This is a genomic window from Crossiella sp. CA198 (assembly GCF_052078295.1).
Lineage (GTDB): Bacteria > Actinomycetota > Actinomycetes > Mycobacteriales > Pseudonocardiaceae > Crossiella.
The window spans coordinates 225,083-282,422 of the sequence record NZ_JBQJIM010000012.1; the positions used below are offsets into that span (position 1 = coordinate 225,083).

Sequence of the window (57,340 nt, forward strand, 5' to 3'; positions counted from 1 at the left end):
GGGGTCTGGTACCTGCGGGCCGACCAGCGCCACCACTGCCTGGCCTTCGAGGAGGGCGAGGCGGGAGTGCTGGCCTCCGGGTTCAGCGTCGCCGACGCCGACGCCCTGGCCGACGCCGAGAACCAGCTCATCGCCGCGGGCATCACCGTGGTCCGCGGCAACGCCAAGCAGGCCAGGTCCCGCCGGGTCGAGGACTTCCTGGCTTTCGACGATCCCTTCGGCAACCGGGTCGAACTGGTCACCGGTCAGGTCCAGCTCGCCCGTCCGCCGCACTTCGGCCGCCCCGCCGGCATCACCGAGTTCGGCCACCTCTGCCTGGACGCGCCCGATGTGCGGGAGGCGTACCGGTTCTGGTCCACGCTGTTCAACATCAAGGTCTCGGACTGGATCGGCGACCTCGCCTGTCTGATGCGGTTCGATCCGGTGCACCACAAGGTGGCCGTGTTCCGCGGCAGCGAACCCGGCCTGTGCCACATCAACTTCCAGGTCGACTCGCTCGACGACGTGATGCGCAACTGGCGGTTCCTGCAGGAGCGCGGGGTGGAGATCGAGATGGGGCCGGGCCGCCACCCGCAGTCCACCGCGATCTTCGTCTACTTCAAGGGCCCCGAGGGCCTCACCTACGAGTACTCCTACGGCGTGCGCCGGATCGAGGAGGCGGACTGGGTGCCGAGGGTGTTCGACCCTAGCGAACCCGACGCGATCGACATGTGGCGCGGCCCGACCCAGCGCCCGACCACCCAGGCTCAGGTACACCGCGCGCTCGACGCGTGATCCGCGGAATCCCGACGGCATAAGGAGCCCGTCTTGCCTGCTTCCACCCTGACCGGTCCCCGGGCGCGGCTGGTGATCATCGTCCTGTGCGGCCTCGCCCTCGCCTTCGACGGCTACGACCTGGTGGTCTACGGGACCACCATCCAGGCCCTGCGCGCCGAATGGGGCATCACTGCCTCGGAGGCGGGCACCATCGGCAGCGCCGCCCTGGTCGGCATGCTCGTCGGCGCGCTGCTGGCAGGCACGCTCACCGACACCTGGGGCCGCCGGAAGACCTTCCTGCTCTGCGTCACCTGGTTCTCCGTGCTCACCGCCCTGTGCGCGGCGGCCCCCTCACCCGAGGTGTTCCTCGCCCTGCGGTTCCTGGCCGGGATCGGGCTGGGCGGACTGATGCCCACCGCGGCCACCCTGACCATCGAGTACGCCGCCGCCAAACACCGCACTTTCACTTACGCCGCAATGCAATCCGGCTACGCCGTCGGCGGCATCCTGGCCGCCACTCTGGCCATCCCGCTGCTGCCCACCGCAGGCTGGCGGGTGATGTACCTGGTCGGCGCCGCCCCACTGATCCTGGTGCTGCCACTGGCCTTGCGGCACCTGCCCGAATCACTGGAATACCTGGTCTCCCACGGCAGACAGGCCGAGGCCGAGGCCCTGGCCGCCCGGCTCGGCGTGCCGGTGCCGCCGCCCGCCGAACGCCGCCCCGGTGGCCTGAGCGGGGTGAAGGCCCTCATCGAGCGGACCTACCTGCGCCGGACCGTGCTGTTCTGGCTGGCCTCCTTCTGCGCGCTGCTGCTGGTCTACGGGCTCAACACCTGGCTGCCGGAGATCATGCGGGCTTCCGGCTACCCCCTTGGTTCGGCGCTGGGCTTCCTGCTCGCGTTCAACCTGGGCTCGGTGGCAGGCGCCCTGCTGGGTGGGCGGCTCTCCGACCGGCACGGGGCGCGGCCGGTGCTGCTCGGCTCGTTCGTGCTGGCCGCGGTGTGCTCCGCGGCACTGAGCGTCAATCCGGGGCAGACCGCGATCTACCTGCTGGTGGCGGTGTCCGGCTACGGCACGATCGGCACGATGCACATGCTCAACGCCCATGTGACCAGGTCATATCCGGCGAGCATGCGAGCGACCGGGATCGGCTGGGCACTGGGTGTCGGCAGGCTCGGCGCGATCCTCGGCCCGACCCTGGGCGGCTGGGTCCTGGACTCCGAGCTGGGCCCGGACTGGAACTTCTACCTCTTCACCGTGGTCGCCGTGCTCGGCGCCCTCGCCATCACCGCGCTGCCCCGCCGCACCAGCGCCGTGCCCGAAACCGCCATCAGCAGGACTGGAGCAACGCCGTGACCACCTGGACCGTCGAACGCGCGGCCGAGGAACTGCTCCGCCGCGAGGACACCCGCACCGACGGCGCACCGCTGAGCGACAGCTGGCCCGAACTCGATCTCGACACCGCCTACGCGATCCAGGACGAAACCCTGCGCCTGCGGCTGGCCCGCGGCGAGACCCTGATCGGGGTCAAGCTGGGCCTCACCTCGCGGGCCAAACAGCAGCGGATGAACGTGGACTCGCCACTGGTCGCCTGGCTCACCGACGCCATGATCCTGCCCGCCGGCGTGCCGGTGCCGCGGGAGCGGCTGATCCACCCGCGAGCCGAACCGGAGATCGCCTTCGTCATGGGCCGCTCGCTGACCGGGCCCGGGGTGTCCGCGGCCACCGCGATCCGCGCGGTGGACCAGGTCTTCGCCGGGATCGAGATCATCGACAGCCGGTACCGGGACTTCCGCTTCACGTTGCCGGATGTGGTGGCGGACAACGCTTCCTCGGGCGCCTTCGTCACCGGCGCGCTGGGCCGCGACCCCGGTGAACTCAACCTCGCCCTGGAGGGCTGTGTGGTGGAATCCGGCGGCACGGTGCTGCACACCGCCACCGGCGCCGCCGTGCAGGGCCACCCGGCCGAGGCCCTCGCCCTGGCCGCCAACACCCTCGCCCGCCGCGGCCACCGGATCGAGGCTGGCTGGGTGGTGCTCACCGGCGGCGTCACCGACGCGGTGCCGCTGCCGCCGGGCGGCTACGTCACCACCGAGTTCACCGGCCTGGGCCGGATCACGGTGGGGGGCTGAGATGCCGATCGTGCGCATCGACCTCGCCGAGGGCCGCGACCCGGACACCCTGCGCGCCTGCCTGCACGCCGTGCACGCCGCGATCCGGGACAGCCTCGGCGTCCGGGACGAGCAGATCCGGGTGCTGCTCAACGAGATCCCGCCGCGGCTGTGGAGCGCGGGCGGACAGACCCTGGCCGAGAAGACCACCACCGAACGGGAGCAGGAGCGATGACCGAGATCAAGCATGTGATCGACGGCGCCGAGGTCGACTCGGCCGACGGCGCGGTGTTCCACGACATCGACCCCTACACCAGGGAAAGCTACGCCACCGTCGCACTGGGCGGCGCCCGCGAGGCCGACCTGGCGGTGGACGCGGCCCGCCGTGCCTTCGACCACGGACCCTGGCCGCGGCTGTCCTTCGAGCAGCGCGGCAAGCTGCTGCACCGGCTGGCCGACCTGATGGAGCAGAACGGGGCCGCACTGGCCCTGGCCGACACCCAGGACATGGGCAAACCGCTCACCGCGGCCATCGGCAAGGATGTGCCGCGCTCGGCGCACAACTTCCGCTTCTTCGCCGACCACGCCCGGCTGGCCGAATCCCAGCACCTGCCCTCGCCCACCGGCCACCACGTCTACAGCGAGCACGCCCCCGCCGGGGTGGTGGCCGCGATCGCGCCGTGGAACTTCCCGCTGATGCTGGAAACCTGGAAGGTCGCCCCCGCGCTGGCCTGGGGCAACACCGTGGTGCTCAAACCGGCCGAGGACACCCCGCATTCGGCCTACCTGCTCGGGAAACTGGCCCTGGAGGCCGGTCTGCCGCCCGGGGTGCTCAACGTGGTGCACGGCTTCGGACCCGACTCCGCGGGCGAGGCGCTCACCGTCAACCCGGCGGTGGACCGGATCACCTTCACCGGCGAGTCCGGCACCGGCCGGGCCATCGCCAGGGCCGCGGCCGCCAACCTCACCCCGGTCAGCTTCGAGCTGGGCGGCAAGGGCTGCAACCTGATCTTCGACGACGCCGACCTGGACAACGCGGTGACCTGGGCGATCGAAGCCGCCTTCGGCAACTCCGGGCAGGTCTGCCTGGCCGGATCGCGGCTCTACGTGCAGCGCGGGGTGTACGAGGAGTTCACCGCCCGCTTCGCCGACGCCGCCGCGGCCATGACCCTGGGCGACCCCAAGGACCCGGCCACCCGGCTGGGCCCGCTGGCCAGCGAGGAGCACTACCGCAAGGTCACCGGCTACCTGGACCAGGCGGCCACCGGCGGCGCCAAGGTGCTCGGCGGTGGCGGCGCGCCCGGCTGGTTCGTCCGCCCCAGCATCGTGCTCGACCCGCCCCGGGACGCCCGGGTGCTGCGTGAGGAGGTCTTCGGCCCGGTGGTCACGCTCACCCCGTTCGACACCGAGGAAGAAGCGGTCGCACTGGCCAACGACAGCCGGTATGGGCTCTCCGCCATGGTCTTCACCGACAACCTGCACCGCGCGCACCGGGTCGCGGGCAGCCTGAACAGCGGCAACGTGTGGGTCAACTGCTTCTTCGTCCGCGACCTGCGCGCGCCCTTCGGCGGCATGGGTGATTCCGGGATGGGCCGCGAGGGCGGGCTGTTCAGCCGCGAGTTCTTCACCGAGGCCCGGACCGTGACCATGCGGATCGACCGATGAGGATACTAAGGTCGATACATGTCGATTCAGCACGTTCTGCTGGGAGTGCTCGAAGCCAGGCCGATGAGCGGCTACGAACTCACCCAGCTCTTCAGCGCCAGCACCCGATGGGTCTGGTCGGCCCCGCAGAGCCAGATCTACCCGGCGCTGAAGACCATGGAGGCAGGCGGCCTGATCACCGGCGAACAGCTGAAGACCGGCGGCCGGGTGCGCACGGTGTACTCGATCACCAAGCAGGGGCTGGCCGAACTGCGGCAGTGGATCGGCACCGCGCACCCCAGTCCGCCCTCCCGGGATGCCCTGGACGTGCAGGCGCTCTACTTCGACCTGGTGGAACCGGCAGCGGCCAAGCGGGTGCTGACGGCGTTCATCACCGAGCAGGAAGCCGCGGCCGAGCACGCGACCGCGCACAGCGCCCGGCTGCTGGCCAAGGACACCGAACTGCTCAAGGAACGCCTCAGCCACCGCCCACCCGGCGAGCACGACCGGATGGCCCGGCTGAAGGCCCACGTCTTCGCCGGCCAGGCGGCCGTGGCCGAGGCCCGGATCGCCTGGGCCCGGGAAGGACTGCGCTTGCTCGACGAAGCCTAAGCCCGGTGGTCGCCTGGGCCCACATCCCCAGGAGGCACCCATGAACGCCGATATCGTCAAGGCCGCCGACGCGCTGGCCGAGGCCGCCCGCACCGGCCTCGCCTGCCCGCCCGTGCGCTCGCTGTTCGCCGAGGGCGATGTGACCGCGGCCTACGCCGTGCAACGGGTCAACGTGGCCGCCGCGGTCACCGCGGGGCGGCGGATCACCGGCCGCAAGATCGGCCTCACCAACCCGGCCGTGCAACGCCAGCTCGGCGTGGACCAGCCCGACTTCGGCGCGCTCTTCGCCGACACCGAGGTCGGCGACCGCGGGGTGGTCGAACCCGGCAGGCTGCTGCAGCCCAAGGTGGAGGCGGAAGTCGCGCTGATCCTGGACCAGGATTTGCCGGGCACGGAGTACCGGCCGGAGGACATCCGCCGGGCCGTGCGGTACGCGCTGCCCGCGCTGGAGATCGTGGACAGCCGGATCGCGGGCTGGGACATCAGCTTCGTGGACACCGTGGCCGACAACGCCTCCGCCGGGCTCTACGTGCTCGGCACCCCCGTCCCGCTGGGTGAGCTGGACCTGCGCACGGTGCTGATGTCCATGCGCCGCAACGGCAAGGAGGTCTCCACCGGCATCGGCGCCAACTGCCTGGACGACCCGCTGATCGCCGCGGCCTGGCTGGCCAACACCCTGGCCGCGCTCGGCGACCCGGTGCGCGCGGGCGATGTGGTGCTGACCGGGGCGCTGGGGCCGGTGGTCAACGCCGTCCCCGGCGACCACTTCGGCGCCGAGATCAGCGGACTCGGCGGCGTGAGTGTCCACTTCGGACAGCCAGAAGGAGATCAGGCATGACCACCAGGACAGCCATCATCGGCTCCGGCAATATCGGCACCGACCTGATGATCAAAATCCGCAGGCTCTCCGGTGACCTGGAGATCACCGCGCTGGCCGGGATCGACCCGGACTCCGACGGCCTGGCCAGGGCTCGCAGGCTCAAGATCGCCACCACCGCCGGGGGCATCGACGGACTGGTGGCCCTGGACGAGTTCGCCGGCATCGACCTGGTCTTCGACGCCACCTCCGCCGGGGCGCACCGCCACCACGACGAGGTGCTGCGCGGACTCGGCCGCACCCTGATCGACCTGACCCCGGCCGCACTCGGCCCCTACGTCGTCCCGGCCGTCAACCCGGAGGCGGCCGCGGGCGCGCGCAACGTCAACATGGTCACCTGCGGCGGCCAGGCCACCATCCCGATCGTGGCGGCGGTGTCGTCGGTGACCCCGGTGCACTACGCCGAGATCGTCGCCTCGATCGCCTCCCGCTCGGCCGGACCCGGCACCCGCGCCAACATCGACGAGTTCACCGAGACCACCGCCGGTGCTCTGGAACAGGTCGGCGGGGCGGCCAGGGCCAGGGCGATCATCGTGCTCAACCCCGCCGAACCACCCATGATCATGCGCGACACGGTGTACTGCCTGGTCTCCGCCTGCGACACCGCGGCGGTGGCCGCGTCGGTCGAGCAGATGGTGGACAACGTCCGGCAGTACGTGCCCGGCTACCGCCTCAAGCAGCGGGTCCAGTTCACCACCGTGCCCGCCGATGATCCGCTGCGCGCGCTCGGCCCCGCTGGCGAGCTGGTGCGGGTCTCGGTCTACCTGGAAGTCGAGGGCGCCGCGCACTATCTGCCCGCCTACGCCGGAAACCTCGACATCATGACCTCCGCCGCCCTGCGCACCGCGGAACGTTTCGCCAGCACCCGCACGCAGGAGGTGTCCGCATGAGCACGCCGCTCTACCTCACCGATGTCACGCTGCGGGACGGCATGCACGCCGTCCGGCACCGCTACACCGTCGAGCAGGTCCGCACCATCGCCGGACGCCTGGACGCGGCGGGTGTGACCGCCATCGAGGTCGCGCACGGCGACGGCCTGGCCGGGTCCAGCATCAACTACGGCATTGGCGCGCACACCGACTGGGAGTGGATCGAGGCGGTCACCGGCGTGGTCCGGCAGGCCGTGCCGACCACGTTGCTGCTGCCCGGCATCGGCACCGTGCGCGACCTGAAACAGGCGCACGCGCTCGGCATCCGCGCGGTCCGGGTGGCCACCCACTGCACCGAGGCCGATGTGGCCGCCCAGCACCTGGCCGCCGCCCGCGAGCTGGGCATGGACACCGCGGGCTTCCTGATGATGTCGCACCTGGCCGAACCCGCCGAACTCGCCCGCCAGGCCACACTGATGGAATCCTATGGCGCGCAGTGCGTTTACGTCACCGACTCCGGCGGCAGGCTCACCATGGACGGCGTGCGCGAGCGCGTCCGCGCCTACCGCGACCTCCTCGATCCGGCCACCGAGATCGGCATCCACGCCCACCACAACCTGGGCCTGGGCGTGGCCAATTCCGTGGTGGCGGTGGAATCCGGCGCCACCCGGGTCGACGCTTCCCTTGCCGGACAAGGCGCGGGCGCGGGCAACTGCCCACTGGAAGCCTTCGTCGCGGTGGCCGACCTGACCGGCTGGCAACATGGCTGCGACCTGTTCGCGTTGATGGACGCCGCCGACGACCTGGTCCGCCCACTCCAGGACCGCCCGGTCCGGATCGACCGGGAAACCCTCACCCTCGGCTACGCGGGCGCGTACTCCAGCTTCCTGCGGCACGCCGAAACCGCTGCCGCCCACCATGATCTGGACACCCGGAGCATCCTGGTCGAGGTCGGCCGCCGGAGGCTGGTCGGCGGCCAGGAGGACCTCATCGCCGATATCGCACTGGACCTGGTGGCGGCCAGGGATCAGCGGGTCTCCTGATCGCCGAGACGACTGCGGTAGGCGCGGCGCTCCGGACTGTCCGGCCGGAGCGCGCGGTCATCGCGCATGAGTCGGCGGACGGCGTTGAGCAGGGGTTCGGGGGTGATCGCGGCCAGCGTGGCGAGCCCGCCGACGTAGCCGGGCACCGCGATCTCGGCCCGGCGCGAACGCACCGAACCCAGCACGGCCCTGGCGATGTCCGCGGGCTGGACCTTGGGGATGGGCTTCATGTCCAGGCCCGCGGACAGGCCGGTGTCCACCGCCGAGGGCAGCACGGTGCTGATGCTGACCCCGCGGGCGGCGTACTCGCGCCGGGTGGCCGCGCTCAGCCCGACCACGGCGAACTTGCTCGCGTTGTACATGGCCAGGCCCGGCACCGGGAACTTCCCGGCCAGCGAGGCCACGTTGACGATGTGCCCACGGCCCCTGGCCAGCATGCCGGGCAGCACCAGGCGCATCCCGTGCACCACCCCGAACAGGTTGACCTCGATCATCAGCCGGTTGGTGCGCTCGTCCAGGTCGAGGAAACCGCCGTTGGGCATGATCCCGGCGTTGTTGACCAGCACGGCCGGTTCACCGTGCGCGGCGGCAGCCTCGGCCAGGAAGACCCGGAAGGACTCCGGATCGCCAACGTCGAGCCGATGCGCGGAGCCGTCGATCTCGGCGGCGGTTCGCTGGGCCAGGTCGAAGTCCAGATCGCCGATCGCCACCCGGGCGCCGCGGCGGGCGAAGGCGAGCGCGGTCGCCCGGCCGATCCCTTGCGCGCCACCGGTGATCGCGACACCGGCCCCGGCGAGTTCGAGGGGCGGGTAGCGGGTCACGCGGCGACTCCACCGCTGATCGCCGCGCGCACGCGGGTGGGCGTGTGCAACCGCGAGACGTCCACTGTGGACTGTCGCTTGCGGAGATCCATGAAGTTCGCGCCCATCGCGGCCAGCTCGGCCGGGCCGGGTTCGACCCGGATCACCCGGGTGCCCGCCGCGCGGAGCTGCCGGACCTCCCGGTTCAGGCCACGGGTCATTCGCTTACGCAGCAACCGTTCCAGCCTGGACAGCCCGGTCGCCGGGACCGGATGCTCGCTGGTCATCGGGGCCAGCACGACGACCTCATCCAGCTCAAGGGGGACGAGCAGGTCGGCGGAGACCGAGGACACGGTGCCGCCGTCCACGTGCTCGCGGCCCGCGATCCGGACCGGCGGGAACCAGCCCGGGATCGCCCAGGACGCGGCGATAGCCTGGCCCAGCAAGGTTTCCGGGGCGGCGGGGGAGCCGAAGGCGGTCCGGACGCCGGTGGCGGCGTCGGCCGCGACGATCCAGGTGGCGGGATGGGCAACCCAGTCACCGGCCAGCTGATCACCGAGTTCGCGCAGCCACCCGGCATCACCCCGGCCCCTCGGCAACAGCCCGGCCAGTCCCGCAGCCAGATCCACCTCGCCCCGTAACCTGCTGCCCACCAGCCCACGCGCGGGCCAGCCCCACCCCGGCAACGGCGGCCGCATCCCCGGATGCCGTGCCAGATGCCCGGCGAGCACCGGATCCTCGGCCGACCCGTCCAGCGCGGCCACGATGCCGTCCGCGGACCGCCCGGATCCCAGCAGCGCCACCATTTCCGCCCCCGCCGAGGTGCCCAGCAGCACCTCCGCGGTCCGCGGGTCCCAGTCCAGTTGCCGTTGCACCGCCTGCAAAGCGACCGCCGCCCAGGCGAACCCCAGCGTGCCACCGCAGCCGACGGCCAGCCCGCGCCTAGGCATAGCTGTAATCGGTCAGCGGGAAGCGGACCGCCTCGCGTTGCGCGTTGCGGGTGGAGGTCGGCCGGAGCAGGGTGGCCTCGCCGTGCTGGTTGAAGTAGTAGCTGTTCGCGGTGGCGCACTGGCCGAGCGCGAACACCGAATCGCCGACCTTGTCCCGCATCAGCGCCAGGAACCGGTCGTTGGCCTCCTGGCTGACCTCGAACACCGTGGCGTTACGGGCCCGCATCGCGCGGAACAGCCGATCGAGGTGCTGCATCTGGCATTCGATGGTGGTGAAGTAGGACAGGCCGCTGTAGGAGTAGGGGCTGTTCAGCGAGACCAGGTTGGGGAAGCCGGGCACGGTGACGCCCTCATAGGCCTGGAACCGGTTCTCCCGCCACCACTTGCCCAGGTTCTTCCCGCCCCGGCCGATGATCTCGATGGCCGGGAAGTTGACGTCCCACAGGTTGAAGCCGGTGGCCAGCAACAGCACGTCGATCTCCGTGCGGCGGCCGTCGGCGGTCACGATCGCCTGCTGCTCGACCCGCTCGATCCGGGTGGTCTCCAGGTGCACGTGCGGCCGGGTGAAGGCGCGGAAGTAGGTGTTGGAGAAGGTCGGCCGCTTGCAGCCGAAGGAGTAGCCCGGGGTGAGTTTGCGGCGCAGTTCCGGATCGCGCACCTGGCGGAACAGGTGCGCCCGGCAGTACCGCTCAGCCATCCGGTTGGTGATCCGCAGCCGCCGGTAGTGCACCACGCCGGAGATCATCAGCAGTTCCAGCAACACGTTGCCGACCGCCCGCACCACCCGCTGGGCAAGGGGGATCCGGGCGAACAGGCGGCGTAACCGCGGTGGGATCCGGTAGTCCGGCTTGGGGCTGACCCAGATCGGGGTGCGCTGGTACACGGTCAGGTCCGCGGCCACCTTGGCCACCTCCGGGATCAGCTGCACCGCGGTCGCGCCGGTGCCGATGATCGCCGCCCGCTTGCCGGTCAGGTCGTAGTCGTCATCCCAGGCCGTGGTGTGGATGACCTTGCCGCCGAAGTTCTCGATGCCTTCGATGTCGGGCACCTTGGGCTGGGAGAGGAAACCGGTCGCGGTGCACAGGTAGGTCGCGGTGACGCTGTCCCCGCCCGCGATGCCGATCCGCCAGTGCGACTCCTCCGCCACCCAGTGCGCCCCGGTCACCGTCGTGCCGAAGCGCATGTGCGGCCGCAGTTCGTATTTGGCCGCCACGTGCTCGGCGTACTGCTTCAGCTCCGCGCCCGGTGCGAACAGCCGGGACCAGTGCGGGTTGGGCTCGAAGGAGTAGGAGTAGGTGGCTGACGGGATGTCCACGGCCAGCCCGGGATAGCGGTTCACGTGCCAGGTGCCGCCGAGGTCGTTCTCCCGCTCCAGGATGAGCAGCCTGCGGTAGCCGAGCCGGTGGAGCTGGATCGCCGCACCCATCCCGCCGAAGCCGGCTCCGACGATCACGGCGTCGTACTGGGCAGCCATAGGTGACCCTCCGTAACGGAATGTGGTGTCACTAGCGGAACGATATGTCATTCCCCGGTGGGCGGCAATAAGCTGTGACCATGACGTCCAGTGCCACGCCGATCAGCCGCGCCGAGCGCAAGAAGCAGGAGCTGCGCCGCGAGATCATCGACGCGGCCTTCGACTGCTTCGCCGAGCGCGGCTACCACGCCACCGCGATCGCCGACATCGCCACCCGGCTGGGCATCGGGCACGGCACCTTCTACCGCTACTTCGAGAACAAGCGGGACATCGTCGACCACGTGATCACCGACCTGGTCGACCGGGTCAAGGTCGCGCTCACCGCGGAGAACGCCCCCGACGCGGTGTCCACTTTGGACGATTACCGGGCACAGACCGCGCGGATCGGCGAGTCACTGGCGCGGATCTTCCACCAGGACCCCAGGGTGCCGCGGATGCTGTTGTTCGAGGCCGCGGGCATCGACAAGGCCATGGCCGAGCGGGTGCTGGACTTCTTCGACCTGGCCACCGCACTCACCGCCAGCTACCTCACCCACGGCGTCGAACTGGGCTACCTGCGTGCCGATCTGGACGTGGACAACACCGCCAGCGCGATCACCGGGATGATCCTGGCCTCGGCACTGTCCTCGCTGCGCAAACCCGAGGGCGAGCACCAGCGCAAACTCAGCGAGGCGGTCCGGCGCCTGATGTACGACGGCATCGCCGCCCAGCCCTGACCCACCCACCGCCGAGTTGGCCCAACTGGTACGCCGGGTTGGCCCAAGTGGGCGTGCCAGTTGGGCCAAGTGGTACGGGCCAGGGTCAGAACACCACCGGCAGCGCGAACAGCCCGCGGATGATCGGACTCGGCCACCAGCGCAGCCGCTCTTCGGGTTCGGCCAGGGCTAGGTCCGGGAACCGGCGCAGCAGCGCGCCGAGCACGGTGGCGCCCTGGATCCGGGCCAGCGCCGCACCCAGGCAGGCGTGCCTGCCCCGGCCGAAGGCCAGGTGGTCCTCGGGATCGCGGTCCAGCCGGAAGGCGTCCGGATCGGCGAAGCGCTCGGCGTCCCGGTTGGCCGCCAGGATGGACAGCAGCACCGGGTCGCCGGGCCGCAGGTCCTGGCCGCCCAGGCGCATCGGCTCGGTGGGGAAGCGCCAGCTCACGTTGCGCACCGGGCAGTCCCGGCGCAGCGACTCCTCCACGAAGGCGGCCAGCTCGCCCGCGTCCGCGCGGATGCGCGCGGCGAGGCCGGGGTGGGTGAGCGCGGCCAGCGTCGCGCTGCCGACCAGGGCGGTGGTGGTCTCGTGCCCGGCGATCAGGATGAGGAAGGCGGTGGAGGTCAGTTCCTCGTCGGTCATCTCACCGCGGTGTCGCTGCCGGATCATGTCGCTCATCAGGTCATCGCCCGGCTCGGCCTTCTTCTGCGCGAGCAGCGCGGCCAGGTACTCGTCGATGGCGTCGGTGGCCGCGATGAGGTCGTCCCGGTCGCTGCCGTCGGAGGCGTCGATGACCGCCGCCCAGCGCTGCACCCGCGCCCGATCCTGGGCCGGGATGCCGATGAGTTCGCAGATGATCGTGGTGGAGATCGGGTAGGCCACCTCCGCCACCAGGTCCGCCCGGCCCAGCGGCGCGATCCCATCGAGGACCTGTTCGGTGACCTGCCGGACCCGGTTCTCCAGCGCGCCCAGGCGTTGCGGGCTGAACTGTCCGGCGGCCAGTCGTCGCAGGTCCTGGTGCCGGGGTGGGTCGGTGTTGGTCATGTGCTGGGCCAGCGAGGGCCGGTGGTCCAGGGGCAGGCCCATGCCCGAACTCCGCCACACCGGGCAGCCCCTGGCCGGGTCCTTGACCAGTCGCGGGTCGGCCAGCGCGGCGACCACGTCCGCGTACCGGGTGACCAGCCAGGCCGACAGCTCTGGCCCGAACTCCACCCGGTGCACGGGGGAGTGCTGCTGGAGCCAGTGGTAGGCGGGCGCCGGGTCGCGGTCGAACCCGGGGCCGTACAGCGGTGGTGCCTCGCCGGATGTCATCTCTGCCTCCCGGCTGGGCATCGTACGTCGCCCATCCTGACGAAAGCCTTACCGCGAACCCAAAACTCACCGGTGTGTTGGCCGTTGTCGTACACAGTCTTGGCCGTTCTGGTCGCCGTCTTGGCCGAACTGGTACGCCATCCCGCCAACACACCGCCCACAACGGCCAAGACACCGTCCATAACGGCCAACACGCCGTACGAGAACGGCCAACACGGTGGCGGGTGCGCGTTCAGCTGATCGGTGGGGCGGGTCAGCCGATCGGTGGGGTGGTGGGTTCAGCCGCCGGTTCCAGACAAGGGCTGATGTGCGCGACCCCACCGGATTGGGAGCCTGACGGCCTCCGATCCGGAACGGGAGTCACAGATGGCAAGCAGGACGAATCCGCCCGAGGGCGCAGGGGTGAGCAGGCGCGGGCTGCTCGTGGGCGCCGGGGCGGTGGCGGTCACCGCGCTCGGTGCCGGAACGGTCAGCGCACAGGCTGCGGAGGTGGCGGACTTCGGTCCGGTGACCGTCCGACCCGGCGATCTCCGCTACGAGAACCTGTTGCGCGGCAACAACTTCCGCTTCGCGGGCAGTCCGGACGAGATCCGGGTGGTCGCCTCCACCGAGCAGGTGGTGCGGGCGGTGGGCGAGGCGGTGCGGGCGGGCAAGCGGGTCGCGGTGCGCAGTGGCGGGCACTGCTTCGAGAACCTCACCGCCGACCCTGCGGTGCGCGTGCTGCTGGACCTCTCCCCGATGGACGAGGTCACCTACGAACCCGCCCGGCGCGCCTTCAGCGTGCAACCGGGAGCCACCCTCGGACAGGTGTACCGGCGGCTGCTCACCGGCTGGGGCGTGACCATCCCCGGCGGCGGCTGCCCGGAGGTCGGGGCGGGCGGGCACTTCGCCGGCGGCGGGTACGGGCCGCTGTCCCGGCGGTACGGCTCGGTGGTGGATCACCTGTACGCGGTGGAGGTGGTGGTCGTGGACCGGGACGGCACCGCCCGCGCCGTGGTCGCCACCCGCGAACCGGACGATGCGAACCGGGACCTGTGGTGGGCGCACACCGGTGGCGGCGGCGGCAACTTCGGCGTGGTGACCCGGTTCTGGCTGCGCTCACCCGCCGCCACCGGCACCGACCCGGCCAAACTGCTGCCCGCCGCACCACAGCAGATGCGGCAACACGCCCTCATCTGGCCCTGGGCCACGATGACCGAGCGGCAGCTCACCGGGCTACTGCGCAACTTCGGCCGCTGGCACGAACGAAACAGCGCACCCGGCTGCCCGCAGAACGGGTTGTACAACGTCATCCACGCCGGGCACAAGGCAGGCGGCACCGTGCTGCTGGCGGTGCAGGCCGACGCGGACCTGCCCGGTGTGGACGCGATGATGACCGAGTTCGTCACCGCGGTCACCGCGGGCCTTGACCTGCCTGCCCCGCTGGTGGACCTGCGGCGCAGCCTGCCCTGGCTGCACCGGCTGACCTGGCCGGGCAGCGGCGAACCGGGCGACGTGCTCACCCGCCGGTACAAGATCAAGGCTGGTTACCTGCGCCGCTCGTTCACCGAACCCCAGCTCGCCACCATCCACCGCCACCTGATCAACGACACCGGCGGCGCACACTCCGGCATGCTGTTGATCGGCTACGGCGGCCAGTCCAACGCGGTCGCGCCGGGGGCCACCGCGATCGCCCAGCGAGACGTGATCATGAAGGCGGTCTACCAGACGATCTGGCTCGACGACACCGAGGACAAGGCCAACCTCAAGTGGGTCCGCGAGTTCTACCGGGACGTCTACCGCGAGACCGGTGGCGTGCCGGTGCCCGGCCCGGTCAACGACGGCTCCTACATCAACTACGCCGACGCCGACCTGGCCGACCCGGTCTGGAACACCTCGGGCGTGTCCGCGCAGACGCTGTACTACAAGGACAACTACCCGCGGCTGCGCCGGGTCAAGGCCAGGTGGGACCCGCGTAACGTCTTCCGGCACTCGCTGTCGGTCGAAGCTGGCTAGATTGTCCACAGTGGCCGGGGGAGGAGAACGCGGATGAGCGAGCCAGTGCCGCGGTGGTCCCTGGTGACCTCCGCCGGACCGTACGCGTTGCTGGCCTTCCTCGCCGTGATCACCGTGCCGATCAAGCACAAGATCGGTGAATCCCCGGCCCCGGACCTGATCGTGTGCGGCCTCCTAGCAGCCTGGATGCTGGGCATGCTCACCCTGCGCCCGGCCTGGCGGAGCAACGCGCCGGTGATGGCGGTGTTCGTGGCCGGGGTGGTGCTGTGCTCGCTGTTCCTGGTGATCAGCTCGCCCTGGTTCGGGTTCCTCAGCCCCGTCGGCTACCTCTACGCGCTGCGGCTGCTGCACTGGCCGTGGCAACTGCTCGGGGTAGCCGGGGTGGCGGTGGCCGCGGGCACCGCACAGGCCTCCGGCGTGGACAAGAACACCGCGTTCGGCGTGCTCATCTACCTCGCCGTGCTGGCCGCCAACGTGCTGCCCATGTGCGGTTACGCCGCCTTCGCCCGGCGCGCCGCCCGGAAAGAAGAGGAACGCGAACACGCCCTGGGCGAGGCCCGCGAAGCCAACCGCAGGCTCGCGGCCTCGCTGGCGGAGAACGCGGCACTGCACGAACAGCTGCTCACCCAGGCCCGCGACGCCGGAGTGCGGGAGGAACGGCAGCGGATGGCCAGGGAAATCCACGACACCCTCGCCCAGGGCCTGACCGGGATCATCAGTCAGCTCCGCGCGGCCGACACCGCTGACCTGGTGGCCTGCCGCAAACACGTTGCCGCGGCGGACAAACTCGCCAGGGAGAGCCTGACCGAGGCCCGCCGCTCCGTGCACGCGCTGCGCCCCGAACCACTGCGCGCGGCCCGGCTGAGCGAGGCACTGGCCGGGGTCGCGCAACGCTGGTCCACACTGCACGAGATCCCGGTCCGGGTCACCACCACCGGCGCGGCGCGGCCGATCCGGCCCGAAGCGGAGGCCGCGCTGCTCCGGATCGCCCAGGAAGCCTTGGCCAACGTGGCCCAGCACGCGCGGGCGGGCCGAGTCGGTCTCACCCTGTCCTACCTGGAACAGGAAGCCGCCCTGGACATCCGGGACGACGGCGACGGATTTGACCCGGCCCGCATCGAGGACCCGCGACCCGATCGCGGTGGCTTCGGCCTGATCGCGATGCGCCAGCGGGTCACCGAGCTGTCCGGCACCCTGCAGGTGGAGTCCGAACCGGGCCTGGGCACCGGGATCTCGGCCCGGGTGCCACTGGAACTCGCGGAGGTGTGCGCGTGAACAAGCCGATCGGACTCCTGGTAGTCGACGATCACCCGGTGGTCCGGGACGGGCTGACCGGCATGTTCGCCCGCGACCCGGAGTTCGCGGTGCTGGGCGAGGCCGCGGACGGGGCCGAGGCGGTCCGGCTCGCGCAGCGGCTGCGCCCGGACGTGATCCTGATGGACCTGCGGATGCCCGGCCTGGACGGGGTCAGCGCGATCCGGGAACTGGCCGGGCAGGCGCCGGAATGCCGGGTGCTGGTGCTGACCACCTACGACACCGACAGCTACGTGCTCCCGGCGATCGAGGCCGGCGCCACCGGCTACCTGCTCAAGGACGCGCCCCGGGAGGAGCTGCTGCGCGCGGTGCGGGCGGCGGCCAGAGGCGAGGCGGTGCTCGCGCCGTCAGTGGCCGCGCTGCTGATGAACCGGGTGCGCAAACCCGCCCCCGGACCGCTGAGCCCACGCGAGGTCGAGGTCCTCGAACTGGTGGCTGGCGGGGCCACCAACCGGGCGGCCGCGGCCGAGCTGTTCCTCACCGAGGCCACCGTCAAGTCCCACCTGCTCAACATCTACGCCAAGCTCGGCGTGAACGACCGCGCCGCCGCCATCACCGAGGCCTTCCACCGCGGCCTACTCGTCCCTCGCCCGCCAAATCCCTAACCACCCACCCACCGGCGTGTTGGCCGTTGTCGTACGGCGTGTTGGCCGATATGGACGGTGTGTTGGCCATTGTGGACGGTGTGTTGGCCGATTGGTGTACCAGTTCGGCCAAGACTGTGTACGACAACGGCCAACACGCCGCCCGAGTTGCGGACCGGACGGCTGGTGCTCAGCCCGGGATCTGCTTCGCCTTGTCGTTGCGGGCGGTCGCGGACCAGGACTTGTCCTTGCCCAGCAACCAGTTCTCCGCCGGGCCGAAGAAGATCTCCCTGGCCTGCTCGTCCCCGGAAAGCCAGTACCGGAACCACGCGGTGAGCACACCCACCGCGCGCGTCCGGGTGTCTCCAGGGAAGAAGTGGTCCGCCCCCTTCAACTCCGCGAAGATCGCCGGCACCTTGTCCGCCCAGGCGTATCGCCCGCGGACGTAGAACGAGGGCACGATGAGGTCAACCTGCCCGGCCAGGAACAAACTCGGCCCGTGCAGCCCGGGCACCGAACCCTGCGGTCCCGGCATGAGCGGAGCCGTGACATCCACCAACGGGTCCTCGCCCGCGGCGATCACGCCACCGCCGCCCTGGGAATGCCCGGCCGCGCCCACCTTCGTCTCGTCGATCCGGCCGTGGAAAATGCTGCCGGGCCTGCTGTCCTCGGCGATCAGGAATCGCGCGCCTGCCAGCATTTCCCGGCCGGAACCAGCGTTGCGGGTGTTCGCCGCGGCCACCACAAAGCCCCAGGAGGCCAGGTGCCGCAACTGGCTGTCGTACTGTTCCGGGGTGGCTCCGGTGCCGTTGCCCCAGATCACCACCGGGTGCTGGACGCCGCTGCTGCCCAGGTCACCCGGGTAGTACAGGGTGTGGTCGGGCCCGCCCTGGGTCTTGGTCACCGCGTGCGGTCCCGGCGCCTCGAAGTGGCCGGGCGGGGCCGCATTCGCTGGCGCCGGAATGCTGAGCAGGGTGGCGACAGTGCAGGCCAGCACCGCGATCCGCGTTGGTCGGTACGCCATTGTCTGCCTTCCTTGTGGTCGGACACACAACATCATCACAAGGCGCACAGCCGTTGGGTACGGCGGCGATTCCAGACTTTCCGGCGGCCATTTGTGACCGGTGACAAACGGTGTATAGCTGCCGGATTTCGACGAATACCGTGCGGCGGTTCAGGAAACCTCCGCCGTGTTCACCGCGGTTTCCCGGCCTCGGCGGTGCCCCGGTAGACCACCGCGAGGTTGCCCGTGCTGTCCTGCCCGACCTCGGCGTCCACCTCGAAGACCTCGCGCAGCAGCCGTGCGGTCAGCACCTCCCGCGGTGGGCCTGCCGCGACCAGTCTGCCGTGGTGCAGCAGCACGAGCTGGTCGCAGAAGCGGGCCGCCAGGGACAGGTCGTGCAGGGCGACCAGCACGGTCTGTTCGGTGCGCGCGAGGAGGTCCAGGAGTTCCAGCTGGTGCCGGATGTCCAGGTGGTTGGTCGGCTCGTCGAGCAGGATCGCCCACGGCTGCTGGGCCAGCGCGCGGGCGATATGCGCGCGCTGGCGTTCACCGCCGGAGAGGGTCTGCCAGTGCCGGTCGCGCAGCTCGATGAGATCCAGCCGGTCCAGGGCGGCCTCGACGATGGCGTGATCGGTCGCGCCCGGCGCCCGCCAGCCCGGCCGGAACGGGGTGCGGCCCAGCGCGACGACCTCGGCCACCCGCAGATCGCTGTCGGTGTCCCCGGCCTGTTCCACGAAGGCCAGCTGCTGGGCGATCTTGCGGGGCGTCCAGCCGCCGATGTCCTTGCCGTCGAAGCGGATCACACCCGCGGTGGGCGCGCGCAGTCCGGCGACACAGCGCAGCAGCGAGGATTTGCCAGAGCCGTTCGGTCCGATCAGGCCGACGGTCTGTCCGGAGTGGACGGTGAAGTCCACGTTGTCCACGATGGTCTTGCCCGGCACCGACCAGGACACCGAGTGCACGCCGATCCTCACAGCTCACCCCGCCTGCGCAGCACCAGCAGGAACAACGGCACGCCGACCAGCGCGGTGAACACCCCCACCGGCACCTCCCTTGGCGCGAAGGCGATCCGGGCCAGCGCGTCGGTCCAGACCAGGAACACCGCCCCGGCCACCGCGGTCACCGGCAGCAGCACCCGGTGCGTCGGCCCGACCAGGAACCGCACCCCGTGCGGCACGATCAGGCCCACGAAGCCGATCGCGCCGACCGAGGCCACCGCCACCGAGGTCAGCAACGCGGTGGCCACCAGCAGGACGAGGCGGGTGGTGCGCACGTTCACCCCCAGCGAGGCCGCGGTGTCCGAGCCGAAGGAGAACCCGTCCAACGCGGTGGCGCACAACCAGATCACCACCATCCCGAGCACACCGGCGATGGCGCAGATCAGCACCGCGTCCCAGCGCGCCGAGGCCATCGAGCCGAGCAGCCAGTAGGTGATCGCCCTGGTGGTGTCGGCGTCGGCGGAGGCCATCAGGATCAGCGAGGTGATCGCGGCGAAGAGTTGCCCGACCAGTACGCCGGTGAGCACGATCCGCACCGGGTGCATCCCGCTGCGGCGCAACAACAACAGCATCAGCCCGAAGGACAGCAACGCGCCCGCGAGCGCGCCGCCGGTCACCCCGAGCGCACCAGCGCCGAAGCCGAGCACGACCACGGTCACCGCACCCGTGGAGGCCCCGTTGGACACCCCCAGCAGGTACGGATCGGCCAGCGCGTTGCGGGTCACGCCCTGCAACGCGGCCCCGCACACCGCCAGCGCCGCGCCGACCAGCGCGGCCAGCAGCACCCGCGGCACCCGCAGCTCCCAGATCAGCGAGTCCAGCAGCCGGGGCAGCGGCGCCACCGGCAGGCCGAGCCGGACGCCGATGGTCCGTCCGATCTCGGCGAAACCCACGCCGCTGACCCCGATCCGGACCGCGAGCCCCATCGAGACGATCAGCACCGCGATCCCGAGCAGGAACACCGCGGTGGTGGACCAGCCCGATCGCCCGCGCGGCCGGGGGAGTGGCGGTTCCGGGCGGGAGCGCGCGCCGGGGTGCAGCAGATCAGGCTCAGACACCGAGTGCCTTCAGTCCCTCGCCCAGCAGCCGCAACGTGTTCGCGCTGCGCACGGTCGGGTCGAGTTCGATGCCGGGCACCTCGATGATCCGGTTCTGCCGCACCGCGCTCAGCTGGGAGACCACCGGGTGCTCCCGCATCATCCTGATCTTCTCCGCGGCGCTGTCGCCCGGCGCGCCACGGTCGGAGAGGTCGCCGACCACGATCACCGTGGGATCGCGTTTGGCGATCTCCTCCCACGACATCTCCGGCCACTCCTCGTTGACGTCGTCAAAAGCGTTGGCAGCGCCCAGGAGCCGGCTCATGTCACTGGGCATCCCGTTGTGCCCGGCGACATAGGGCAGGCCCTTGAACACCGAGTACACATACACCACGGTCGGCTTGCCGCTCCGGCCCGCGCGCACCGCCCCGGCCTGCTGAACCACCTCGCGCTGCTTGGCGGTCAGCGCGGCGGCCCGATCGGTCACGCCGAAGACCTTGCCGTAGTTCTCGTAGTCGCGGAACAGCCGCTCGAACGGGGTCAGGCCGGGCTCGTGCTCCGGGCAGTCCACCGCGCTGACATAGGACGGCAGTCCCAGCGCTTGCAACTCCGCGCGGGTGCCGGCCTTGTCCTTGGTGAAGTTGCTCGCGAAGGAACTCACCACCAGATCCGGCGCGGCCGCGCGCAGCTGCTCGCCGGAGAGGGCCTTGGGGTTGAGCACCGGGATCTTGTCGTAGGCCGCCTGGTACTCGGGCAGAATCTTGCCTGCCCGGTACGCGGTGCCCGCCATCCGCTCGCCAAGACCCAGTGCGAGCAGCGTCTCGGTGGAGGACTGCTCCAGCGTCACCGCCCGCCGCGGGGAGTGCTCGAAGCGCAGCTGCTGCCCGCAGCTGGACACGGTGACCGCGGCCTGACCTGCGGCCGGATCGTTGACGGGAGCCGCGCAGGAGGCCACCGCGACCGCGGCGGCGAGTGCGCAGCCCAGGCGGGCGCGGTGGAACAAGCTGACCTCCAGCTGGACTGATGCGAGGACCTTGCAACAGCAACTAAGTTGCGATAGACACCGTAGTGCATTGACAACGATTTCCAATAGGGCGAGGAGAGCAACCTGTCCACCGTGCTCCGGGACCGGGCCTTCCTGCGGCTGTGGACCGGCACCACCGCGTCCGGACTCGCCACCTGGGCGCTGCCCTTCATCCTAGGTCTGGCCGTACTCGACCGGAGTCTGACCGCGGTCGGACTCGGTGTGCTGCTGGCCGCGCGCACCGTCGGCTTCCTGATCGCCGTGCCGCTGGGCGGCGTGCTCGCCGACCGGCATTCCCGGCGCGGCGTGGTGCTGATCTCCGGCCTGCTCGCGGCCGCCGCCACCCCGGTGCTCGCCTGGGGTCTTGGCGATTCCCTCGTGCTGACCGCGGTCGCCGCGGCCCTGGTCGGTGCGGGCCAGGGCGCCTGCCGTCCGGCCTTCCAGGCACTGACCGCCGAGGTCGTCGACCCCGATCAACGGCAGCAGGCCAACGCCGCGATGACCCTGGCGGTCCGGGTCAGCACCCTGCTGGGACCGGGCCTGACCGCGTTGCTGGCCACCGTGCTGGACCTGTCCGCCCTGCTCTGGGGCACCGCGCTGCTGTGGCTGATCGCCGCCCTGCTCCCGCCCCGGGGTGCGGTGGGAACGCCGGGGGAGCGCACGCACCTGGTCCGCGAGTTCGCCGACGGCCTGCGCGAGGCCCGCAGGCACCCCTGGTTCCTGGCCGGACTGGGCGCGCTGACCGCGGTGATCGCGACCGGCTACTCCGCCACCGGCGTCGCGCTGCCGTTGATCAGCCGGGACCGCTACGGCTCCGAGCTGGTGCTGGCCGCGGCGCTGACCGGGTACACCGCGGGCGCGCTGGCCGGGGCGCTGATCATCGCCCGCTGGCGGCCCCGGTCCCAGGGCTGGGCCGCCCTGGCCGGACTGGCGCTGTACGGCCTGGCCCCGCTGAGCTTGATCGCCGAGGTGCACCCCGCGGTGGTGATCGCCGCCTACGTCGTTACCGGCGTGGGGATCGAGTTGTTCAACGTGCCCTGGTTCACCGCGACCCAGCGCGAGGTGGACCCACGCCTGCTCGCCCGGGTGTCCTCAGTGGACTTCCTGTTCTCCTACGGCCTCGCCCCGGTCGGCCTGGCCCTGATCGCCCCGGCCATCGAGGCTTTCGGCGTGACCGCGGTGCTCGCCGCTTGTGCGCTCGTCTGCTTCGCCGCCCCCGCCCTGGCCGCACTGGTCCCCACCGCCCGGAGGTTCGCCCGATGACCAAGCTCGGCATTGTGCCGCAACGCCACGACATCACCGCCGTGACCGAAGCCCGCACCGCCCTGGCCACCGACGGCGCGGTCCTGCTCACCGGCCTGCCCGCCACCGCCGACGCGCTCATCGTCGCGGCCGCCAGCGTGCTCGGCCCGCGCCTGCGCCAACTGTTCCCACTGCGCGAACGCCCAAGCCAGGACGGCGGCCCCGTCGACCTCCATGCGGACAGCTTCAACGTGGTCGTGGACCTCGGCGGCATCCCGACCCCGCGCCGCGACCCGGACGAGGATTTCGTGTTCGTGCAATGCGTTGCGCCCGCTCCCAGCGGCGGTGACTCCTTCCTCGCCGACGCCTACCGCTTCGTCGACGAACACGCCGCCCCCGACCTACGCGAGTTCCTCACCGCCGTCGACGTGGACCTCTACGGCAAATGGGGCGCCATCCGCGGCGTGCCCGCGCTGCCCAGGGTGGCCCGGCACGTCGAGTACACCCGCACCGGCCGCCGGATCGTCCGCCGCACCGACGGCGCCGTGCCCCTGCACCGCGATCCGGGCGCCGAGCACGCCGAGGAGATGCTGGCCGTCTTCACCGAGGCCGTACAAGGGATCCAGCCCGGCCTGCCGCGGTTCCTCCCCGCCGCCGGGGAGATCCTGGTGGTGGACAACTACCGCTGCTGGCACGGCCGGGACCCGCACTCTGGCGACCGCCTGGTCCGCATCCTGACCGTGCGCACCACCGACGCCCGCTGATCACCCGGCCAGGGCCGCGAGCAGTTCGCCCAGATCCGCCAGTGCCGCGGCCCGGCCCTCGGTCAGGTGCACCCCGGCGGTGTTGAGCACCACCTCGTCCGCCCCGGCCGCCCGGTACCGGTCCAGGCCCTCGGCGATCTCGGCCACCGTGCCGGTCACGAAGGTCCCCGAGGACACCAGGGCCCGCGCGCTCAACGGGATCTGCGACGGGTGCACCCGCAATCCGGCCCGCCGCAACATATCCGTGTAATGCGGGGCGGCCAGGTGCTCGCGGGATCCGTTGAGCGCCACCAGCTGTGGATCGCGGCCGGGCCTGCGCACCGCGACCTGCACCACCGTCACTACCCTCGGCACCGCCCGCCCCGCCGCACCGGCCGCGGCCCGCAGTTCCGGCAGCAGCACCTCGCCCAGGTAAGACGGCGGGGTGAGCCAGGTGATCGCGGCATCGGCCAGCTCGCCCGCCACCCGGGCCATGCCGGGACGCAACACGCCCAGCCCCAGCGACACCGGCGGGTGCTCGAACTCCGGCAGCCCGCCGCGCATCGTGTCGTAGCGGCCGTCGAGGTGCACGGGCTTCCCGTCCAGGAGGCCGCGCAGGATGGCGAGCTGGTCGCGGGCCGCGGTGAGCGGACTGCCGTAGGGCCGTCCGCGCAGCGCGGCCACCAGTTCCGGGGTGCCGGTGCCCAGGCCCAGCACCACGTCATGCCCGGTCAGCCTGGCCAGTGATCGGGCCTGCAACGCGGTTTCGTAGGGGTGGCGCAGCGCGGTGAGGGTGACGCTGGTGCCGACCGGCACCCGCAGGCCGCGCCCGGCCAGGTAGGCGAAGCCCTGGAAGGTCTCCAGGGCCAGCGACTGGCCCTGCCACAGCCGGTGCGCGCCGGTGTCGCGGAGCAGTTGGGCGTAGGCGGGCAGGTGTTCGGGTTCGTGCGGCATGACCGGCACCATCAGCGAGATTTTCATCCCGGCCCGACCACCTCGGCGGCCGGTTCCGGCTGGTATCCGGCGGCCTGCAGGTTGAACAGGTAGGCGTAGTGCCCGTCCCGGCGCATCAACTCCGCGTGCGTGCCCTGTTCGATCAGCCGGCCGCCCTCGATCACGATGATCCGGTCCGCGATGCGCACGGTGGAGAACCGGTGCGCCACCAACAGACTCGTGGACGTGCTGGCGATGGTGCGGAAGCGCCCGAAGATCTCCGCTTCGGCTTCGGCGTCGATGGACGCGGTCGGCTCATCCAGCACCACCACCGGCGCGCCACGCATGAACGCCCGCGCCAGGGCCACCTTCTGCCACTGCCCGCCGGAGAGCTGGCTGCCGTGCTCGAAATGCCTGCCCAGCATGGCGTCGTAGCCATCCGGCAAAGTGTCCACAATGGACTCAGCGCCACTGGCTTCGGCGGCCGCGCGGACCCGGCTGGTGTCGTCGAGGTGTTCCACCGCGCCGAAACCGATGTTGTGCCGCACGCTCAGCTCGTAGCGGATGTAGTCCTGGAAGATCACCCCCAGGTTGCGGCGCAGGTCGGTCAGGTCGTACTCCTGGATCGGCACCCCGTCGATCAGGATCTCCCCGCCGGTCGGCTCGTACAACCGGGTCAGCAGTTTCACCAGGGTGGTCTTGCCAGCCCCGTTCTGCCCGACCAGCGCCACGCAGTTCCCGGCGGGCAGGGTGAAACTGACCCGATCGAGGACCTGTTCGGTGGTGCCCGGGTAGGTGAAGCTGACCTCCCGGAACTCGATGCCCGTGCTCAGCCGGGCCGGGAATTTCCGTTGCCCGCCCCGGATCTGCCGCTCCGGCAGGTCGAACAGCTCGAACAGGTTGCTGACGAACAGCTTGTTCTGGAACAGCATCGCCAGCCCGACCAGCAGCGCGTGCCCCGAACCCTGCACCACGCCGATGGCCTGCAGGTAACCGGCCAGCTGGCCGATCTCGCCGGTGCGCATGGTGGTCAGCATCGCGTAGATCAGCGCCGCGCCCGCGGCCAGCACGCTGATCAGGCCGAGCAGCCCGAAGGCCAGGGACTGCCTGCGGTTGAGCGAGCGGTCCACCTTGAGAAAGCGCTGCACGAGTTCCCGGTACCGGCCGATGAAGAAATCGCCGAGCTGGAACAGCCGGACTTCCTTGAAGGTGTGGTCGGTGGTGGTGAGGAACTGGAAGTACAACAGCCGCCGCCGGTCCGCGGCCCGGTCGTACTCGATCTCGTACATCTTCTTGCCGTACCACATCTGCGCCAGCGCCGAGGGAATCGGCGCCAGCAGGATCAGCAGCGCGATCCACGGGTGCCAGGAGAACAGCACCGCGGAGACCGACACGATGGTGATCAGCTCGCGGGCGAAGTTGAGCGTGTCGGCGAAGAGCTGGTGGATGTTGGATCCGCTGCTCTCCTGGAAGGCGCGCTGGAGTTTGTCGTAGGACTCGGGGTTCTCGTAGTCCTGCAGATCCATCCGGGTGCCCTTGCGCATCACCTGCTCGCCGACCGCGGTGGCCAGGTGCAGGCGCAGCACCGCGTCCAGGTACTGGTGCCACACCCCGAACAGGTGCGCGGCCACACTGACCCCCACGATCAGCAGGCCCACCACCAGAACCTGGCCGGTGAACCCGTCGGTGGTGCCCGCGGCGACCGCGTCGGCCACCGACTGCACCGCGCTCGCGGTGAGCTGCAGCTGCACCGCGGGCACCACCGACACCGCGATGGTCACCAGGATCAGCGCGCTCACCCGCACCGGGCTCAGCCGCCACAGCATCGCCGCGATGCGCAGCCAGTCGTTGTCCCGCACCCGCTTTGTCCTTGGCATCTCAGGACTCCCCTCGGAGGTGCGCCGGGCGACCGCCGACCGCGCGCAGGATGTGCCGCCACAGCGCGTAGCAGTGCTGCTCCCGCGGCAGGTCCACCGGCAGCAACCGGTTGATCTGCATGTGCGCCAGGCTGCCGAGCACGGTGGATTCGGTGCCCCACAAGGTGTCCGAGCCGATCGCCGCGCGGACCGCCGAGGCCGCCGAGGCCACCGCCCCGGCCTGCGGGGCGAGGATCTCGCCGATCAGGTTGTGGTGCGCCCTGCCCTGCTCGTGTGGCCGGAAATCCCAGGGCAGCAGCAGTTCGCCGAGGTAGTCGCGGTGGGTGTGGAACTCCTTGCGCACCGCCTCGGTCTCGGCCACCGGCGGGATCAGCGCCGGGCGCTCCCGCGGCGCCAGGCCCCACTGCCGGTACAGCGTGTCCACCACGGCGATCGCCACGAAATCCGGGCGCAGCTTGGGTTCGCTCCGCTGGAGCAGCGCGACGAGTTCGGCGGTGGTGTCGCTGTTGACGGTGAAGAGGTCCTCCACCGCCTCGAAGGTCCGCGGTCCGCCGTAGCGCTCGATCTCCGGCAGGTAGGTCGCCACCCCGGTGTCGAAGGCCAGATCGCCTGCCACCACCTCGCGGCCCCAGGCCATCAGCTGGTGCAGCACCTCGGTGGCCGCCTCCGGTTCGGCGGCCCGGCAGCGGATCCGCAGGTGTGGCTGGGGATCGGCGTACCGCAGGTAGAACCAGCGGTCGATCAGACCCTGTTCGCGCAGGGCCGCGATGTGCTGCCGCAGCGGCCCGGCGATGATCTCATCGTGCCTGCTGAAGGCCGCGTACACCTTGAGGTAGGCCCATTCCTCGCCGGGCAGGTGTCGTCGCCGCAGACTGCGGCTGGCGCCGACCTCGGTGATCGACTCCAGCCTGCCGGAGAGCGGCACCGGGCTGCGCGCGGTGTCCGCGGCCGAATGCGCCACCACCGGCACCACGATCTCCTCCAGATACCTGGCACCGTCCACATCGGAGAGCCACAGGTCGTCGAAGGCGGGCAGCATCTCGTGCAGCACCGCCTGGCCTTGCCCGTCCCGGAAGTCACCGGCCAGCTCGTCCAGGCCCAGTGGGTGATCGAGGTCGAGCAGCAGCCGGTTGTCCTCATCGACCAGGTAGACATAGCGCGGCACCCGCCATCGCTGCCGCCATTCCGCGACCGCGGCCGGGAAATCCCCGGCGACGTCCTGGCCGCGCAGCGTCCACTGCGCGGGCCGCAGCACCACGTTGCCGCGGGTGACCCTGGGCAGGAACGGCAGATCCTCCAGAGGGCCCCAGCGGAAACCGGTGGGCATGGCGTAGCCGTCCTGGGAGACCTCCAGCACGAACCGGGCCGCGTTGGGCCCCAGGTGCGGGCCGAGCATGTGCCCCTGCGAGACCACCACCTCCCGGCCCAGGGTGCGCGACCGCAGGTAGAACCGGTTCCCGGCCACGCCGACGTGCAGGTCGGCCAGGCTGATGGTGCGTTCGGACCGGGCCGAGGGGGTGGCGTTGACCGGCACCTCGTACTCGTGCAGCAACGGCCGGAACGCCACGTTCGCCGCCCGCCCGGAGGTGGGCAGGAAGCACAGTTCGGCGTGCACCGCCTCCGGTTGCAGGCTGGTCATCCGCCGGGTGTGCTCGCGCAGATGGTCCAGGGCGTCCTCGCCGAGCAGGTCGAAGAAGCGCCCCGCGGTGCGCCCGCCGTAGGCCAGGCTGAGTTCGCGCAGCACCAGCCGCCACTGCCCGTCGTCCACCCGGCCGTCCGGGCCGGTGAGCTGGAGTTGGGCATAGGCGTCCAGCGCGGGATAGAGGCCCAGCGTGGGTTTCCCGGTGGCCGGGGCGATCCGGTCCAGCCAGGCGTCGGTGAGCTCCACCGAGATCGCACCGGACCACCAGGCCTGCGCGGCGAACTCGGTCAGCAGCCGGTCATAGTCCACTGTGGATGGTTCAGGAGTGTTGTGCGGCACCGGGGTGGACCGCGGTGGTTCGAGGTAGTTGTACGGCGCGTCCAGGCCGGTGTCCGGGCTGAGCACCTCCAGCACCGGGACCAGGGCTTGATCGCCGTAGCGCTCGATGAAGGCGTCCCGGTACTGCACCAGGTGGTGGTTGTGCCCCGGCAGCGCGGCGGCCAGCCGCATCAGGCAGTCCACCGCCTCGGCCGTGGCCTGCCCGACCGCCCGGCCCAGCCCAGATTCACGCAGGTCCAGCGCGGAGTCCAGCTGGAAGGTGTCGCCCTCGTGCCCTGGCACCAGCGCACGCTGGGCGGCCCGCAACTCCCGCAACGGCGCGGTGCCGGTCGCGGTGGCGGCCCGGTGGGTGAGGTCGACGATCTCGCGCAGTGCCTCGCTGGTGGCCGCGGCGGCCTCGATCCCGGTGAGCCGCTTGGCCACGTGCTGTTCCGGGAACGGACTGGACTGCGGCGGGCGCAGATCGCTGATGAGGAAGTTGAGTTCCCGCAACTGCTCCACCAGCCCGGCGACCCGGTCCGCGGCCACCTCCGGGAACTCCTGGGCGAGTCCGGCGACCAGCGCGTCGGCCGGGGCCGGGGTGGCGGCCAGCCGCAGCACCGCGGTGACCGCGGGGGTGGCCCGCACTCGCACGGCGCGGCTGTCGCCGCTGCCGTAGATGTCGGCGTAGGGCAGCACCAGGCGGTCCCCGCTCAGGTGCGCGGCGGCGTTGCGGACCAGCCGCAACCGCGGGCGCAGCACCGGATCCTGTTCCAGGTCCTTGATCAGCGCCAGCAGCCAGCCCATATCGGCCCGCACCCTGGCGCGGTGCACCGAGGGCGCGCCGAGCCGGAGCGTGGTGTGTTCGCCGAACTCGCCCAGCGCGATCCCGGAGAAGGCGCCGAACGGGGTGGGGCGGGTGGACATCCGGGTCAGGTAGCGCAACAGCCGGGAGTGCGCCCGCCTGCTCTTCTTGCCGCTGCCGTCGGGGCCGAGCCGGTCCAGCGCGTCCAGCAGGTCGGTGCTGGCCACCGACAGCGCGCGGCGCACCCGCGGCGTCGCGGCCAGCTCACGCAGCCGGGTCCAGGCCAGTGCGCGGCGCTGCTCGTCGGTGCCCTCGCCTGCCAGCAGCTCGCGGAAGGTGTCCGCGGGCAGCGCGGGCGCGCGCACCAGGTAGAAGTCGGTCGCGCGGTAACGGGACTCGGTCATCGGGGGCTCACCTCGTGAGGAAGGCGCGGAACCAGGACGGGCGGCGCGGCGCGGTCGCGGCCAGCAGGGCCAGCGCGATCCCGGCCGACCCGGACAGCAGCGACGGGCTGTCCACGAACACGCCGGGTTTCTCCTGGTCGCGGAACAGCACCGGCAGCTCCGGATCGGCCTGGGCCAGCAGCAGTTCCAGCAACCGGGGCGTCCAGTCGGCGGCGAGCGCGCTGCCGTGCGCGGCGAACTCCAGGCACAGCACCAGCACCCCGGCGATGCCGTGGCAGAAGGTGGGGGATTGCACCGGGTGCTCGGCGAAGCGGCCCAGCACGGCCTCGAAGGACGCCACGGCCAGCGCGCGCAGCGAGTCGTCGCCGAGCGCCTCGGCCACCGGGAGCAGCGCGACGGCCACCCCTGCGGTGCCGTAGCACCAGGCGATCTGGTCCGCGGGCTGACTGGGCCGGGTCTCGGCGCCGGTGTCGTCGATGGGCACCTCGCTGGGCCAGACCGGTCCGTGCTCGTCGGTGCGGCGCAGGGCCTGCACCCAGCCCAGCGTCAGGCGCAGCGCGGTTTCCTGCCCCGGCCGCTGATATCCGGCGAGCCAGGCGGTGGCCAGCGCGGCCAGCGGGCCGGGGATGCCGTGCGCCAGGCCCACGTTGAGGTGGCCGTTGGGGTAATCGCGGTCGCTGCGGCACAGGTCGGGGGTGATCAGCCAGCGGCGGGTCAGCGTGAGGTCGCGCGGGGGAGCACCCAGCCACACCAGGTAGTCGACGAGGTGCTCGGCCGCGGCGCGCACGGCAGGCCCGGGATCGGCGATGCCGCACAGGTAGGACAGGATTCCCGCGGCGCCGCTGACCATGTCGTAGTCGACATCGCTCACCTCACGCTCCACCCGCGGCAACGGCAGGTCGAGGACCTGGGCGGCCAGCTGCTCGTGCAACCGGTCCAGGCTCGGGCCGAACCGTGGCTCGGCCCGCACGCAGGCGGCCAGGCCCAGCGCGAGTCCGCTGGTGCCGGAGAGCACGCCGGGTTCGGTCAGCGGGGTGCCCGCGGTACCGGCCACCGCCTCCCGGATGTAGGTGAACGCGGCGGCCAGGGCGGCATGGCGATCGGCCTGCTCGGCGGCGGCTTCGGCGGCGAGCACCTGCACCAGCGCGAGTCCGGCGTGCCCGTGCGCGAAACCGTGATAGGCCCAGCCGTTGGGGTGCACGGCCTGCTCGGCGGCGGCCATGACCAGGTCGATGACCCGCTCCGGATCGGCGCAACGACGCGCGACCTCCAGCGCGGTCGCGGTGGCCCGGCCGGCCAATTCTGCCGGAACCGTGCCGTGCCAGCTGGTCACCGTGCCGGTCGTGGCGCCCGGGTCAACCGCGGCATGCTCGGACAACTGGCGCACGAATACCCCCGTTTTATGGAAAGGAATGCGGTAATTTGGCGAGTGGGTGCTGCCGTGTCTTCCACACACGGCAGCACCCGTTCCTCAGCGCGTGCTGCCCGAGGTGCAGAGCGGCGTGCAGGTGCGGCTGCACTGGCAGGTCGTCTTGGAGCAGATCGGGGTGCGCGAGCAGGTCAGCCTGCTGATGATCGACAGCGGCCCGGCAGCCCCGTCGGCACCGGCCGGGGTGGTGATCCGGACGTCCAGATCGAATGCGTCCATGTGTTCGTCTCCTATTCGGCGAATTCACCGGCCGGAATCGACCGGCGAGGATCTGCGTTATTCGCAGCGCCTCGGCTCAACGTAGAACCGGTGGCGTACGCGGTTCTGACGGTCGCGTACACAGCGCTGTCACAGCCCTGTCAGCCCGCTGGACGAGCAGTTCAGCCGGGCCAAGGAGCTGCCAGAACGGGTCCTCGCGGCTACGGTGTCGGTGATCACGGGCACGAACTGGGGGTGGCTGTGTCGTCGCAAACCGCGCTGTACTTCGGCGTTCTGGGTCCGGTGGCCGCTTGGCGCGGAGAACACCGGATCGACCTGGGCTGGACCCGGCAGCAGGCCGTGCTCGCGGTGCTGCTGCTGGAGGTGAACCGGCCGGTGCCGGTGAGCGCGCTGATCGACGCGGTGTGGGGCGAGGCGCCGCCGCAGGGCGTGCGCAACACCGTGCAGACCAACATCAGCCGGTTGCGCCGGGCCCTGCGGGAGGATCCGGCGGCCGACCGGGACGGTCTGGTGCAACGCACCGACGCCGGCTACCTGCTGCGCGCCGACCCGTCCCAGGTGGACCTGGTGGCCTTCGAGCAGGAGCTGGACGCGGCGCGGGCACACCGGCGGGCCGGGGACCTGACCGCCGCGGCCGGCGCGGTGGAGTCGGCGCTGCGCCGCTGGCGCGGCGACCCCTTCACCGGCCTGGACAGCCCGTACCTGCACACCCAGCGGCTGCGGCTGGCCGAATGCCGGCTGGCCGCGCGGGAACTGTGGGCGGAACTGCTGCTGGGCCGCGGTGAGCACCAGCCGGTGGTGGCCGAGCTGACCGGCCTGGTCAGCGCGCACCCACTGCGGGAACGGTTGCGGGAGCTGCTGATGCTCGCGCTGTGCCGGGCGGGCAGGCAGGCCGAGGCCCTGGCGGCCTACCAGGACGCGCGGACCACCCTGGCCGACCGGCTCGGCACCGACCCGGGACCACGACTACGCGAGCTGTACCAACGAATCCTGGCCGCCGACCCGGAACCCTGCCCACCGCCGGCGGCCCGGGTGCTGGCCGGGGCAGCCACCCGGCCGCCAGCCCCGCCACCGGCCGCCGTGCCCGCACAGCTGCCCGCCGCGGTGCCCGCCTTCACCGGCCGGGCCACCGAACTGCGGCAGCTGCACGCGGCCGCGGCCGCCGCGGCCGATCCGCACCGGCAGGACTGCGAGATCGTCGCCATCGACGGCATGCCGGGCGTGGGCAAAACCGCGCTCGCCGTGCACGCCGCCCGCGCGGTGGCCGGACAGTTCCCGGACGGCCAGATCTGGTTGCGGCTGGGCGCGTTCGCCACGGACCAGCCGCCGATGGACCCCCGGGCGGCACTCGCCGAGCTGCTGCACGCGGTGGGCGTGCCCGGTGCGGAGATCCCCGAGTGCCTGCAGGCCCGCGCCGCGCTGTGGCGGGCCTGCGTGCGCGAGCGGCGGCTGCTGCTGGTCTTCGACGACGCCACCGGCCACGAACAACTCCGCCCGCTGCTGCCCGGCCAGGGGCGCTGCCTGGTCCTGATCACCAGCCGCCGCAGGCTCACCGCGCTGGAAGGCCCGTGCACCCTGGAACTCGACCCGCTGCCCGCCGCGGACGCCGACACCCTGTTCCTGCGCCTGGCCGGCCGCGAGCAGGACCCGGATCCGGCCGCGCTGGCCGAACTCACCGCGCGCTGCGGACGGCTGCCGCTGGCGATCACCTTGCTGGCAGGCCGATTGCGGCACCGTCCACGATGGACACTGCGGTACCTACTGGACCTGCTGGCCTCCTCCTGCACCATGCTCGGCGAGCTGTGCGCGGAGAACGTCACGCTCACCGCCGCGTTCGAGCTGTCCTACCGCGGCCTCAACCCGGTGCAGCAGCGGCTGTTCCGGTCCCTGGCGCTGTTCCCCGGCACCGAGATCGAGGTGCCGGCCATCGCGGCCATGGCCGGTCAGGACCCAAGGGACATCCGGCGCGAACTGGAGCAGCTCTACGACAACCACCTGCTCACCGAATCCGCGCCCGGCCGGTACGCGCAGCACGACCTGGTCCGGGAGTACGCCCGCACCCTCGCCGAAGCCGACGGCCCCGGGCCGGCGGAGGCCGCCCTCGGCAGGCTGCTGGAGTACTACCTGCACACCACCACCCTGATCAGCACCCGGGTGCTCGCGGACGCGCCACTGACCATGCCCGCCCTGCCCAACCGATTCGCCGCCGACCCCGCCGCGGACACCGCCACCGACGCGGGCGCACTCGCCTGGCTGGACCGGGAAAGCGCTAGCCTGACCGCCTGCCTGACCAGCCCGCAGGCCCGCGGCCACGCGGCCCTGGTCATCGCACTCACCACCGCCCTGCACCCCTACCTGTGCAGCCGCGGCCGCTGGTACCAGTCGATTAGCCTGCACCAGACCGCCCTGACCCTGGCCCAGGACACCGCCGACGAACCCGGCCGAGCCGCCGCCTTGCACCACCTCGGCACGTTGCGGCGACTCACTGGCGACTACCCGGGCGCGTTACGCGACCTCGGCGAGGCCCTGGCGAGTTACCGCGCCTTCGGCCACCTCCGCGGCGAAGCCGGCGCCCGCGCCGAACTCGGCGTGCTGCACACACTCACCGGTGACCACGAGTCCGCCGCCACCCACCTGGCCGCCGCCCACCGCGGCCACCTGCTGCTCAACAGCAGACTCGGCCTGGCCCACATCCAGCTACACCAAGGCATCCTGCACCACCACCGCGGCGACCTGCCCGCCGCCGCGGCCAGTCTGGACCTCGCCCAGCGCGGCTACCGGGAACTGGGCAACCAACTCGGCCAGGCCCACGCGCTCACCGCCCTGGGCAGGCTCCGCGCCGGCACCGGCGACCACCAGGCGGCCATCACCACGCTGACCGAGGCCCTGTCCGGCTACCGCACCCTCGGCGACCAACTCGGCCAGGCCACCACCCTGCGGTTGCTCGGCGACAGCCACCGCCAGGCAGGCGATCCCGTTGCCGCACACCGCCACCACATCCAGGCCCTGACCTACTACACCGGCGCCGACGACCCCCAGAGCCAAGCAGCCGCCCGCCACCACCTGGCCATCCTGCACCTGGGCGCGGGCCGGGACCGGGAAACCCCACCGCCGCCCCGCGAACTCGCCCAGCCACCCGCGGTCGCCATCACCTGAGCCGTGCCGTGGTGAGCGGGCCGGGCCCGCCCACCACGGTGCCGCTACCGGGTGTACCTGGCGTCGCTGCCGTACAGCTCCCTGGTGAAGCCGGAGATGTAACTCGCCGAGTCCGCCGCGCCCAGGTTGTAGGTCAGGAACACGCCGTAGCCCTCGCTCTTGGTGCGCCGGGCCAGGCTGGCCGTGGTGCTGGCGGCGGTCCGGCCGATCTCGACGGCGGCGGGGGAGAGGCGTTCCTTGGGCAGACCGACGTTCGGCACGCCCCAGGTCCCGTAGTACGGGTTCCAGGCGTAGTTGAACTTGGTGCCGATGTGCACCCCGCCGTAGGAGAGCCGGGAAGCCGCCGGGCCGATGTTGTACAGCGAGATGATCTTGTTGGGCAGGGTGTTGCGCAGCGCGGTGACGAGGTGCACGAACGAACTGGCGTTGGGCTGCCCGGTGCCGTTCTCGCCGTACTTGGCGTACTCGTCATCGAAGTCGATGCCATCCAGCCCATACCGGGTCACGGCATCGGAGAGCTGCTTGGCGAAGGCCTCGGCCGCCGCCTTGGTCGGAAAGTTCGCGAACCCGGCGCCCTGGTGATTGCCCAGCACGGACAACACCACCTTGATCCCCTTGGCCTGCAACGGCCGGATCTGGGTGGCCGCGTTGTCCAGCACCCGCTGCACGTTCTCGTTGAAGTGCAGGTAGGCGGACTTCTTCGCGGTGTCGTAGTTGATGTTGGCGGCGAAGATGACGCCGATGTCGAACACGTTGGCGCCGCCATTGGCCAGCGTGTACTTGCCGACGTTGAGCATGCTGTTGTTGTTGACCTCGACATAGGCCACCGAGATCGGCCCGTTCTTGGCCCGTGGCGCTGTGCTGTCCGCGGCGGCGCCGGTAGCCGCGGCCCCGGGTGCGGTCACCCCGGCCGCGAGCGTGGCCGCGGCCAGGAGTGCGAGCGCGGCCGACCGCGCGGTGATCCGACCGAACTTGACCATCGTTGATCAAACTCCCGTCGCCTGAGCTGCTGGATCGGTACTGGTCCAGGCAACTATCAGCGGCGATGCTGGTCTGGTCCACCCTCATTAGTGGGGACACCAGCCCGAATACGGACGCCAGCCGGAGTGGGGGTGCCTGCCCGAGCCTGAGTGGCTGGGCGCCAGCCCGGGTGCTCTGGCCAACCCCAGTGTGGATGCCAACTCCAGTGCGGATGCCAGCCCGGGTGGGGACGACGGCTGCCTGAGTGGGGGCACCGACCGGGTGCGGACACCCGTCCGGGTGCAGCATTCAGGCGCCCTGAGTCGCGGAACGCCTGCGCCGCAGGTGATGCGCGATGGCCACCACAACCCCGGTCGCCACCACGACCCCCGTGGCGACCGGCGGCAGGTACTTGGTCAGGCTCGGCTGCTGGCTCGGCCCGAGCAGCCACATCGCCAGCGGCACGCCGTAGGCGGTGAGCGCGGCGGCGTTCCACCAGCCGAGCGCGTGCAGCCGGGCGTCGCGCAGGCTGCCGACCAGCATGACGATCAGTGGGATGCCGGAGAGCAGCGCGAATCCGCCGAGCACCATGGCAGGGAAGGCCCAGGCCGCGATGAGGACCGACCGCGAGGTGCGGTTCGTGCGGGTGCGCTGCGGGCTGGTGGTGGTCATCGTCTGCTCCTGCTCACTCGGCTGATCTACCGGGACTGGTTAGCCCCTCTCGTGTTAGTTAGAAGCTATAACACCCAAGCCGTGAGCGTCAATAGCTAAAGTGAGAGGCTCTAACTACACTTCGACGGTGTCACGCCGACCAGGAAGGAGCAGCCGATGACCGAGGCCGAGGGTCAGGGCTCCCGGGAGCGCTACCGGGCACAGGTACGCGAGGAGATCAAGCAGCACGCCTGGCGGCAGATCGCCGCCGCGGGGGTGAACGCGTTGTCCCTCAACGCGATCGCCAAACAGGTGGGCATGAGCGGCCCCGCCCTGTACCGCTACTTCGCCAGCCGCGACGACCTGATCACCGCGCTGATCCGGGACGCCTACCAAAGCCTCGCCGACACCGTCCGCGCCGCCGCCACGGGCACCGCCAGCGCCACCACTGATATAGGCACTGCCACCACCGGCACGGGCGCCACCGCCGCCAGCCTCGCCGACACTGCCAGCCCTGCCGACATCAGCGCCGCCACCGGTGCCGCCGCCAAGACTGCCACCAGGTCGGCCAACGCTGCCGCTCCCGCTGCCGCCACCAAGACCGGCACCACCAACGCCACCGCCATCAATACCGGCACCAAAACCGGCACCGCCGTCGCAGCCAGGCCGTCCCCGGCCAGCACCGCCAACGCCAGCACCGCCAGCACCGCCGCCGACCCCGACACCAGCGCCGGTGCCAACCTGGTCCGCCTGGCCCACGCCATCCGCGACTGGGCCCGCGCCGACCCCCAGCGCTACTTCCTCATCTACGGCACCCCGGTCCCCGGCTACCACGCCCCCGAGGACACCACCGCGATCTCCGCCCAGGTCATGACCGTGCTGCTGGACGCCTGCGCCGTCCTCCCGCCGACGGCCACCCCGGCCACCCCCTTCGACACCCACCTGGTGACCCACCGCGAGTGGGCCGATCACCCTGCTCCGGCCGCCACCCTGCACCGCGCGCTGTCCTTCTGGACCCGCCTGCACGGCGTGCTCTCCCTGGAACTCGCCGGCCACTTCACCGGCATGAAGTTCGACCCCGACCTGCTGATCACCGACGAACTCAACGCCCTGCTCGACCAGTGACCCCGGCCGCGTCCGTCGTGGCCGGCCCTGGTCAGGGCTCGTCGCGGTAGTGGTTGACCTGGCTGTTCGTGCCGCCCTGGTTGAGCTGCACCCCACGCGCCCCGCGCAGGTCGACCGCGCCCGGCGGCGGCTCGGCCGGCTCGATCCGCCGTGGCCGCACCAGGTACGGCAGCACCAGCGCGGTCACCGCGGCCAATGCCCCGAGCACGCTGGCGATCTTGTCCGCCCGCTCCAGCCCGACCGACACCAGGTAGACCGCCAGCCCGGCGACGATCACCGCGGCGACCACCCGGCCAGCCCAGATCCACCCAGCGCTACCTCGTGACATGGGTCCCAGCATGACACTTCGGACCTGCTTTCCTGCCCCTTGCGGACAGTTCCGCCCATCCGGTTGCCCAGCGGCATACAGTATCCGCAATCAGGGAGTTGTTCACCTGATGCCGAAGCACCCTGGATCTGCCCGCAGGGCTTGACGCCCGCTGGTCGCGGTTGTCGCCTCCGTCGCGCCCGGGCGTCAAAACCGCCGCCGTCCTGCGGTCAGGCGGTGCGGACGCCCGGCACCGGCGCACCGCCGCGCGCCGGCCGGGCGTCCCTCCGCCGGCTCAGCCCCCGGTCTCGGCCCGCATCCGCGCGCTGTCCGCGGTGACCTTGCGCGCCGCGCCGAACAGACCGATCGAGGTCAGCAACAGCCCCAGCGGGATCACAATCATCAGGCTCTGGCTCAGCCCCTCCGCCGCCGCCCGCGCCGGGCTCAGCCCGACCGCCGCCGCGGCGAACCGGTCCGAGAGCGCACCCGCGATCACCGGCCCGGTGAACCCGCCCAGCAGGTAGAAGGCGGCGAAGAACACCGAGATCGCGGTGGCCCGCAGCCGCGGCTCGACCACATCGGCCAGCGCCGGGTAGACCGAGGTGTAGTACATGTACTGCAACAGCCAGCCCGCCGAGAACAGCAGCACGAACCAGCCGACCGAGTCCGGGCCGAGGGAGAGCGCGGCGAAGGTCAGCGGCGCGGCCAGCAGCAGCGCGATCGCGCCGGTGTAGACGCGGCCTGCGGGGGAGCGGCGGCTGGCCCGGTCGGCGAGCTTGCCGCCGATGACGAGTCCGGCCAGCCCGGTCAGGCCGATCACCACGCCGGTGAGCATGCCGCCGGTGGCCAGGGTGGTGCCGAAGTAGCGCTGGAACAGCGGCACGCTGAAGGTCGCCACCGCGTAGGCCGCGATCTGCGCGCCGACCCCGGCCAGGGTCAGCCACCACAGCGTGCGGATCCGCAGCACCTTGCGGAAGGCCTGGGCCACCACGCCCGGCGGCGGCGCGACCGGTTCGGCGGCGCCGCGGGCGGGTTCGCGGATGAACAGCATCAGCGCCGCGACGAACAGCCCCGGCACGGCGGCGATGAAGAACGCGGTGCGCCAGGTGCCGGACATCTCGGTGATCGGCCCGACGGTGAAGAAGGCCAGCACCAGCCCCAGCGGCAGCCCGAGCTGCAGCAACGCGGTGGCGCGGGCCCGGCGCCGCGCCGGGTAGAGGTCGGCCAGCACCGAGTTGGCCGCGGGCGCGAAGCTCGCCTCGCCCACCCCGACCAGCATCCGCACCACCAGCAGGCTGATGAATCCGCCCACCAGGCCGGTCGCCGCGGTGAGCAGGCTCCAGAAGAGCAGTCCGGTGACCAGGATGGTGCGCCGCGAACCGCGGTCGGCCAGCCGGCCCAGCGGGATGCCGAAAAGCGCGTAGACCACGGTGAACGCGCCGCTGAGCACCCCGATGTGGGTGTCGGTCAGGAGGAATTCGGCCTTGAGTGGCTCCACCACGATGGCCGGGATGGTCCGGTCGTAGAAGTTGAGCAGGTTGGCCGCGAACAGCAGACTGAGGATGCCCCCGGGGCTGGACACCCCCCGGCCCGGCGGGCTGGCGAGTAGAGCGTCGGTCCGGATGTCCTTCGCCGCCATGGTTCCTCCAAGTGCATCTGGAACATCGTCGTTCCGCACTGCGTGGGGAGGACTAACGTAGGCGATGGACAGGCATCCAGGTAAGGGCGAAAGTGGCCAAACCAGTGCAGGCAGTGGCCAGGCGGGGCGAGACCTACGGCGGTCGGTCCCGGCGGGAACGAGAGGCCGACCGGCGGGAGCGGATCGTCGCCGCCGCGGTCCGGCTCTTCGCGGCCAGGGAGTACGACGCGGTGACGGTGGCCGAGGTCTGCGCGCAGGCGCAGGTGGCCAAGCGCTACTTCTACGACTACTTCGCCGACCGCCAGGAGCTGCTCCGCCAGGTCCACCGCGAGCAGAACGACTGGCTGCTCAACGAGATCACCGCCGCCGCCCCCAAGACCCCGGCGACCCTGACCGACCTGCTCGCCCCGATGATGACCACCCTGGTGCACCGCCTGCTGGACCACCCGGAACGGGCCAGGGTCATCTACCTCAACGCGCCGCGGATGGAGTCCCGCCGCCGGGCCACCCTGCGTCGCGACGCCGAGTTGCTGGGCCGCCTGGTCCGCCGGATCGCGGACCGCCCGCCCGACCGCCTGCGCCACGACCGGCTGCTGCTCGCCGCGGTCGCCGGCATCAGCGAAATCGTCATCGACTGGCTCACCCGCGGCCAGACGGACCCACCCGGCCCCCTGGCCGACCACCTCACCGACCTCACGGTGGCGATCCTCAGTCAATAAGGAACGCCACCGTTCCCAACCCGCTCAGCAGTTGCGCAGGAACCGGTCCAGCACCCGGGTGCCGAACTGCAGCGCGTCCACCGGCACCCGCTCGTCCACCCCGTGGAAGAGCGCGGAGAAGTCCAGATCCGGCGGCAGCCGCAACGGCGCGAACCCGAAGCAGCGAATCCCCATCCGGCTGAACGCCTTCGCGTCCGTACCCCCGGAGAGCATGTAGGGCACCAGCTTCGCCCCCGGATCCTCAGCCAGGATCGAGGCCGACATGGTGTCCACCAGGGCCCCGTCGAAGGTCGTCTCCACCGCGGGCAGACTCGCGATCCACTCCCGCTCCACATCCGGCCCGAGCACCGCGTCCAGCTCCCGCTCGAACGCCGCCTGGCGACCCGGCAGGATCCGGCAGTCCACAGTGGCCTCGGCCGTGCTCGGGATGACATTGGCCTTGTACCCGGCGTCCAACATCGTCGGATTCGCCGTGTCCCGCAAGGTCGCCCCGATCATCCGGGCCATGTTCCCCAGCTTCGCCACGGTCCCATCGAGATCGTCCTCCGGGAACTCCAGCCCCGTCAGCTCACTGATCCCGGCCAGGAACTCCCGCACCGAATCGGTCATCACGATCGGGAACCGATGCCGCCCCAGCCGCGCCACCGCCTCCGCCAGCTTGGTGACCGCGTTGTCCTCATGCACCATCGACCCGTGCCCCGCGCGGGCCCGGACCCGCAACCGCATCCAGGCGATGCCCTTCTCCGCGGTCTCGATCAGATAGGCCCGGACCCCGTCCTTGACAGTGATCGAGAACCCCCCGACCTCCCCAATAGCCTCGGTGACCCCCTCGAACAACTCCGGCCGGTGATCCACCAACCACTGCGCGCCCTGGAGGCCGCCAGCCTCCTCATCAGCCAGGAACGCGAACACGATGTCCCGCGGCGGCACCACCCCGTCCCGCTTCAACCGCCGCGCGGTGGCCACCGTCATGGCGACCATGTCCTTCATGTCAACAGCCCCCCGCCCCCACACATACCCGTCCTGCACCGCCCCCGAGAACGGATGCACAGACCACTCGGAAGCATCAGCCGGCACCACATCCAGATGCCCATGCACCAGCAACGCCCCCCGGCTGGGATCAGCCCCCGCCAACCGGGCCACCACGTTCCCCCGCCCCCGGGCCCCCGACTCGACATAGGTCGTCTCGAACCCCACATCGGCCAGCTGCGCGGCGACATACTCCGCCGCCGCCCGTTCACCCACGAGAGTGGCAGGATCCCCCGTATTGGTGCTGTCGATCCGAATCAACTCACTGGCGAGGCTGACCACCTCGTCCTCGGCGACCCGCTGACTCCCGGCTACACGCTGCTCGCTCACCAGGCCTTTCTATCACCGCAACTCCCACCAGACCCGCCCATCCCAGCTGATTTGGACCCGCGCCAGTTGATCAGCTAACCTTCACCTGCCTGGCGGGACACCGCCAAGTCCGGGTGGCGGAATGGCAGACGCGCTAGCTTGAGGTGCTAGTCCCCGAAAGGGGGTGGGGGTTCAAGTCCCCCCTCGGACACAAAAATGTCGCATGCCTGCACAAGGCAGGTGTTCATGCGGGCCATGGTACCGCTGTGACCTGCGGATAGTCTAGCTATGGTTGTTGACTGTCGCTTTGGCTGATCAACAGAGCTAGACAGGCAGGTCGGCTGGTCAGCCTCCTCAACACGGGGACGGCGGAGGCCGACGCCAGTGACACAACGGTTCTCCAATCAATGCCATCCAATGAATGCCATGCCTGCGGGCAACAGGGAAGACGGCCAGTGCCGTTGACGACGAGGGCGGTTCCCGATCGGTGACGGCTAGAGCATGCTGTGCATGTGGCCACCGACGTACCAGGCCTAACTGAGTGGCCTGAGCAGCGCAGGAAGGCGCTGCTGTGGAGGATGGCATCGACGCTGGACTACGGCAGCGTGAACGCTCTCGTCCGCACAGCCAATGCGGTTGAGTGCAACTGGCGCTGGAACCGAGTCGTCGCCGGCCTGACGCTGGCCGCCCTCGGCGATGACGGGCGCTACCACCTGATTCGCGACCGCGAGCTGCTGTGCATGGGCCTGGGGTACGTCGATAGCGACTGCGACCGAAAGGTGATCCCGGGAGCGATTTTTCCGCACCGTCGGTGCTTCGAGTGGTGGACCGACGGCACCCACTATCGCCTGCGGATACCGGCATCTGCGTCGTCGGGTGCGGCGCTGTTCGACGAAGTCGTGCGGTGGCCGGTCCAGCTGGCCAACGACACCACGGATCCGACAACGGTGCCGCCGTCGCAACGCTGCACCTATGTCGGCAGTCGCAGTGACTGGCCTCCGTTTTGCGCCAGCTTCGACCCGCTCTCGACCGTGCGCCGTCGTTTGGTCGAAGTCGCCGGTGATCGATGCCACGCCTGCGGACTGCGCACCGGCAGCGTCGTAGACCACGACCACTTCACCGGCTTGGTCCGCGGTCTGCTGTGCACCCACTGCAACGCCTGGATTGACACCTGCCCACACCTGACCGGATGCCCGTGGGCGCACTACCTCAACGCACCTCCTGCACAGGAACTCAGCCTGCGCCACCCTCATGCTGGCTCGGACCGGAGTCGAGCTCGTGCCCGGATCGACTCCGCTGGCGTCGATCCGTACCCATCCTGATTCCGCCGGGTCTGCTTCGCCGTTTGTATCTCCGTCACACAAGCTGCGACGGGCAGGCGTGTCAATCAGCGGATTCGCTTCTCATTGCCCCGTTGGAACGGAGCTGACCGCTGACAACTCGTTGAGCGTGCCCTGAACCTGCGAAACGACGAAACGCGAAACGAAAGACGTTTCGACGAAACGAAATGATATGCTGAGCATGGGACCGTGTGGTGACGACCGGCCACGCTGGTCGTCACCACACGCCGGGCACAGGTTCCCTAGCTGCGGGCCTCAATCCGCTGGAGGACCTTCACCGAGGCTCTGACGGCCACGGCCGTCAGAGCCTTCCCATGTCCATACGCCAGCTCAGTATTGCTATGATCAGCAACGCCGAGGCAACACAGACACGGGCCATACACCCGGTTTCCTTGCGGTGGCGTCCAGCCACGTTGACCTCCCAAGGCCAGGCGCAGGCAGTGCGCCGCTACTGGTCGAGCAACCCTCGTCCAGGCCATCGTCGAGGGGCGTCAACTTTGCAGAACGTGGCTATTCGCCGACCAGAATTTACACCGAACTTCCGCTAGTGTCGAATTGTGTAAGGTGTGCAAGTAATCACCCGCGCGTCCATGATGGTGAATGCCATCACCTTTTCGGGGTGCGCTCAAGCCAGTCGACCTTACCCTGTGTGTCGAAACCTGGATCCTTGCGCGCGCCGAAGCCGGGAGAGAAAAGCACGTTTATGCTGGAAGGTGCCATCCGCGCTTCGGTAGCATGACGACGCGGACTGCTTTGAAGTGCAATAGGGCGCGCTGTATTATTCACCCGATTGCACTAAGTAGATCCAGGCGATGGGAGTGGCTTATGAAGGTGCGTTAGTCGCTAGAATCTACTTAATAGAATCTATTTGCTAGAATTTAGCTTCAGTTTGAGGAGGTAGGTGCGTTTCGCCAGGTCCCGATCAGCAGCTTGGTCGAGCGGGGTGTCACGGAAGCCCGCTCAGCCTGGCTGTTCACCGGTCCGGCAGGTGCAGCAGGCTCCGGCCGGAGAACCGACCTCACCATGGTCAGGTTGAACGGCCTGCGTCGCTTGCCTTGTCCCTTGTGCTTGAACTGGAATCATGACCTCAGCCATGTTGTCGTCCCGGAGGTCGCCCGTGCCCACGCAGTCCGCCGACACTACCTTCCGGACGTTCGACAGCCTGCGACTTGTCGGCACCATCGTGACGCCCGGCCAACCAGTGACCCACGCCGTGGTGCTCGTTCATGGCGGCGGTGTAACTCGGGAGGAGGGCGGCTTCTTCACTCGGCTAGCCAATGGCCTCGCCGAGGCCGGGACGGCGTCACTTCGGTTCGATCTTCGAGGTCACGGTGCCAGCGATGGCCGGATCGAGGAGGCCACCCTTGCCGCTCATCTCAACGACATCCGGGTCGCCATCGACTCGGTGCGGGAGGCAACCGGGGCGGAATCCATCAGCCTGCTCGGTGCCAGCTTCGGCGGCGGGCTCGCCGCCTACTACGCGGCAAAACGGCCGGACGAGCTGGCACGGCTGGTGCTTCTCAACCCACAGCTCAACTACAAGAGCCGCTACATCGACCAGAAGCCGCATTGGCACGACGACAAACTGGACGCCGCGGCGGCGCGACTCCTGGGCGAGCAGGGCTACCTTGCTCACTCCGCCACAGTGCGGCATGGGCGGGCGTTCCTGAGCGAGGTCTTCTGGATCAGGCCGAACGAAGTCCTGAGTGAGATCACAGCGCCGACGCTCATCGTGCACGGCACCAAGGACACCTTCGTACCCGTGGAGAACTCGCGTGCGGCGGTGCAGCAGTTCCAGGTCGAACATCGGTTGGTGGAGATCGAGGGCGCCCAGCACGGATTCGCTGTCCACGACGATCCCCAGTACCTCAACCCGCAAAGCCAGGAGTGGCAGGCGTTCGTCATCCGCACCGTCGCCGAGTGGCTCGCGGGGGCGTGACCTGAGATCCGTTAGTTCACAACAGCTTCCCGGAGCTGCCGGGGGCCAGGCTGGCTGATCCATGGCTGCAAGGTCGTCAGGGTCCGTCCGAGTTCCCGTTTGGTGCGCTGGGAATTGGTGGCCACGGCGAGGCTGACGGCTTCGAGTCCTCGGGCGGCGGCCTCATCCGGTTCGCCGGAGTACGCCAGGGACGAGGCCAATCGGGCGAGGAAGTAGCCGCGGTCCCGGCGCGAGAGCAGGGTGGTGGCGAGCACCTCGGTGTACAGGACGGCGGCCTGTTGCGGTTTGCCCGCTTCGACGTAGCAACTGGCCGTCCGCAAGGTCAGGGTGCCGTCGTTGAAGTAGGTGCCGAGCTGGTCGCGCGGGCTGGTGTTGACGGCGGCTGTCGCCAGGCGACGAGCATCGTCGAGCTTCTGCTCCACCAGGCGCATCGCCTCGCCGGTCATCGCCAGTCCGCGGGCTTCCTGCTGGGTGACCTCGGCGCGCACGTTGGCCGGGAGTTGCCACGGACCTTCCTGGGCCGCCTGAGCGAGGGTGAGTACGCGGACCGCATCGCGTTCGTCGTAGGCCATCTGGGACCTCTTCAGCAGGATGTAGCCCTGCATCGGCAGATCGCACGCCTCCTGGGCCCATTCGGTCGCTCGGTCGTACCAGAACCGGGCGCGGTGCGGGTCGTGCACATCCCGGAAAAGCCAGCCGGCGAACTCGGCGCCGCGGGCGCCGACTGACAGCAGTTCGCGTCGCACGGCCGGCCGGACCTCGCGAGCGCTCCGGTCGATGAGCGAAAGCAGGTTGAGGACGGAGCGCAAGGGCTTCCTCGGCCCCTCGGTGCCATCGTCGGCGATGCAGGCCGAGAGCTGGCGGCGGAAGAACTCGACCGTCGAGTCCACGAAGTTGGTGGAGGCGTTGGTGAGTGCGGCTTCGAGGTGAGCGAGTTCCTGGGGCGCAAGAGCCGGCCACAACGCGGTGCTGAGCGCCTGGGTGAGGAAGCTCCGACGGTTCAGCAGGTTCATGGCGTCCCATTCGGTCGCAGCGGCGCTCCCGGATGGACCTCCAGCAAAGCTGGTCGACTCCAGGAGGGTGCTGAAGCCGTTGCTCTTCGCCATGCCGGGCACCAACAACTCGTCCAGGTGACTGGGGACAACGGGTTGCTCCGGCGAGCCGGGGGTGGCTGCTTCCGGCTGCCCCGCGGCGCGGGTGGCGGCTGGCTGGGATTCGGCGTCGGGCACCTTGAACCACAGTAGGTCGGCTGGAATCCCGAGGATATGCGCCCATTGCATGAGCTGGCTGAAGTCGTTCAGCGGCTGGCCGTTCTCGATGCGGCTCAGCTGTGCCTGGGTTCGGTGGCTCCACCGAGCGACGACGGTCTGGGAGAGCGGGTCGCCGTGGAAGGGGTGGAGTCGGAACGCCCGGATGACGTGGCCCATGTGCCTGGAGTCGAGGGCGTTGCGCAGGTCCGGGTTCTGCCAGAACTCTGGCGGGACGGCCGGCGGCCGGACGTGCAGGTCACGAGCAGCCTTCTGGCACTGGTGACAACGGGCGCCCTGGTTGTCCCGCGCCAGCTGAGTACCGCAGCGGCACCGCCGCGCCTGCCCCTCGAACCCCATACGGCCCCGCTCCGTCCGTCCAAGCGGCCTCTCGACCGAGCCTGAAGACGTTACGGCAAGGTCGCCACCAGCGGATATGCGTGTTCAGTATACAGGCGTATGCGCTAAGTGACATAACGGTCGGCCCGGTGCGCCACCAGTCTGGTCATCAAGCACCTGCCGCTGGAATCCGGCGCCACCACCGCGCTTGTTTCACCCCCGTCGGCACGTGCTGACCGTACGAATCACTTGTCCGAAGTGGACGGATCTCGCGAGGAGGCGCGCACCATGGTGTTCACCATGCTCTGGTTCGCCCCGCTGAACCTCAGCGCACCAGCTTGTTCACGGCGGACGACCGCGGCTCGGCGGCAACTCGAAGCCGCCTCGATCGCCGGTCCGGGTATCCCTCCCGGTCCGCGCGACCGGTTGGGCGAGATCGGGGCTCCCCGGCCCTTGGCTCCGGTCTCGCCCAATCGCCTGGGTCGGCTCTCATGGTCGCCGTCCGGCCGCGTCCCATCAGTGGACGGAGCAGAAATGAACGACAGACTCGTCCGCACAATCGGCGGGCTCGTGATGCTCACCAGCATGATCGTGTTGGCTGTTCTCCCGATTCTACGGAAGCGGGGTGGTCGTGGTGACTGAGCCGCACTTCACGGTCTGCCAGCACTGCCAGAACACCGGCCGCAAGAGCCTCATCGGGCGCGCCAAGGACGGGCGAGCCACCTACGACCGCATCGTGTGCCCGGACGAGGACTGTCCACATCGGACGCGATACCTGCGGCAGGTCTCCTACTTGTCCACCGTCGGGCTCGCGCGCCCGGTGCCCGCGCTCACCACCCAGGACGACATTCCGCCTCGGAGGAGCGCAGTTGGCGAACAGTGCAACCGGAAGGTGGGCTGACCCGTGTCAACGCTCCCACCAACCTATGCGAGGACTACCTGGCGACCTGTGAACTCCCGGGTTGTCGCAAACAGTTCGATCGGGCCAGTCGTTCCAAGCCAGGCCGCCACCGCCGCCCCGCCGGAGGCAGTCGCCTCGCGTCGAACTTGGCCGAGGAGGCAGACGGCGTGAGCAGGCGTACCCCTGGGCCAATTGAGAGCAGCCACTGCACATGGTCACTGTCCACTGTGGATCTTCGATATCACGCGCTACGATCGAGCGACATTGACGATCCGAAGGCAACTTCGTACACCGCAATGTGTGAGCACACCAACAAGTCCTGCAACTGGTTGAACCGCAACGCGTATGTGCAAACGCCGCTCTGCGACGACTGTCTTCTTCTGTCCAACAGAGTCATCTGGCCGGCCCGGCAGGAAACGGGGCAGCCGATGAACGAGAGCAACGCCCCCAAGTCGCAGGATTGGAACCTCGGTTCCCCGGTGCGCACAGCCTCTGAACTCGTGCCACACCAAGCGATGTTTGGATTGTGCGACTACCCGTGGGATGGACTGCGTCAACGGGGCCGGCATGTGCTTGATGATCATTCCACTGTGGACTTGGGAAACAGCGGATCCCACTGACCCTCCACCACCGGGCCATCGGCACGAGGTTGATCACCACCAGTCCGGACCGATGGTCGCCTACCGGCAGCTGCGGATGGCAAGCCTCGCACCCGCAATCCGGAATCCGGGAACACCACGTACGCGGCGACGACACCGCGAGCACATTGAGCGGAGCACACCCATGAGATCAACTGCCTCAGTGGAGCGCAAGGTGCGCACGGCGCTGCGGGAGTTGCGGGAGGCCAAGCGGCTGACCTTGGCCGCAGTGGCGAAAGCGACCGGATGCTCCGTAACCAAGATTCAGCGGATGGAAACCGGCGAACGCGGCATGGATCCATCCGACGTAAGTGCCCTGTTGAACCTCTACAAGGCACCCGCTGCCCTGCGCGACAACCTCGTCGACCTGTTGAGCACACCGGCAGACAGGGACTGGTGGCATGGGATCGGCACGTGGTTGCCGCTGACGTGGCGTCGAGAGATCCCGCTGGAGGACGAGGCCACCGTCCTTCGTACCTACACCCTTGGGTTCATCCCCTTGCTGCTACAGACCGCCGCCTACGGCCAGATGTTCCTGTCGTGCCTGTACCCGCATCTGTCCTACCGGGACGTGCGTCGTCTGGTCGGCATCCTGGCGGCACGCCAGCTCATTCTCGATCGAGACCCGATGCCACGCTTGCACTTCCTGATCGACGAGGCCGCGCTCCGTCGACCGATGGGCAGTCCCGGCGTGCACGCCCAACAGCTACAGGCCGTGGCCGCCGCGGCTGTACGGCCCAACCTGACAGTGCAGGTGGTGCCGTTGAGCGCGGGTGCTCACCCGGGTGTGGCCGGTTCCATGACGCTGCTGGAGTTCGCCGAGTCGCCGGCGATGGCCGCAACAACTGATTCTGCAGGCTTTGTGGGTTCCAAACTGTTCGTAGAGGACACCTACGACTTGTGGGAGGCGATCGAAAAGCAGGCGTCCTCGGAAGAGGCAACCGGCGAGATGCTTCGTGGTCGAGCGGGATCGCTACTCAGTGCCAGCACTCCTACCAGGGCTGTAAACCCCACCGTAGCTGAGGAAATTGCGTTCCCCAGTCCATCCTGCAGCTCTGACGCAAGCCCAGGATAGGCCGTGTGCTGTCACCACATCGTCGTGAAAACCACTTGGCACACAAGGTGAATCCATCTCAGTGCGCTATGGAATCAAGCAGGCCATGGGCAGTCAGTTGTTGGACAGAGTTCCAACCCAGATGGGAAACATTTCCTTTTATACCAGGAGTTGTGGTGCCATGTCGGACCCGGCAGGTCGAGCTGAAGTGGATCGGTATGAGCGGGAGCTGGCTGCGCGATACCAAGTGCCGCAGTCGGTTGCGGTCTCCAGCGGTACCGCGGCGATCCACCTCGCCCTGATCGCGTTGGGGATCGGCCCCGGGGATGAGGTCCTGGTGCCCGCGCTCGCCCCGCTGAGTTCGGTGGCGCCGGTGCTGTACGTCGGTGCGCGGCCGGTCTTCGTCGACTGCGGCCCCAGCGGCGCCGGGCTGGACCTGGCGGACCTGGAAGCCAAGATCACCGTGCAGTCCAAGGCCGTGCTGTTGGTGCACGAGTGGGGCCGTACCGGAGACGCCTACCGCACGGTGGAGTTCGCCGGCGGCCACGGCCTGCGGGTGATCGAGGACGCCAGCCAGGCCATCGGCACCACCATCGACGGCACGCCCGCGGGGACCCTGGGGGACATCGGGTGCTTCTCCACCCGTGCGGGCAACCTCCTGGACACCGGCGAGGGCGGATTCCTGCTCACCCACGACACCGAGTTCGCCGGGGCCTGCCGCACGCTCCGCCAGCACGGCCAGGATCCGGCCACGGCGACCACCTCGCCCGCGGTGCTGGGCTACAGCTACCGCCTGGCCAGCTCGGCCGCCGCCATCGGCCGAACCAGGCTGGCCGGCTTGGATGAGACGCTTCGCGATCAGGCACGACGGACCGCGTTGCTGACCGAGCACCTCAGCGGCGCACCCGGGTTGATCATCCTGTATGCCGCAGGACCGGAGAGCTGGAACGGGCACAGCCTGCTGGCGCACCTGGACGTGTCGGACCCGCGGGAGTTCTGCGCCTACCTGGCGGTGCGCGGTGTACCCAACAGCATCGGCACTTACGGGCTGACCTCCGCCGACCAGGTGCCCGCCTTCGGCGCCTACGTCGAGCAGCCTTGCCTTCGCGCGCGGACGGTGGTGGACACCATGTTGGCGATCAGGCTGCCCGCCGAGGTGACCGAGGACCAGGTTCGCGAGATCGCCACGACCGTCGTCAGTGAAGCACGCCAATGGAATCCGGCATGAAGTTCCCGTTCGCAGGCGGCGCCAGAGCGCACTGTGCTCTGCATCAGAAAAGTCGACCAGAGGCCGTGATCTTCCAAGATTCGTTATGTACCAACGATTTATGTCCGATTCGACTACCAAGGAAGCAATGCCTTGACCTACTACGATGACCCGTCCGGCCAGTGGCGGGACTCCGCCGACGATGCAGTTGAGGGTACGGCGAACCGTGTGTACGCAAGGCTCGCCCTGAAGCTGGCGCTGGCCACTTTGCTGCCCACGGTGGTGGCGGTGCTCGCCTTCCTCGTCGTGGTGTGGCTGGCCGTGGATGCGCTCGGCGTCCTCACCGGCTGGGGCTTTGGGCTTGCCGTTGCGTCCTGGTGCGCAATGGCGTTGGCCGCCGTCGTGCTGCTGACCCGGCGCACCGGCCCGTTGCTGAGGGCAGACCGCGGGCCGGAACCCGCGCCGAAGAACGTCAACCTCGACGAACTCACCAACACAGGTGCCTGGGCGTTTCGGCTTGCCACGGTGCCGCTGCCTCTGCTGGCGACCGTCGCGCTGACTGCCACCGGCTGGCCGTGGGGTTGGGCGCTGGCGGCGGCCGTTGCCGGCTGGTTGGCACTGGACATCGCGTTGGTCGCCACCTTCGTTGCCCGCCGGTCGCTGTTGCGGCTACTGGATTTCCGTGCCCCGCACTCGCTCGACTCACCGGAGTAGGTGACTTCAGCGCAGCGGAATCCCTTGCCTCACTACAGAAATGGCCACCTGGTTCAGAACATGGAGAGGTTGTTCGTCAGACCCTCAACCTGTTCGCTGTGACAGTCGGTGCGCCGGGCAAGAACCGCCGCTACCGCGGCAACAGTTCGTCCAGGTGACGAGTGAGCGGTTCGACGAGTTCCGGGTGGTCGCCTTGGGCGGCGCGGTTGAGCAGGCGCGCGCCGACGCAGAGCTGCGCGGTCCGTCCGGCGGGAGTGTCGAGCACGTCCGCGAAGACCTCGCGCACGGTGCGGGCCGTGCTGGGCGCGAGCAGGCTGTAGCAGTACAACGTCGCCGCGTCCGTGCCAGCCGGGCCATGGCCCCAAGACTCCCAGTCCAGGATGACCAGCTCGGGGCAGAGCAGGTTGGCCCAGTGCAGGTCACCGTGGACGGCTTCCCACTGCTCAACCTGGACGACGACGCGGTCGCCGAACGCCTTGCGCAGTCGGGCGTCGACCTTGACCTGGTCGGCATGCACCCGGTCGGTGGGGGTCGCGGCCAGCCGGTCGACGGACCGGCGGAGGTCTGACCACCAGGCGTCGGGGAGGCCGATCTCCTCGTGGAGGACGTCGGTCGGCGAGCAGGGATGGCCGTTCAGGAGCGGCATGACCTCGGCGCGTTGGGTGCGCCAGTCCCATTCGGTCCATTCAGTGCTGGCCAGCACGGTGGGCTTGGGGATGCCGGTCAGGCTGTTCGCCTCGGTGTTGCCGGTCCAGGCTGGGCCGTGGGCCCACTCCACCTCGGAGCTGGCCACGCGCAGCCACCGCGGTCCATCCGCACTTTCAGCGCGGGCGCCGATGGAGCGCAGCCGCCACCCGAAGACCGGGCTACTGGTGACGGTCAGGGCGAACTCCTCGGCGGCGCGGGCGAGGTTAAGCCGCATCCAGTTGCGGAACTTCGCGTCCGGGTCGGTCTCGGGTTCGGGGGTTAGGCCGGGGTGGGTCATGACTCGGTGAGGTGGCGCAGGTAGGTGCCGGGGTTGTTCAGGTAGCGGCGCCAGTGGTCGACCAGCTCCAGTTCGTCCCACCGCACCCGGTGGAAGCCGTGCTCGCCGACCTCGACGATGTCCGCCCCGGGCACGGAGGCCAGGATCGGTGAGTGGGTGGCGCACACGACCTGGGCGCCGGTCTGGCCGAGCTGGTGCAGGAGCGCGACCAGTTGCAGGCTGGAGTCGAAGGACAGCGCGGCCTCGAGCTCGTCCAGGACGTAGAAGCCGGGGTCGCGGAACATGGCGGCGAAGACGGCCAGGAAGCCCTCGCCGTGGCTCAGCGCCGCGGTGTCCTCGTCCCAGTAGCCGGGGACGCCGCCGAGGTTCTCGGTCATGCTGAAGGCGGTCTCCGCGCGCAGGAAGAAGCCCTTCTTCTTCACCCGGGGGCCGCTGAGCATGCGCGCACCTTGGGCGGTGGTTTCCAGCCGGAGGACCTCGCCGAGCGGGGTCTTCACCGGGTTCGGCCGGCCGGTCTTGGCCGCGGCCCGTCCGCCCTGCGAATCCAGCCGGAAGCCTTCGGCGATGGCCTCGGCCAGGGTGGACTTGCCGGTGCCGTTGCCGCCGACGAGGAAGGTGACCGGGTGGGTGAAGGTCAGGCCCTCCTTGGCCAGCTGGGACACGCACGGCACGGTGAACGGCCAGTCCTCGTGGTCGTCGGGTTGCAGGCCGTCGGGGATGTAGGCGCGGCGGACGAACACCGTTCTCCTAGGCGTCGTAGTTGGGTTGGCAGCCGCCCTTGGGCGTGCACGGCCCGTTGCCGGTGGGCCAGCAGTGGGGTCGGCAAGCGGGTCCGCAGCTCGGGCCGCACTTCGGGTCGCACAACCCCGAGGTGGCCCGGGTGGCGAAGTGGGCCTCCAGGGTCTGGGTGGCCTCGGCCATGGTCGGGCTGGTGAGGATGTCGGCGAGGCTGTGCATCCTGACGTTGCCGACCGGCATCCACCGGGAGAACACGCACGGCCACACCGAGCCGTCCGGGGAGATGGCGACCTGTCCGCGGGCGCAGTGGCCGCAGAGCTGGTCCATGCTCGGGGTGCGGTCCCGGACGCCGCGGCCGACCTGGCGCAGGTGGTCCACGCCGATGTCGGTGACGCCCAGCTCGGCGAGTTCGGCGCGGGCTTGTTCGACCCGCTGGCCGTCCCGCACGTCGATCAACCCGACGCGCAGCGGGATCGAGCGGCGCAGGGCCTCGATGATGTTGGCTTTGGTTCGCGGGTGACTGCCCCGTCGGCGGGTGATCGCGGCGTGCTCGCCGGGCCGGTCGGAGTAGTAGCTGGTGGCCAGGCGCACGCCGGGTTGGGCGAGGACATTCCAGAGCTGCGGCGGCACGTGCACCAGGTTAGAGAAGACCTCCACCTCCAGCCCACGGCCGCGGGCCTGGTTCACCATCTCGGGCAGCCCGGGGTGGAGTGCTGGCTCGCCGCCGATGAACTGGACCATTCTCCCGCCGAGTTGCGCGACTTCGTCGATCACCCGGGTCCAGTCCTCGGGGCGCATGGTGCCGTTGGTGCCCTTCGGGCCGGAGTCGGCGTAGCAGTGCTCGCACTCCAGCTGGCATTTTCCGGTGACCTCGAACCACGCGAACTCCAGGTGTTGCACGGCAAGCTCCCGTCTTCAACATCGCGGCCAATCGAACTTCTCCTGGCGCCCCAGGCGGAGAGCGGTGATCGACTGCCTCATCCTCGGGGTGATCCGACGACCTGCCACTCCTCCGCCGTCAGGGGCGGCTCGGTCAGGGGCGGACGGCCTGGACCGAGCAGAGCGCCCAGCAGGACTTGCGGTGTCAGCAGCCGGAGTGGGGACGCCGAGAGGGTGTAGACGTCGAACTGCGCGGCGGCCACCGCGGCACGGCCGGTGGCGGCCCAGGCAAGTCGGTTCAGAAATGCCTGGCCAATGCCGGAGAAGCGGCCGGGGCGGGGACCGATGGTGCTGGGGTAGCGGAGATCCTGGCTGGTGGCCATCGTCCAGGCCAGGTCCGTCTGGCGGGCGACAGCCCGCTGGACGATTGGACCGCCGCGGTCGAGTCCGTGCCGCCGGAGGCCGTCTTGGAGAGCTAGGGCGCAGCGGGCGGCGATGGCCATGCCGTGGCCGTAGACGGGGTTGAAGGTGCAGGCCGCGTCGCCGAGCACGACCAAGCCGGTCGGCCACGACTTGATCTGTTCGTAGCGCCGGCGGCGGTTGCCTGGGATGCGGTACTGCCGCGGTTCGGTCAGCGGTTCGGCGCCGGCGATGAGGTCGGCGATGACCGGGTGGCGAAGGTCCCTGGCGAAGCGGGCGAAGCCCTCATCGTCAACCGGTGGCTTGGCTGAACGTGGGCCGACCAGCGTGACGATCCACCGGTGGTCCTCGATGGGCAGCAGGACGCCGGCCTGCAGCACTGGGCTGGTGATCGGGTCGGAGGCGATATTGATCTCGGGGAAGTTGTTCCGGGCGCCTTCGGGGGCGCGGTAGAAGCGGGTGGAGTAGAAGATGTCCGGGTCGATCTTCTCTTCGGTGACCTCGGGCAGGCCGAGGTCGACGAGCCAGCGCGGCGCGCGGGAGGTGTTCCCGGTCGCGTCGATGACGAAGTCGGCATCGAGGTGCTCGACGGCTTGGGTGTCGCGGTCGCGTAGTTGTGCTCCGGTGATCCGCTGTGCGTAGCCGAGCAGGCCGACTGCCTCGGCGCCCTCGCGGACGGTGATCTTCTTGTCCCGCAGGACTTTGCCGCGGACAACCCAGTCGAGCAGGGCGCGGGAACAGCTGATCAGGAATTGGGCCTCGTCGAAGCGCCGCAGCCAGCCGCGGGAGGCCAGGGCCAGGAACCTGCTCGGCAGGCCGATGCGCTGGGCGCCGTGGGCGGCAAGGGTGTCGAGGGTGCCGGGCAGCAGCTGCTCGATGGTGTGCGCACCGCCGGCGATCAGCACGTGGGTATGGCCCCCCTGCGGAGTGCCTTTGCGTTCAAGGGGGCCGTCGGGGAACCGGTCGCGCTCGATGATCGTGACCTTGTCGACGAACTCGGTGAGCACGGACGCGGCCAGCATCCCCGCCAGCCCGCCGCCCAGGACTACGGCGTGGATCGGTTTCCCAGGCATGCGAACACCTTCTCCGTCAGGCGGGTTTCGGGCTACTCGATAGTTCGGCGATGGCGCGCGAGATGAGGACCAGTCGCGCTCGTTCGCTGGCAAAGGCGCGTTTGGTGTTCGTTGGCGCATCGACCTGTTCGGTGGCGACGTCGGCCCTGATCCCGGTGTGCTTGGCCTCGATCGCGGCCCGGATCTCCGCCGCTTCCGCCCGCGCCATGCTGTCCTCGGCGGACAGACCGTCCGCCTGACCACGTTGCGCGGCAACGGTTAGGAGTTGTGGATCGCGGTACGGGCCGAGTTGGTGCAGCCAGTCGTGGATCTCCATGAGCCGCCACAGCAACCGTGTGCGCAGGCTCAGTCGATCTCTCAACCTCTGGGGTTGGTGAACCATCTTGGGCTCCACTGGCCGAAGCACGTGCCACAGCACGCGTAGCTCCCGATAGTCGCGCCGGTCGCCCAGATAGCGGGAGATCCGCTGACGCAGCAAGGGAATTCGCGGTCCCCACACGGCGATCGTCATACCCACCAAGCCCACAGGCACCCCGAGGCCGGCGATCCGCGGTGCCACAACCACTCCCCAGTAGCTGAGGTCGATGCCGAACCGCATGCCGAGCACCGAGACCAGGAAGACCAGGCCGTGGACGGCTGGGAACAGGGCGCCAAGGGCGATCAACCTCAGCCCAGGCCGCAGCCACCGCTGCGAGTCCGGGGTGCTCTTGGCCCACTGCCAGCAGCTGTTGACCACCGCGGTCACCCCGATGGTGTAAGCGGTGAAGTGCAGCAAGAGGAGTTCGCCGAGGTACGGGGTTGCGGCGAAGGCACTGGTGAAATCGACGTGGTGGGACGCGGTGGGTGCCCCCAGCACGAAGAGGGTGACCTCCCCGGTGATGACGGCCAGGTAGACAACGCTCAGACGACGGGTGACCCGCCACGCCTTCTCCGGCGGGTGACGCCAGTAGGCGACCGAGATTTGGGAGAAACACACCCACAGCAAGCCGAACAGGTAGACGAACAGCACGGTGACGCTGGGAATGCCGGTCAGCGTGTTGAAGAAGGTGCCCGCCGCCGGCGAGGCGAGGGCGAACGAGATGCCCGCGCACACCGAGCCGATGCAGATGGCCTGGATCATCGGTTTATACCGGGTCGGCGCCAGGATGGCCGCCCTGAACTTGTAGGCCAGCAGCAACAGCGGACCGAGTCCACACAGCAAGTACAGAGCGTTACTCATGGGCGTCGCGCCTCGGGTTGAAGATCAGCATGTGTCAGACCCCGGCGACCCGGTCATCGTCGGCGGGCCGGAACGGCTGGATGTCCTGCTGGTGCGCCCAGTCCAGCAGGCTCTGCATGAGAACGCCGGCCACGTGCTCCGCTTCGTGTTCGTCGGCGTCGGACCACACGGTCCGCTGGGCGATCACGGTCAGCATCTCCGCGGACAAGTCCGGGCGGAGTAGCTGGTCTGCTTCCTGCGAGTTCAGGACGATGTGCTGGTGGCCGCAGAGCATGTGCGCGAGTTCGTGCAACAGGATGAGCACGCGGTGCGTCCAGCTTCGAGCCGTGGTGACGAGCACGGTGTATGAGCCGTCCTGCCCCTTCGCCGACACGCCGCTGAGCACGTCGCCGAGCGGCTGGAACCGCAGATAGATCGTCCGTTGCAGTCTGTCCGCCACCACCTCGCACAGCCGGATGCACACGGTCTCCGTCGTGGCTGACCTGTCCAGGTCCAGTTCCCGGATCAGCCCGTCCCGGAGTTCGCGTAGCTGTCGCCCCCTCATGCCCTCACCCCGGCGGCTGCCGGTCTGCTTCCGCCACACCGCCACCGTCGGTTGCGGCACCGGGTTCATCGATGGCCTGCCTGGCCGCCTGCTGGGCCTCGGCGCTGGGCTTGAGGGCCTTGGCCAGTGCGAGGTAGACCTCGTCCCGGATGTTCGCCGGTTGTCCGGTGGCGCGCAGGATGAGCGACTCCACGCCGAGGTCCTTCATCAGCCAGAGGTTCCTGAGCTGGGACTCCATCCGTTCGGCCAGCTCCTCGTCGAAGAAGTAGGCCGGGTCGGCGCCGAACGCCTCGGCCAGCATGATCATGTGCCGCAGGCGGGGATTCAGGTTCTTGCCGGTGCGCAGGTCGGCGATCGTGTTCGGCGAGATCGTCCACCCCTCACCTCCCGGTTCCTCCCCGCGCTTGCGCACCTTGGCGACCACGGCGTCGTGGCTCAACTCGCCCTTGCCTGCTGGGTGGACCAGGGCGAAGAGGACGTTCAACTTCTCCCGGAACGGCCGCCGCGGCAGGCTGGTCGGCGTGCGGTCGCGCCGACCACCGACGAAGTGGGCCGGGTGCACATCGAACGCGGTTGCCAGCGCTTTGACGGTGTCCAGGCCCGGATCCCGCTGTCCTCGGCGAAGTTGGGTGATAAAGCTCTGGCTGACGCCGATGGTCTCGGCCAGCCAGGTGTTCGAGAACTGCCCCAGGCGCGCCGAATCAGCCGCGGTGCACAGCTCATTCAGCACCGCGGAAAACCGTGGTCGACTGCTGTTGACCACGCCGTCACCTCCGAAGCCTCCGCCCCGTTCCCCAACACCATCAAACGCCTGTACGGTTTTGCAGACGATCCCCCGATCGGGTTCATTCCTGTTCAGATGCGCCCGGGTATGCCTACCATGCTGCCAGTATCCACGTTTCTGACCACATAAAGATCAAGTGACTCAAAACGGTGCAGGACAGTTCTGGCTGGTCCTGCGCAGCGGAAGGCGTCAAGCACGGATCAGCAGTCCCAGGGAGGCGCGGCGGTGCGTACGCAGGCGGCATCTTTCGGCCACGACGGCCATGCGGGACCTGAGCCTGACGCCGAGCTTGGCGGGGCGCCGGCTCCCATCCCACGCATGGCCGAGGACGGTGTGCCGACGAGCGTTGGCGCGGGACCACGCTGTGACGCCTGTGGCCAGGCGCTCGACTCTGCTCGGCGCGACCACCTGACCCGACTTCCGGACCGTTGGGCATGGGAAGTCGAGGCACCGCAAGCATTGCAGGTGGCTGCGGACCGCGGAACGTCGCTGGTGCTGCTGGTCCTCGACATCGACAACTTCAAGAAGATCAACGACACCTGCGGGCACCTCGCCGGCGACGAGGTGCTCCGTGCCGTGGCGACCGCCCTCCGGGTCGCCGTTCGGCAAGGGGATGTGCTCAGCCGCTACGGCGGAGACGAATTCCTTGCCCTGTGCACCGTGGCTGACGAGCACGACGCGATCGACGTGGCGCGCCAGATGTGTCAGGCGGTG

General features: G+C 69.9%; 51 protein-coding genes, 1 tRNA gene and 1 pseudogene (2 of these 53 cut by a window edge). 27 read left to right on the plus strand and 26 right to left on the minus strand.

Translation table 11 applies throughout. From position 1 onward, the window contains the following. The 9 genes in view from ACTOWY_RS21605 to dmpG are tightly spaced (at most 40 nt apart) and all read left to right on the plus strand, a layout consistent with a single transcriptional unit that may run on beyond the window. Nucleotides 1-774 carry the 3' portion of a VOC family protein gene (locus ACTOWY_RS21605; protein ID WP_441311467.1) on the plus strand. It extends 111 nt beyond the left edge of the window, so only the last 774 of its 885 coding nucleotides appear in the window; the start codon falls outside the window, past its left edge; its stop codon occupies nt 772-774. A 33-nt stretch (nt 775-807) separates the two neighbouring features. Beyond that, the gene (locus ACTOWY_RS21610) at nt 808-2,112 is read left to right on the plus strand and encodes an MFS transporter (protein ID WP_441311468.1); all 1,305 of its coding nucleotides are present in this window, start codon (nt 808-810) and stop codon (nt 2,110-2,112) included. Continuing rightward, on the plus strand, nt 2,109-2,888 hold the full coding sequence (locus ACTOWY_RS21615; RefSeq protein WP_441311469.1) for a 2-keto-4-pentenoate hydratase: 780 nt from the start codon (nt 2,109-2,111) through the stop codon (nt 2,886-2,888). The genes ACTOWY_RS21610 and ACTOWY_RS21615 overlap by 4 nt, the downstream gene beginning before the upstream one ends. Before the next feature lies 1 nt (nt 2,889). Further along, the gene (locus tag ACTOWY_RS21620) at nt 2,890-3,102 is read left to right on the plus strand and encodes a tautomerase family protein (RefSeq protein ID WP_441311470.1); all 213 of its coding nucleotides are present in this window, start codon (nt 2,890-2,892) and stop codon (nt 3,100-3,102) included. Continuing rightward, on the plus strand, nt 3,099-4,532 hold the full coding sequence (locus ACTOWY_RS21625) for an aldehyde dehydrogenase (protein ID WP_441311471.1): 1,434 nt from the start codon (nt 3,099-3,101) through the stop codon (nt 4,530-4,532). Before ACTOWY_RS21620 ends, ACTOWY_RS21625 begins: the two co-directional genes overlap by 4 nt. An 18-nt stretch (nt 4,533-4,550) precedes the next feature. Beyond that, nucleotides 4,551-5,123: a PadR family transcriptional regulator gene (locus ACTOWY_RS21630; RefSeq protein WP_441311472.1), complete on the plus strand. Its 573-nt coding sequence runs from the start codon at nt 4,551-4,553 to the stop codon at nt 5,121-5,123. A 40-nt stretch (nt 5,124-5,163) separates the two neighbouring features. Beyond that, a complete protein-coding gene (locus ACTOWY_RS21635; protein ID WP_441311473.1) occupies nt 5,164-5,961 on the plus strand; it encodes a 2-keto-4-pentenoate hydratase in 798 nt (265 codons plus the stop codon). Next, nucleotides 5,958-6,890, plus strand: a complete 933-nt coding sequence (locus ACTOWY_RS21640) for an acetaldehyde dehydrogenase (acetylating) (RefSeq protein WP_441311474.1) — start codon at nt 5,958-5,960, stop codon at nt 6,888-6,890. The genes ACTOWY_RS21635 and ACTOWY_RS21640 overlap by 4 nt, the downstream gene beginning before the upstream one ends. Beyond that, complete coding sequence (dmpG, locus tag ACTOWY_RS21645) at nt 6,887-7,912, plus strand: 4-hydroxy-2-oxovalerate aldolase (protein ID WP_441311475.1); 1,026 nt, start codon at nt 6,887-6,889, stop codon at nt 7,910-7,912. The genes ACTOWY_RS21640 and dmpG overlap by 4 nt, the downstream gene beginning before the upstream one ends. Here the strand turns inward: dmpG and ACTOWY_RS21650 are convergent. Genes ACTOWY_RS21650 through ACTOWY_RS21660 form a run of 3 tightly spaced genes read right to left on the minus strand, consistent with a single transcriptional unit; the run spans nt 7,897 to nt 11,136 of the window. Next, on the minus strand, nt 7,897-8,733 hold the full coding sequence (locus ACTOWY_RS21650; RefSeq protein ID WP_441311476.1) for an SDR family oxidoreductase: 837 nt from the start codon (nt 8,731-8,733) through the stop codon (nt 7,897-7,899). The two genes, dmpG and ACTOWY_RS21650, sit on opposite strands and share 16 nt — an antisense overlap. After that, on the minus strand, nt 8,730-9,662 hold the full coding sequence (locus ACTOWY_RS21655; RefSeq protein WP_441311477.1) for a patatin-like phospholipase family protein: 933 nt from the start codon (nt 9,660-9,662) through the stop codon (nt 8,730-8,732). The genes ACTOWY_RS21650 and ACTOWY_RS21655 overlap by 4 nt, the downstream gene beginning before the upstream one ends. Further along, nucleotides 9,655-11,136, minus strand: a complete 1,482-nt coding sequence (locus tag ACTOWY_RS21660; protein WP_441311478.1) for a flavin-containing monooxygenase — start codon at nt 11,134-11,136, stop codon at nt 9,655-9,657. The genes ACTOWY_RS21655 and ACTOWY_RS21660 overlap by 8 nt, the downstream gene beginning before the upstream one ends. A gap of 80 nt (nt 11,137-11,216) precedes the next feature. On the opposite strand from ACTOWY_RS21660, the gene ACTOWY_RS21665 reads away from it, so the two are divergent. Then, entirely contained in the window at nt 11,217-11,852 is a 636-nt protein-coding gene (locus ACTOWY_RS21665) for a TetR/AcrR family transcriptional regulator (protein ID WP_441311479.1), read from the plus strand. 85 nt (nt 11,853-11,937) lie between these two features. Here the strand turns inward: ACTOWY_RS21665 and ACTOWY_RS21670 are convergent, their stop codons facing one another. Then, on the minus strand, nt 11,938-13,143 hold the full coding sequence (locus ACTOWY_RS21670; RefSeq protein WP_441311480.1) for a cytochrome P450 family protein: 1,206 nt from the start codon (nt 13,141-13,143) through the stop codon (nt 11,938-11,940). Between the two features lie 366 nt (nt 13,144-13,509). Here ACTOWY_RS21670 and ACTOWY_RS21675 point away from each other — a divergent pair, with 366 nt between their 5' ends. The 3 genes from ACTOWY_RS21675 to ACTOWY_RS21685 are packed head-to-tail and all read left to right on the plus strand — an operon-like array spanning nt 13,510 to nt 17,057. Next, entirely contained in the window at nt 13,510-15,138 is a 1,629-nt protein-coding gene (locus ACTOWY_RS21675; RefSeq protein WP_441311481.1) for an FAD-binding oxidoreductase, read from the plus strand. 33 nt (nt 15,139-15,171) lie between these two features. Continuing rightward, nucleotides 15,172-16,413, plus strand: a complete 1,242-nt coding sequence (locus tag ACTOWY_RS21680) for a sensor histidine kinase (protein WP_441311482.1) — start codon at nt 15,172-15,174, stop codon at nt 16,411-16,413. After that, entirely contained in the window at nt 16,410-17,057 is a 648-nt protein-coding gene (locus tag ACTOWY_RS21685; protein ID WP_441311483.1) for a response regulator, read from the plus strand. The genes ACTOWY_RS21680 and ACTOWY_RS21685 overlap by 4 nt, the downstream gene beginning before the upstream one ends. A gap of 169 nt (nt 17,058-17,226) precedes the next feature. On the opposite strand, the gene ACTOWY_RS21690 is transcribed toward ACTOWY_RS21685, so the two are convergent. From ACTOWY_RS21690 to ACTOWY_RS21705, 4 genes are all read right to left on the minus strand, one after another. Beyond that, nucleotides 17,227-18,060: a poly(ethylene terephthalate) hydrolase family protein gene (locus tag ACTOWY_RS21690; protein ID WP_441311484.1), complete on the minus strand. Its 834-nt coding sequence runs from the start codon at nt 18,058-18,060 to the stop codon at nt 17,227-17,229. Nucleotides 18,061-18,230: 170 nt separating this feature from the next. Further along, nucleotides 18,231-19,013: an ABC transporter ATP-binding protein gene (locus tag ACTOWY_RS21695; RefSeq protein WP_441311485.1), complete on the minus strand. Its 783-nt coding sequence runs from the start codon at nt 19,011-19,013 to the stop codon at nt 18,231-18,233. After that, on the minus strand, nt 19,010-20,095 hold the full coding sequence (locus ACTOWY_RS21700) for a FecCD family ABC transporter permease (RefSeq protein ID WP_441311486.1): 1,086 nt from the start codon (nt 20,093-20,095) through the stop codon (nt 19,010-19,012). Before ACTOWY_RS21700 ends, ACTOWY_RS21695 begins: the two co-directional genes overlap by 4 nt. After that, nucleotides 20,088-21,077, minus strand: coding sequence for an ABC transporter substrate-binding protein (locus ACTOWY_RS21705; RefSeq protein ID WP_441311487.1), 990 nt, complete (start codon nt 21,075-21,077; stop codon nt 20,088-20,090). The genes ACTOWY_RS21700 and ACTOWY_RS21705 overlap by 8 nt, the downstream gene beginning before the upstream one ends. A gap of 114 nt (nt 21,078-21,191) precedes the next feature. Between ACTOWY_RS21705 and ACTOWY_RS21710 the strand changes: the two genes are divergently transcribed. After that, nucleotides 21,192-22,361, plus strand: coding sequence for an MFS transporter (locus ACTOWY_RS21710; protein ID WP_441311488.1), 1,170 nt, complete (start codon nt 21,192-21,194; stop codon nt 22,359-22,361). Next, nucleotides 22,358-23,104 (plus strand): TauD/TfdA family dioxygenase, encoded by a 747-nt coding sequence (locus ACTOWY_RS21715; RefSeq protein WP_441311489.1) that lies wholly within the window; start codon nt 22,358-22,360, stop codon nt 23,102-23,104. The genes ACTOWY_RS21710 and ACTOWY_RS21715 overlap by 4 nt, the downstream gene beginning before the upstream one ends. Here the strand turns inward: ACTOWY_RS21715 and ACTOWY_RS21720 are convergent, their stop codons facing one another. The 5 genes from ACTOWY_RS21720 to ACTOWY_RS21740 form a co-directional block, all read right to left on the minus strand. Beyond that, complete coding sequence (locus ACTOWY_RS21720) at nt 23,105-24,064, minus strand: LLM class flavin-dependent oxidoreductase (protein WP_441311490.1); 960 nt, start codon at nt 24,062-24,064, stop codon at nt 23,105-23,107. Next, nucleotides 24,061-25,893: an ABC transporter ATP-binding protein gene (locus ACTOWY_RS21725; protein WP_441311491.1), complete on the minus strand. Its 1,833-nt coding sequence runs from the start codon at nt 25,891-25,893 to the stop codon at nt 24,061-24,063. Before ACTOWY_RS21725 ends, ACTOWY_RS21720 begins: the two co-directional genes overlap by 4 nt. Before the next feature lies 1 nt (nt 25,894). Continuing rightward, nucleotides 25,895-29,062, minus strand: coding sequence for a lantibiotic dehydratase (locus tag ACTOWY_RS21730; RefSeq protein ID WP_441311492.1), 3,168 nt, complete (start codon nt 29,060-29,062; stop codon nt 25,895-25,897). Between the two features lie 7 nt (nt 29,063-29,069). Then, nucleotides 29,070-30,449: a lanthionine synthetase C family protein gene (locus ACTOWY_RS21735; protein ID WP_441311493.1), complete on the minus strand. Its 1,380-nt coding sequence runs from the start codon at nt 30,447-30,449 to the stop codon at nt 29,070-29,072. Between the two features lie 84 nt (nt 30,450-30,533). After that, nucleotides 30,534-30,710: an FDLD family class I lanthipeptide gene (locus ACTOWY_RS21740; RefSeq protein WP_441311494.1), complete on the minus strand. Its 177-nt coding sequence runs from the start codon at nt 30,708-30,710 to the stop codon at nt 30,534-30,536. A 240-nt stretch (nt 30,711-30,950) separates the two neighbouring features. Here ACTOWY_RS21740 and ACTOWY_RS21745 point away from each other — a divergent pair, with 240 nt between their 5' ends. After that, nucleotides 30,951-33,866 (plus strand): BTAD domain-containing putative transcriptional regulator, encoded by a 2,916-nt coding sequence (locus ACTOWY_RS21745; RefSeq protein WP_441311495.1) that lies wholly within the window; start codon nt 30,951-30,953, stop codon nt 33,864-33,866. 44 nt (nt 33,867-33,910) lie between these two features. Here the strand turns inward: ACTOWY_RS21745 and ACTOWY_RS21750 are convergent, their stop codons facing one another. Next, nucleotides 33,911-34,846 (minus strand): endo-beta-N-acetylglucosaminidase H, encoded by a 936-nt coding sequence (locus tag ACTOWY_RS21750; protein ID WP_441311496.1) that lies wholly within the window; start codon nt 34,844-34,846, stop codon nt 33,911-33,913. 289 nt (nt 34,847-35,135) lie between these two features. After that, nucleotides 35,136-35,498: a hypothetical protein gene (locus ACTOWY_RS21755; RefSeq protein ID WP_441311497.1), complete on the minus strand. Its 363-nt coding sequence runs from the start codon at nt 35,496-35,498 to the stop codon at nt 35,136-35,138. Between the two features lie 156 nt (nt 35,499-35,654). Between ACTOWY_RS21755 and ACTOWY_RS21760 the strand changes: the two are divergent. Then, nucleotides 35,655-35,900 (plus strand): annotated as a pseudogene (locus ACTOWY_RS21760) (TetR/AcrR family transcriptional regulator); the annotation flags it as partial. Between the two features lie 99 nt (nt 35,901-35,999). After that, entirely contained in the window at nt 36,000-36,602 is a 603-nt protein-coding gene (locus tag ACTOWY_RS21765) for a TetR-like C-terminal domain-containing protein (protein ID WP_441311528.1), read from the plus strand. A gap of 31 nt (nt 36,603-36,633) precedes the next feature. Here ACTOWY_RS21765 and ACTOWY_RS21770 read toward each other — a convergent pair whose 3' ends face one another. Next, nucleotides 36,634-36,930 (minus strand): hypothetical protein, encoded by a 297-nt coding sequence (locus tag ACTOWY_RS21770; protein ID WP_441311498.1) that lies wholly within the window; start codon nt 36,928-36,930, stop codon nt 36,634-36,636. A 274-nt stretch (nt 36,931-37,204) separates the two neighbouring features. Next, on the minus strand, nt 37,205-38,548 hold the full coding sequence (locus tag ACTOWY_RS21775) for a spinster family MFS transporter (RefSeq protein ID WP_441311499.1): 1,344 nt from the start codon (nt 38,546-38,548) through the stop codon (nt 37,205-37,207). Nucleotides 38,549-38,640: 92 nt separating this feature from the next. On the opposite strand from ACTOWY_RS21775, the gene ACTOWY_RS21780 reads away from it, so the two are divergent. Beyond that, nucleotides 38,641-39,267, plus strand: coding sequence for a TetR/AcrR family transcriptional regulator (locus ACTOWY_RS21780; RefSeq protein WP_441311500.1), 627 nt, complete (start codon nt 38,641-38,643; stop codon nt 39,265-39,267). 24 nt (nt 39,268-39,291) lie between these two features. On the opposite strand, the gene ACTOWY_RS21785 is transcribed toward ACTOWY_RS21780, so the two are convergent. Then, nucleotides 39,292-40,626, minus strand: a complete 1,335-nt coding sequence (locus ACTOWY_RS21785; RefSeq protein WP_441311501.1) for a M20/M25/M40 family metallo-hydrolase — start codon at nt 40,624-40,626, stop codon at nt 39,292-39,294. 107 nt (nt 40,627-40,733) lie between these two features. Between ACTOWY_RS21785 and ACTOWY_RS21790 the strand changes: the two genes are divergently transcribed. The 3 genes from ACTOWY_RS21790 to ACTOWY_RS21800 all read left to right on the plus strand — a co-directional run bounded on the left by ACTOWY_RS21790 (nt 40,734) and on the right by ACTOWY_RS21800 (nt 43,884). Beyond that, a tRNA-Leu gene (locus ACTOWY_RS21790) sits at nt 40,734-40,816 on the plus strand. 367 nt (nt 40,817-41,183) lie between these two features. Then, nucleotides 41,184-41,927: an endonuclease domain-containing protein gene (locus ACTOWY_RS21795; protein ID WP_441311502.1), complete on the plus strand. Its 744-nt coding sequence runs from the start codon at nt 41,184-41,186 to the stop codon at nt 41,925-41,927. A gap of 1,135 nt (nt 41,928-43,062) precedes the next feature. After that, nucleotides 43,063-43,884 carry an alpha/beta hydrolase gene (locus ACTOWY_RS21800; RefSeq protein ID WP_441311503.1) on the plus strand — a complete coding sequence of 274 codons (822 nt, stop codon included), beginning with the start codon at nt 43,063-43,065 and terminating at the stop codon, nt 43,882-43,884. A gap of 11 nt (nt 43,885-43,895) precedes the next feature. On the opposite strand, the gene ACTOWY_RS21805 is transcribed toward ACTOWY_RS21800, so the two are convergent. Next, the gene (locus tag ACTOWY_RS21805; RefSeq protein ID WP_441311504.1) at nt 43,896-45,491 is read right to left on the minus strand and encodes a helix-turn-helix domain-containing protein; all 1,596 of its coding nucleotides are present in this window, start codon (nt 45,489-45,491) and stop codon (nt 43,896-43,898) included. Nucleotides 45,492-46,104: 613 nt separating this feature from the next. Between ACTOWY_RS21805 and ACTOWY_RS21810 the strand changes: the two genes are divergently transcribed. The 4 genes from ACTOWY_RS21810 to ACTOWY_RS21825 all read left to right on the plus strand — a co-directional run bounded on the left by ACTOWY_RS21810 (nt 46,105) and on the right by ACTOWY_RS21825 (nt 49,984). Further along, nucleotides 46,105-46,371, plus strand: a complete 267-nt coding sequence (locus tag ACTOWY_RS21810; protein WP_441311505.1) for a hypothetical protein — start codon at nt 46,105-46,107, stop codon at nt 46,369-46,371. An 801-nt stretch (nt 46,372-47,172) separates the two neighbouring features. Next, nucleotides 47,173-48,084, plus strand: a complete 912-nt coding sequence (locus ACTOWY_RS21815; RefSeq protein WP_441311506.1) for a helix-turn-helix domain-containing protein — start codon at nt 47,173-47,175, stop codon at nt 48,082-48,084. Nucleotides 48,085-48,244: 160 nt separating this feature from the next. Continuing rightward, nucleotides 48,245-49,291 (plus strand): DegT/DnrJ/EryC1/StrS family aminotransferase, encoded by a 1,047-nt coding sequence (locus ACTOWY_RS21820; protein ID WP_441311507.1) that lies wholly within the window; start codon nt 48,245-48,247, stop codon nt 49,289-49,291. A 132-nt stretch (nt 49,292-49,423) separates the two neighbouring features. Continuing rightward, nucleotides 49,424-49,984, plus strand: coding sequence for a hypothetical protein (locus ACTOWY_RS21825; protein WP_441311508.1), 561 nt, complete (start codon nt 49,424-49,426; stop codon nt 49,982-49,984). Nucleotides 49,985-50,114: 130 nt separating this feature from the next. Here ACTOWY_RS21825 and ACTOWY_RS21830 read toward each other — a convergent pair whose 3' ends face one another. The 7 genes from ACTOWY_RS21830 to ACTOWY_RS21860 all read right to left on the minus strand — a co-directional run bounded on the left by ACTOWY_RS21830 (nt 50,115) and on the right by ACTOWY_RS21860 (nt 56,572). Beyond that, nucleotides 50,115-50,969 carry a phosphotransferase gene (locus tag ACTOWY_RS21830; protein WP_441311509.1) on the minus strand — a complete coding sequence of 285 codons (855 nt, stop codon included), beginning with the start codon at nt 50,967-50,969 and terminating at the stop codon, nt 50,115-50,117. Then, nucleotides 50,966-51,709, minus strand: coding sequence for an AAA family ATPase (locus ACTOWY_RS21835; protein WP_441311510.1), 744 nt, complete (start codon nt 51,707-51,709; stop codon nt 50,966-50,968). Before ACTOWY_RS21835 ends, ACTOWY_RS21830 begins: the two co-directional genes overlap by 4 nt. Nucleotides 51,710-51,716: 7 nt before the next feature. Beyond that, a complete protein-coding gene (locus ACTOWY_RS21840; protein WP_441311511.1) occupies nt 51,717-52,607 on the minus strand; it encodes a radical SAM protein in 891 nt (296 codons plus the stop codon). A 77-nt stretch (nt 52,608-52,684) separates the two neighbouring features. Further along, the gene (locus tag ACTOWY_RS21845) at nt 52,685-54,079 is read right to left on the minus strand and encodes an FAD-dependent oxidoreductase (protein ID WP_441311512.1); all 1,395 of its coding nucleotides are present in this window, start codon (nt 54,077-54,079) and stop codon (nt 52,685-52,687) included. 16 nt (nt 54,080-54,095) lie between these two features. Next, the gene (locus ACTOWY_RS21850; protein ID WP_441311513.1) at nt 54,096-55,298 is read right to left on the minus strand and encodes an MAB_1171c family putative transporter; all 1,203 of its coding nucleotides are present in this window, start codon (nt 55,296-55,298) and stop codon (nt 54,096-54,098) included. A gap of 34 nt (nt 55,299-55,332) precedes the next feature. Next, nucleotides 55,333-55,842, minus strand: a complete 510-nt coding sequence (locus tag ACTOWY_RS21855; protein WP_441311514.1) for a hypothetical protein — start codon at nt 55,840-55,842, stop codon at nt 55,333-55,335. 4 nt (nt 55,843-55,846) lie between these two features. Continuing rightward, complete coding sequence (locus ACTOWY_RS21860) at nt 55,847-56,572, minus strand: helix-turn-helix domain-containing protein (RefSeq protein WP_441311515.1); 726 nt, start codon at nt 56,570-56,572, stop codon at nt 55,847-55,849. A 372-nt stretch (nt 56,573-56,944) separates the two neighbouring features. Here ACTOWY_RS21860 and ACTOWY_RS21865 point away from each other — a divergent pair, with 372 nt between their 5' ends. Further along, nucleotides 56,945-57,340 carry the 5' portion of a GGDEF domain-containing protein gene (locus ACTOWY_RS21865; protein WP_441311516.1) on the plus strand. It continues 273 nt past the right edge of the window, so the window shows 396 of its 669 coding nt (coding positions 1-396); the start codon lies at nt 56,945-56,947; its stop codon lies off the right edge, out of view.

Bases quoted from the DNA above. Each gene is read 5' to 3' on its own strand.
- ACTOWY_RS21820 (WP_441311507.1), top strand. From the start codon at position 48,245: ATGTCGGACCCGGCAGGTCGAGCTGAAGTGGATCGGTATGAGCGGGAG.
- ACTOWY_RS21715 (WP_441311489.1), top strand. From the start codon at position 22,358: ATGACCAAGCTCGGCATTGTGCCGCAACGCCACGACATCACCGCCGTG.
- dmpG (WP_441311475.1), top strand. From the start codon at position 6,887: ATGAGCACGCCGCTCTACCTCACCGATGTCACGCTGCGGGACGGCATG.
- ACTOWY_RS21655 (WP_441311477.1), bottom strand. From the start codon at position 9,662: ATGCCTAGGCGCGGGCTGGCCGTCGGCTGCGGTGGCACGCTGGGGTTC.
- ACTOWY_RS21730 (WP_441311492.1), bottom strand. From the start codon at position 29,062: ATGACCGAGTCCCGTTACCGCGCGACCGACTTCTACCTGGTGCGCGCG.
- ACTOWY_RS21690 (WP_441311484.1), bottom strand. From the start codon at position 18,060: ATGGCGTACCGACCAACGCGGATCGCGGTGCTGGCCTGCACTGTCGCC.
- ACTOWY_RS21755 (WP_441311497.1), bottom strand. From the start codon at position 35,498: ATGACCACCACCAGCCCGCAGCGCACCCGCACGAACCGCACCTCGCGG.
- ACTOWY_RS21635 (WP_441311473.1), top strand. From the start codon at position 5,164: ATGAACGCCGATATCGTCAAGGCCGCCGACGCGCTGGCCGAGGCCGCC.
- ACTOWY_RS21855 (WP_441311514.1), bottom strand. From the start codon at position 55,842: ATGAGGGGGCGACAGCTACGCGAACTCCGGGACGGGCTGATCCGGGAA.
- ACTOWY_RS21620 (WP_441311470.1), top strand. From the start codon at position 2,890: ATGCCGATCGTGCGCATCGACCTCGCCGAGGGCCGCGACCCGGACACC.
- ACTOWY_RS21665 (WP_441311479.1), top strand. From the start codon at position 11,217: ATGACGTCCAGTGCCACGCCGATCAGCCGCGCCGAGCGCAAGAAGCAG.
- ACTOWY_RS21625 (WP_441311471.1), top strand. From the start codon at position 3,099: ATGACCGAGATCAAGCATGTGATCGACGGCGCCGAGGTCGACTCGGCC.
- ACTOWY_RS21805 (WP_441311504.1), bottom strand. From the start codon at position 45,491: ATGGGGTTCGAGGGGCAGGCGCGGCGGTGCCGCTGCGGTACTCAGCTG.
- ACTOWY_RS21630 (WP_441311472.1), top strand. From the start codon at position 4,551: ATGTCGATTCAGCACGTTCTGCTGGGAGTGCTCGAAGCCAGGCCGATG.
- ACTOWY_RS21770 (WP_441311498.1), bottom strand. From the start codon at position 36,930: ATGTCACGAGGTAGCGCTGGGTGGATCTGGGCTGGCCGGGTGGTCGCC.
- ACTOWY_RS21680 (WP_441311482.1), top strand. From the start codon at position 15,172: ATGAGCGAGCCAGTGCCGCGGTGGTCCCTGGTGACCTCCGCCGGACCG.
- ACTOWY_RS21725 (WP_441311491.1), bottom strand. From the start codon at position 25,893: ATGCCAAGGACAAAGCGGGTGCGGGACAACGACTGGCTGCGCATCGCG.
- ACTOWY_RS21830 (WP_441311509.1), bottom strand. From the start codon at position 50,969: ATGACCCACCCCGGCCTAACCCCCGAACCCGAGACCGACCCGGACGCG.
- ACTOWY_RS21660 (WP_441311478.1), bottom strand. From the start codon at position 11,136: ATGGCTGCCCAGTACGACGCCGTGATCGTCGGAGCCGGCTTCGGCGGG.
- ACTOWY_RS21740 (WP_441311494.1), bottom strand. From the start codon at position 30,710: ATGGACGCATTCGATCTGGACGTCCGGATCACCACCCCGGCCGGTGCC.
- ACTOWY_RS21775 (WP_441311499.1), bottom strand. From the start codon at position 38,548: ATGGCGGCGAAGGACATCCGGACCGACGCTCTACTCGCCAGCCCGCCG.
- ACTOWY_RS21720 (WP_441311490.1), bottom strand. From the start codon at position 24,064: ATGAAAATCTCGCTGATGGTGCCGGTCATGCCGCACGAACCCGAACAC.
- ACTOWY_RS21850 (WP_441311513.1), bottom strand. From the start codon at position 55,298: ATGAGTAACGCTCTGTACTTGCTGTGTGGACTCGGTCCGCTGTTGCTG.
- ACTOWY_RS21795 (WP_441311502.1), top strand. From the start codon at position 41,184: ATGGCATCGACGCTGGACTACGGCAGCGTGAACGCTCTCGTCCGCACA.
- ACTOWY_RS21640 (WP_441311474.1), top strand. From the start codon at position 5,958: ATGACCACCAGGACAGCCATCATCGGCTCCGGCAATATCGGCACCGAC.
- ACTOWY_RS21750 (WP_441311496.1), bottom strand. From the start codon at position 34,846: ATGGTCAAGTTCGGTCGGATCACCGCGCGGTCGGCCGCGCTCGCACTC.
- ACTOWY_RS21670 (WP_441311480.1), bottom strand. From the start codon at position 13,143: ATGACATCCGGCGAGGCACCACCGCTGTACGGCCCCGGGTTCGACCGC.
- ACTOWY_RS21675 (WP_441311481.1), top strand. From the start codon at position 13,510: ATGGCAAGCAGGACGAATCCGCCCGAGGGCGCAGGGGTGAGCAGGCGC.
- ACTOWY_RS21845 (WP_441311512.1), bottom strand. From the start codon at position 54,079: ATGCCTGGGAAACCGATCCACGCCGTAGTCCTGGGCGGCGGGCTGGCG.